General features: G+C 35.5%; 53 protein-coding genes and 1 tRNA gene (1 of these 54 running past the window's edge). 9 read left to right on the top strand and 45 right to left on the bottom strand.

The annotated features are described in order from the left end of the window. Nucleotides 1-357: the beginning of a type I restriction-modification system subunit M gene (locus ERK18_RS04600; RefSeq protein WP_390885856.1), read on the bottom strand. It extends 1224 nt beyond the left edge of the window; 357 of the gene's 1581 nt are visible here — the first part of the coding sequence; it begins with the start codon at nt 355-357; its stop codon lies beyond the left edge, outside the window. A 146-nt stretch (nt 358-503) separates the two neighbouring features. Then, the gene (locus ERK18_RS04605) at nt 504-1043 is read right to left on the bottom strand and encodes a DUF7010 family protein (protein ID WP_187154504.1); all 540 of its coding nucleotides are present in this window, start codon (nt 1041-1043) and stop codon (nt 504-506) included. Between the two features lie 222 nt (nt 1044-1265). Between ERK18_RS04605 and ERK18_RS04610 the strand changes: the two genes are divergently transcribed. Together ERK18_RS04610 and ERK18_RS04615 are read left to right on the top strand one after the other, a co-directional pair. Then, nucleotides 1266-1700 carry a LytTR family DNA-binding domain-containing protein gene (locus ERK18_RS04610; RefSeq protein ID WP_187154505.1) on the top strand — a complete coding sequence of 145 codons (435 nt, stop codon included), beginning with the start codon at nt 1266-1268 and terminating at the stop codon, nt 1698-1700. Continuing rightward, a complete protein-coding gene (locus ERK18_RS04615; RefSeq protein ID WP_261982433.1) occupies nt 1697-2155 on the top strand; it encodes a DUF3021 domain-containing protein in 459 nt (152 codons plus the stop codon). Before ERK18_RS04610 ends, ERK18_RS04615 begins: the two co-directional genes overlap by 4 nt. Before the next feature lie 91 nt (nt 2156-2246). Here the strand turns inward: ERK18_RS04615 and ERK18_RS04620 are convergent, their stop codons facing one another. The 7 genes from ERK18_RS04620 to rlmD form a co-directional block, all read right to left on the bottom strand. Continuing rightward, on the bottom strand, nt 2247-2612 hold the full coding sequence (locus tag ERK18_RS04620; RefSeq protein ID WP_187154506.1) for a TIGR02328 family protein: 366 nt from the start codon (nt 2610-2612) through the stop codon (nt 2247-2249). After that, complete coding sequence (locus tag ERK18_RS04625) at nt 2609-2989, bottom strand: YbgA family protein (protein ID WP_187154507.1); 381 nt, start codon at nt 2987-2989, stop codon at nt 2609-2611. Before ERK18_RS04625 ends, ERK18_RS04620 begins: the two co-directional genes overlap by 4 nt. 345 nt (nt 2990-3334) lie before the next feature. Then, a complete protein-coding gene (locus ERK18_RS04630) occupies nt 3335-3478 on the bottom strand; it encodes a hypothetical protein (RefSeq protein WP_187154508.1) in 144 nt (47 codons plus the stop codon). A 786-nt stretch (nt 3479-4264) separates the two neighbouring features. Then, the gene (locus tag ERK18_RS04635) at nt 4265-5422 is read right to left on the bottom strand and encodes a hypothetical protein (RefSeq protein ID WP_187154509.1); all 1158 of its coding nucleotides are present in this window, start codon (nt 5420-5422) and stop codon (nt 4265-4267) included. A gap of 1660 nt (nt 5423-7082) precedes the next feature. After that, on the bottom strand, nt 7083-7667 hold the full coding sequence (locus ERK18_RS04640; protein WP_187154510.1) for an NAD(P)H-dependent oxidoreductase: 585 nt from the start codon (nt 7665-7667) through the stop codon (nt 7083-7085). Beyond that, a complete protein-coding gene (locus ERK18_RS04645; protein WP_187154511.1) occupies nt 7636-8202 on the bottom strand; it encodes a TetR/AcrR family transcriptional regulator in 567 nt (188 codons plus the stop codon). The genes ERK18_RS04640 and ERK18_RS04645 overlap by 32 nt, the downstream gene beginning before the upstream one ends. Before the next feature lie 192 nt (nt 8203-8394). Continuing rightward, the gene (gene rlmD, locus ERK18_RS04650; RefSeq protein ID WP_187154512.1) at nt 8395-9747 is read right to left on the bottom strand and encodes a 23S rRNA (uracil(1939)-C(5))-methyltransferase RlmD; all 1353 of its coding nucleotides are present in this window, start codon (nt 9745-9747) and stop codon (nt 8395-8397) included. A gap of 172 nt (nt 9748-9919) precedes the next feature. Between rlmD and ERK18_RS04655 the strand changes: the two genes are divergently transcribed. After that, nucleotides 9920-10630: a Bax inhibitor-1/YccA family protein gene (locus ERK18_RS04655; protein WP_046331795.1), complete on the top strand. Its 711-nt coding sequence runs from the start codon at nt 9920-9922 to the stop codon at nt 10628-10630. Nucleotides 10631-10697: 67 nt separating this feature from the next. Here ERK18_RS04655 and ERK18_RS04660 read toward each other — a convergent pair whose 3' ends face one another. The 17 genes from ERK18_RS04660 to ERK18_RS04740 all read right to left on the bottom strand — a co-directional run bounded on the left by ERK18_RS04660 (nt 10698) and on the right by ERK18_RS04740 (nt 30960). Further along, complete coding sequence (locus ERK18_RS04660; protein WP_187154513.1) at nt 10698-11618, bottom strand: diacylglycerol kinase family lipid kinase; 921 nt, start codon at nt 11616-11618, stop codon at nt 10698-10700. 29 nt (nt 11619-11647) lie between these two features. Beyond that, on the bottom strand, nt 11648-13078 hold the full coding sequence (gatB, locus tag ERK18_RS04665; RefSeq protein ID WP_109586010.1) for an Asp-tRNA(Asn)/Glu-tRNA(Gln) amidotransferase subunit GatB: 1431 nt from the start codon (nt 13076-13078) through the stop codon (nt 11648-11650). A gap of 3 nt (nt 13079-13081) precedes the next feature. Beyond that, nucleotides 13082-14521 carry an Asp-tRNA(Asn)/Glu-tRNA(Gln) amidotransferase subunit GatA gene (gene gatA / locus ERK18_RS04670; protein WP_187154514.1) on the bottom strand — a complete coding sequence of 480 codons (1440 nt, stop codon included), beginning with the start codon at nt 14519-14521 and terminating at the stop codon, nt 13082-13084. Further along, the gene (gatC, locus tag ERK18_RS04675) at nt 14521-14823 is read right to left on the bottom strand and encodes an Asp-tRNA(Asn)/Glu-tRNA(Gln) amidotransferase subunit GatC (protein WP_045927721.1); all 303 of its coding nucleotides are present in this window, start codon (nt 14821-14823) and stop codon (nt 14521-14523) included. Before gatC ends, gatA begins: the two co-directional genes overlap by 1 nt. 14 nt (nt 14824-14837) lie before the next feature. Continuing rightward, entirely contained in the window at nt 14838-15977 is a 1140-nt protein-coding gene (locus tag ERK18_RS04680; protein ID WP_187154578.1) for a CamS family sex pheromone protein, read from the bottom strand. 13 nt (nt 15978-15990) lie between these two features. Next, on the bottom strand, nt 15991-18003 hold the full coding sequence (gene ligA, locus ERK18_RS04685; RefSeq protein ID WP_187154515.1) for an NAD-dependent DNA ligase LigA: 2013 nt from the start codon (nt 18001-18003) through the stop codon (nt 15991-15993). 47 nt (nt 18004-18050) lie between these two features. Continuing rightward, nucleotides 18051-20303 (bottom strand): DNA helicase PcrA, encoded by a 2253-nt coding sequence (gene pcrA / locus ERK18_RS04690; protein WP_187154516.1) that lies wholly within the window; start codon nt 20301-20303, stop codon nt 18051-18053. Nucleotides 20304-20383: 80 nt separating this feature from the next. Next, complete coding sequence (locus ERK18_RS04695; RefSeq protein WP_187154517.1) at nt 20384-21031, bottom strand: glycoside hydrolase family 73 protein; 648 nt, start codon at nt 21029-21031, stop codon at nt 20384-20386. Between the two features lie 164 nt (nt 21032-21195). Then, nucleotides 21196-21281: transfer RNA gene (locus ERK18_RS04700), tRNA-Leu, on the bottom strand. Between the two features lie 72 nt (nt 21282-21353). Further along, nucleotides 21354-23105, bottom strand: a complete 1752-nt coding sequence (locus ERK18_RS04705; RefSeq protein ID WP_187154518.1) for an ABC transporter ATP-binding protein — start codon at nt 23103-23105, stop codon at nt 21354-21356. Nucleotides 23106-23191: 86 nt separating this feature from the next. Further along, nucleotides 23192-23866: a MarR family winged helix-turn-helix transcriptional regulator gene (locus ERK18_RS04710; protein ID WP_187154519.1), complete on the bottom strand. Its 675-nt coding sequence runs from the start codon at nt 23864-23866 to the stop codon at nt 23192-23194. A gap of 110 nt (nt 23867-23976) precedes the next feature. After that, nucleotides 23977-24432: a SprT family protein gene (locus ERK18_RS04715; RefSeq protein WP_109586991.1), complete on the bottom strand. Its 456-nt coding sequence runs from the start codon at nt 24430-24432 to the stop codon at nt 23977-23979. Nucleotide 24433: 1 nt separating this feature from the next. Next, nucleotides 24434-25132 (bottom strand): glycosyltransferase family 32 protein, encoded by a 699-nt coding sequence (locus ERK18_RS04720; protein ID WP_187154520.1) that lies wholly within the window; start codon nt 25130-25132, stop codon nt 24434-24436. 3 nt (nt 25133-25135) lie between these two features. Further along, nucleotides 25136-26566 carry an oligosaccharide flippase family protein gene (locus ERK18_RS04725; RefSeq protein WP_187154521.1) on the bottom strand — a complete coding sequence of 477 codons (1431 nt, stop codon included), beginning with the start codon at nt 26564-26566 and terminating at the stop codon, nt 25136-25138. Beyond that, nucleotides 26563-27711 (bottom strand): CDP-glycerol glycerophosphotransferase family protein, encoded by a 1149-nt coding sequence (locus ERK18_RS04730; RefSeq protein WP_187154522.1) that lies wholly within the window; start codon nt 27709-27711, stop codon nt 26563-26565. The genes ERK18_RS04725 and ERK18_RS04730 overlap by 4 nt, the downstream gene beginning before the upstream one ends. A 476-nt stretch (nt 27712-28187) precedes the next feature. Next, nucleotides 28188-29669, bottom strand: a complete 1482-nt coding sequence (locus ERK18_RS04735; protein WP_187154523.1) for an FAD-dependent oxidoreductase — start codon at nt 29667-29669, stop codon at nt 28188-28190. A gap of 10 nt (nt 29670-29679) precedes the next feature. Then, nucleotides 29680-30960, bottom strand: a complete 1281-nt coding sequence (locus tag ERK18_RS04740; protein WP_187154524.1) for an SLC13 family permease — start codon at nt 30958-30960, stop codon at nt 29680-29682. 175 nt (nt 30961-31135) lie between these two features. Here ERK18_RS04740 and ERK18_RS04745 point away from each other — a divergent pair, with 175 nt between their 5' ends. After that, the gene (locus ERK18_RS04745; protein ID WP_187154525.1) at nt 31136-32050 is read left to right on the top strand and encodes a LysR family transcriptional regulator; all 915 of its coding nucleotides are present in this window, start codon (nt 31136-31138) and stop codon (nt 32048-32050) included. A 474-nt stretch (nt 32051-32524) separates the two neighbouring features. Here the strand turns inward: ERK18_RS04745 and ERK18_RS04750 are convergent, their stop codons facing one another. Continuing rightward, complete coding sequence (locus ERK18_RS04750) at nt 32525-33373, bottom strand: aldo/keto reductase (protein WP_187154526.1); 849 nt, start codon at nt 33371-33373, stop codon at nt 32525-32527. Between the two features lie 288 nt (nt 33374-33661). Between ERK18_RS04750 and ERK18_RS04755 the strand changes: the two genes are divergently transcribed. After that, nucleotides 33662-34402 (top strand): CPBP family intramembrane glutamic endopeptidase, encoded by a 741-nt coding sequence (locus tag ERK18_RS04755; protein ID WP_187154527.1) that lies wholly within the window; start codon nt 33662-33664, stop codon nt 34400-34402. 329 nt (nt 34403-34731) lie between these two features. Beyond that, the gene (locus ERK18_RS04760; protein WP_187154528.1) at nt 34732-35316 is read left to right on the top strand and encodes a TetR/AcrR family transcriptional regulator; all 585 of its coding nucleotides are present in this window, start codon (nt 34732-34734) and stop codon (nt 35314-35316) included. A gap of 70 nt (nt 35317-35386) precedes the next feature. Here ERK18_RS04760 and ERK18_RS04765 read toward each other — a convergent pair whose 3' ends face one another. The 13 genes from ERK18_RS04765 to ERK18_RS04825 all read right to left on the bottom strand — a co-directional run bounded on the left by ERK18_RS04765 (nt 35387) and on the right by ERK18_RS04825 (nt 47450). Beyond that, complete coding sequence (locus tag ERK18_RS04765) at nt 35387-36145, bottom strand: GntR family transcriptional regulator (RefSeq protein WP_187154529.1); 759 nt, start codon at nt 36143-36145, stop codon at nt 35387-35389. A 263-nt stretch (nt 36146-36408) separates the two neighbouring features. Next, complete coding sequence (locus ERK18_RS04770) at nt 36409-36942, bottom strand: ClbS/DfsB family four-helix bundle protein (protein WP_187154530.1); 534 nt, start codon at nt 36940-36942, stop codon at nt 36409-36411. A gap of 62 nt (nt 36943-37004) precedes the next feature. Next, nucleotides 37005-37907 (bottom strand): ATP-binding cassette domain-containing protein, encoded by a 903-nt coding sequence (locus ERK18_RS04775; protein ID WP_045927708.1) that lies wholly within the window; start codon nt 37905-37907, stop codon nt 37005-37007. 3 nt (nt 37908-37910) lie between these two features. Beyond that, nucleotides 37911-38978 carry an ABC transporter ATP-binding protein gene (locus tag ERK18_RS04780; protein WP_235191478.1) on the bottom strand — a complete coding sequence of 356 codons (1068 nt, stop codon included), beginning with the start codon at nt 38976-38978 and terminating at the stop codon, nt 37911-37913. A 5-nt stretch (nt 38979-38983) separates the two neighbouring features. Beyond that, on the bottom strand, nt 38984-39892 hold the full coding sequence (locus ERK18_RS04785; RefSeq protein ID WP_034977189.1) for an ABC transporter permease: 909 nt from the start codon (nt 39890-39892) through the stop codon (nt 38984-38986). Between the two features lie 2 nt (nt 39893-39894). Further along, nucleotides 39895-40827 (bottom strand): ABC transporter permease, encoded by a 933-nt coding sequence (locus tag ERK18_RS04790; RefSeq protein ID WP_187154531.1) that lies wholly within the window; start codon nt 40825-40827, stop codon nt 39895-39897. A gap of 77 nt (nt 40828-40904) precedes the next feature. Then, complete coding sequence (locus ERK18_RS04795; RefSeq protein ID WP_045927705.1) at nt 40905-42524, bottom strand: peptide ABC transporter substrate-binding protein; 1620 nt, start codon at nt 42522-42524, stop codon at nt 40905-40907. Between the two features lie 15 nt (nt 42525-42539). Beyond that, nucleotides 42540-43355, bottom strand: coding sequence for a PfkB family carbohydrate kinase (locus tag ERK18_RS04800; RefSeq protein WP_122052073.1), 816 nt, complete (start codon nt 43353-43355; stop codon nt 42540-42542). A gap of 14 nt (nt 43356-43369) precedes the next feature. Beyond that, a complete protein-coding gene (locus ERK18_RS04805) occupies nt 43370-44347 on the bottom strand; it encodes an SIS domain-containing protein (protein ID WP_187154532.1) in 978 nt (325 codons plus the stop codon). A gap of 234 nt (nt 44348-44581) precedes the next feature. Beyond that, on the bottom strand, nt 44582-45235 hold the full coding sequence (locus ERK18_RS04810) for an amino acid ABC transporter permease (RefSeq protein WP_034977176.1): 654 nt from the start codon (nt 45233-45235) through the stop codon (nt 44582-44584). A 15-nt stretch (nt 45236-45250) separates the two neighbouring features. Further along, entirely contained in the window at nt 45251-45889 is a 639-nt protein-coding gene (locus ERK18_RS04815) for an amino acid ABC transporter permease (protein WP_034977173.1), read from the bottom strand. Continuing rightward, nucleotides 45886-46701, bottom strand: a complete 816-nt coding sequence (locus tag ERK18_RS04820) for a glutamate ABC transporter substrate-binding protein (RefSeq protein ID WP_045927702.1) — start codon at nt 46699-46701, stop codon at nt 45886-45888. Before ERK18_RS04820 ends, ERK18_RS04815 begins: the two co-directional genes overlap by 4 nt. A gap of 11 nt (nt 46702-46712) precedes the next feature. Beyond that, the gene (locus ERK18_RS04825) at nt 46713-47450 is read right to left on the bottom strand and encodes an amino acid ABC transporter ATP-binding protein (protein WP_034977167.1); all 738 of its coding nucleotides are present in this window, start codon (nt 47448-47450) and stop codon (nt 46713-46715) included. Nucleotides 47451-47782: 332 nt separating this feature from the next. On the opposite strand from ERK18_RS04825, the gene ERK18_RS04830 reads away from it, so the two are divergent. Further along, nucleotides 47783-48232 (top strand): GAF domain-containing protein, encoded by a 450-nt coding sequence (locus tag ERK18_RS04830; RefSeq protein WP_187154533.1) that lies wholly within the window; start codon nt 47783-47785, stop codon nt 48230-48232. A gap of 111 nt (nt 48233-48343) precedes the next feature. On the opposite strand, the gene ERK18_RS04835 is transcribed toward ERK18_RS04830, so the two are convergent. Then, nucleotides 48344-51013, bottom strand: coding sequence for a calcium-translocating P-type ATPase, PMCA-type (locus tag ERK18_RS04835; protein ID WP_187154534.1), 2670 nt, complete (start codon nt 51011-51013; stop codon nt 48344-48346). Between the two features lie 247 nt (nt 51014-51260). Beyond that, nucleotides 51261-53663 (bottom strand): phosphoketolase family protein, encoded by a 2403-nt coding sequence (locus ERK18_RS04840; RefSeq protein ID WP_187154535.1) that lies wholly within the window; start codon nt 53661-53663, stop codon nt 51261-51263. 287 nt (nt 53664-53950) lie between these two features. Here ERK18_RS04840 and ERK18_RS04845 point away from each other — a divergent pair, with 287 nt between their 5' ends. Continuing rightward, nucleotides 53951-54715 (top strand): DeoR/GlpR family DNA-binding transcription regulator, encoded by a 765-nt coding sequence (locus tag ERK18_RS04845; RefSeq protein WP_187154536.1) that lies wholly within the window; start codon nt 53951-53953, stop codon nt 54713-54715. 4 nt (nt 54716-54719) lie between these two features. Beyond that, nucleotides 54720-55091 carry a bacteriocin immunity protein gene (locus tag ERK18_RS04850; RefSeq protein WP_187154537.1) on the top strand — a complete coding sequence of 124 codons (372 nt, stop codon included), beginning with the start codon at nt 54720-54722 and terminating at the stop codon, nt 55089-55091. Nucleotides 55092-55144: 53 nt separating this feature from the next. On the opposite strand, the gene ERK18_RS04855 is transcribed toward ERK18_RS04850, so the two are convergent. The 3 genes from ERK18_RS04855 to rpiA form a co-directional block, all read right to left on the bottom strand. Further along, nucleotides 55145-55870, bottom strand: coding sequence for a GntR family transcriptional regulator (locus ERK18_RS04855; protein ID WP_187154538.1), 726 nt, complete (start codon nt 55868-55870; stop codon nt 55145-55147). Between the two features lie 8 nt (nt 55871-55878). Beyond that, on the bottom strand, nt 55879-56802 hold the full coding sequence (locus ERK18_RS04860; RefSeq protein ID WP_187154539.1) for a nucleoside hydrolase: 924 nt from the start codon (nt 56800-56802) through the stop codon (nt 55879-55881). 160 nt (nt 56803-56962) lie between these two features. Continuing rightward, nucleotides 56963-57655, bottom strand: coding sequence for a ribose-5-phosphate isomerase RpiA (gene rpiA / locus ERK18_RS04865; RefSeq protein ID WP_187154540.1), 693 nt, complete (start codon nt 57653-57655; stop codon nt 56963-56965). Nucleotides 57656-57671: the final 16 nt, after the last annotated feature.

The following is a 57671-nucleotide window of genomic DNA, read 5'->3' on the forward strand; positions in this document are numbered from 1 at the left end:
TAGTTTATTGAAAGCATCACCTAATTGCTTGACCTGAAAAGTATGATTATTGACTGCTTTTAAAATACTATTATATGTGTATTCAGGTTCAATTACATAGCCTAATGATACACGCAACTCATTAACTAGTTCTGCATCTTCAGCATTATCTTCATAAATTTTTTGGGCTTCATTTAATGTTCCATCAGGCTCATCTGACAACAATTCCAAAACGTTGTATAGCATGTGATCAGATAAATATTTATAAAAGACAGTGCCTAATAAATAGTTTTTATATTGACTCGCATCCATCTTCGATCGTAATGAGTCTGCAGCACTGAACAGCCCTTGTTGTAAACTTGTAGTTGTATTTGACACTTTTATTCCCCACTTTAACTATTTTGATTTTTAGTCCTTGGTCTTTTTATTAATGAACTTAGTTTTGAATAATATTTTCATTAACTTATTAGTTACTACTTAATTGTACCATTTTGGATATATCAATTAGGTAAATTTTAATAAGCTTAATTCTTAGTAATTTCCTTATTTTCCCATACTAAAGCCAAAGAAAAGACTATTTCAATTCCCATCATTGTTAAAGCTAAAATTGCTGGCTCACAGTTTAGTCCAATGATTAAAGCCAAAAAGGGTATTAAAATTGCCAAAGTAAAATAAACCCTTGACTTATAAAGCCAACTATATGGTAGTAAATGTGCACCAAAAATAATTGCTAAAATCATAAGCATTTTTTCTGGTATAGTTGGATAAATCCACATCGCAATTAACAAATACAGTGCTTGGTTAACAGAAAACAGTATCCCCAACTCAGTTAATGGATTATCTTTATTTTGAAAATCAACATTAATTAGCTTTGAAACAAAATAAGATAAAGGCAGTAAAACTGCAGCACACACAAAAGTAAGAAGATTTTTCATTAATATTGGCATAGGCGAAAAGTAAATAATTGCAATAACTAGCCAAATAATAATAGAAGCCAATATAATATGCAGTCCTCGTTTTTGTTTAAGTGCACAATCCAACCTTAATTCATTAATTTCTTGCATCATCTGCATCCTTTGTTGGGTAATATAAGTAAAACAACTTTTCTTTTAAATTATACTTTAGTATATTCATGCACTCAAACTCTCTTTTTATTATAAAAGCTAAATTTTAGCCAGAAAGACAGATTTTGTAACCATTAATGACGTTTATTCCACCATTTGCAGTAATTTAGGATAAAAGTTGAATTCATCTACTATACTTATTAACAGAAAGGAGCGCCAGGAATGAAAATTAATTGTCACATCGATCCTAATATTAGTGAAGAACACGGTGAATTATGGATCAAAAAAATGACACCAGCAATTAATGAACTTTTGCAAAAATTAACAAAGTCCGAAAATTCTTTATGGTGCCATTATCAATCTCAAATTTATCCGATTAATTTTGAAGATATTTATTCACTTGAAGTTGCTAATAGAGATATTAATGTTTATACAGAAAAGCAGCAACTTACATATAATGATCGTTTATCTAATTTGAAAGCAGATCTACCGAACTATTTTATTGAAGCTTCACGCAGCGCTATATTTAATTATCAGCATATCGACCACCTTGAATTACTTAATAATGGGTTAATCGATGTTGTTCTGACTAATAAGCATCGCGTACAAATATCAAGAAGAAATATTAAGAACCTGAAAGAGAGGTTAGGAATATGAAAAATATGAAAAAATTAATCAACTATACATTTAGGTTTTCAGCTGAAGGAACCCTATATGGACTGATCGCTTCTCTTTTTTACAATTTTTCCAATAAAAACTCAGCATATTATCCCTCAGTTCCCAGTTTTTCTGCAAAATTTGCTACTCCTCTTAATGCTATGACCGTCTCAGTAATCTTATGGGCATTAATGGGATTAGTATTCGGTTTTGGTAGCTTTGTCTTTGCTATTAGACAATGGTCCATATTAAAGAAGACAATCGTTAGTTTTATCATTTACTACATCGGGTTTACTCCGCTTGCTTTTTTAGCAGGTTGGTTTCCAGCAAATATCGTTAACTTTATGATTTTTACAGGAATCTTCATCTTAATTTACGTCATAGTATGGTTTATAAGATCTTACCAAGTTATAAGAGAAATCAGAGAGATCAACAATAAAATAAAAAAGAAATAGTTTATTTGTTTCTACAAATTAAAAAGGTGAACATTTTGAAGTGCTCACCTTTTTATTCAATCAAATTTATTTTCTACTGACTAACCGTGATCTAAAATAGATCAATTCCTTTTTGATGCAAATTATCTAAGCAACTTTGCAAATATTCATCGTCGTGCTCTGGGTAAATTGGATCAGTCCACGGAATAGCCGGTAAACTTTCGTACTCAGGACAATATTGTCCTCTATAATAAGGATCAAACCATTTAATATCTGGATGATAATGGCGTCGTTGCATTTCAGCTAATACTAACAAATGAAATTGATACAATTTATAAGGTGAATACTGAAAAACATAGTTAACAGTGGCATGTGATTTGCCCCAGCCACGTCCGCGCAAAGCTGCAATTTCTCGATGTTGCCCTAATAACTGTTGCATTGGTAATCGCCAAATTAAGTCTTGATGCCATAATCTCATAATTTTTCTTTATTCTCCTGAATTAAACGTGAATTTAATAAATAAGAAACTTGATACTTTTCAGCTAAACGACTTAAAAATGGACCCAATTCATCTTCTGTTGGTGATAATTCTTGCAATAAATGTAAGTAAGTTTGCTTTTCCTCTGACGTACAAGTTTTCTTAAAGTAGCCCCAGATATGTTGATAGGCGTTGGTTAAGGTTTTAACTGTTGGAATTTGACTGGCTGCTTTTTCTAATAAGTTCTTGAATTCGATATTCTTTTGTTCTGACCATTCGTTGTCTTTAGCCAGCAGCCTAATCTGCTCATAGCACTGTTGCGAATGAGCCATTACCCAATATTTATTGTAGGCCCATTCTTCTTGCCATTTATTCATTTTCATTTGTCCTATTTTTTCATGCGTCTACACGTATAATAATATAAAGCTTTTGTCCTTTATAATAATTTAAGCATTTAATTTCAATACGATTTAGGCGGATTCTCCTAGTTTTGAGCTACATTTCTTACTTTTACTTCCTATTTCATAGTAATTTCGTAAATTTCCCAGAATCAAAATAAGTCCCATTTTTATATTTATTAGTGATATAAATTCTCTAATTATTCCTTCATCTCTTAATCCATTTTATCATAATATTTAAATCAGCAACCCTACCTAGAAATCATGGCTGGGTCAATCTAATAGTAAGGATTTTAGCTAATGCTTATAAAGGCTGTCATTCTATTATCTTTTTTCAAAACCTTTTTTAAGGTAGGTCATTCTAAGTACAACAGCAAGGAGACCAGCAAACTTCATCATAATACGTCTTATATCTTTTAAAGTGGCATTAGTAGTATAGTCGATCACACTTAATTTTCTATACTCCAATCCTTCCTTCAGGAAAAATATGTTAAACAAGTTAAAAAAGTCTTTGACAACAGTATATTAACAGTCCATTGATCTTAATCTACTATAAAATCGGAATTCTCAGTTTGCAACTTCTTTCTAACCAAAGTTAAACTTAGCAATTTTTTCGTAAATTATGTCATAAGCCAAAGCATATTGTTGTAAACGAATTTGCTTATCTTCAGACAAACTTAATTATTAAAATAAAAACTCTAGTTTAAATCTTTGTTTCAAGCAATCCAATTATATATTTCAGAAATTATAAAATATATACTAAGTTAACAAATCGTAAGGTCATTTATAGCTACAAGAATTAAAGATATTCATTATAATTATTTACTATTAAAAAAGGACAATTTAAGATTTTTAAGAACTTTCTTAACTATTCTATTTTGATAGTAATGCTTCTTATAATATTAAACTATATAAAATTATGCCTTAACTGATGCTTTAATTACTTAATATTAATTACTTGTATCCAAAATTTTTCAATAACTTACAGAAAAATAAATATATAGTATTAATATAATAATTTTGAAATACATTTTAATAATTATGAGTTAATTAACGGAAAAGGTCATTACCTAATTAATCATATTCATTCCAAGTTAAAAACAATATATTCTATCATTTTATATCTTCGGATTCTTTTTCATACTTTATACTTTTTAACAAATCATGTTAATAGATTTTTTTACGTTTATATTTTTATCCTAGGGAAAAATTTATAATTTGCTCTAAATCTATTCAAAGAACAATAAAATAATACTACTGACCAATTATATTAATAGATGGTTTTTTCTCATATCCTTCACTACCTATTTGTAATATACTATCAAAAAATACCATACTAATTTGACTCAGTTTATTATCATAACTTCTATGATACGGATTCAATTTCCAATTCTCAGCCTTGGCTCTATCACCACGATTATTTAATATTGTGATAACTGAATTAGCAGCATGTTTTTTTGATACGTTCGATTTTTGATACCAAGCCGCAGCATGATTTACAGATCCATATATTAAATTCCAAATTTGTCCTATAGAATATTCTTCAATTAAATGATTTATGACTAACTTAGTCTTCTTCTGGGGATTAAACTCAAACCTTGCTTCTCTCATTTGTTCAACCAGATATTCTAGACATTCATACAATGCTATTTGCTTCCACATTGCTAAACATTCTTCTTTATATTGAATTATATTACTCCTATCTGGATATTCTAAGTTATCTATTCCTTCTGAATCATCTTCTACATTAATCAGATAATTTACTTTAAAGATATAATATGCAATTGACAAATCATTTACAGAGAAAGCTTCTATAGGAGACATAGGATCAACTAAAATAATATTCTCCGATAACAAATGTTCTAATATTATCCGATCAAATTCATAAGTTGGTGACAATTTCTCTTCAATTATTTTCTCTCCTGATATTTTGGAAGCTTCATCATTCAGGCCAGCATGAAGAAGTGCTGAAAGATATATTTTTGATGAGACCGATAAATCTTCATATTTAACCTTGTTTGTATTCAAAGTATAGGCTGAAATAATTATTTTTCTCTTTTGTTCGCGAATTTTTCTATTCTTTTCTTGGCACCCTTTGCAATTGCAATTCCTTTTTAATTCATGACCACAGATTGTACATTTGGGAATTCTTGTCGAATTGCCATTTCTACTAGGCATTTCTAGTACTAAATTTGATTTGTCATATGGGCACTTTTCTTCTATGTAAATTAGAGGAAATTCCTTTGACAAGTTTTTAATACCTCTACTAATTGAATATTTACTTATTATTTTTGCAACACTAAGGTTGCTATTATAATAATCATCCATAATGCTAATAATCTGAGATCTGTTAAATGACTTTAGTTTTCCAACATAATTATCCCAATCAAAAGATAATGTTTCCAATTTCATTTTTTCTCACTATCCTTTTTATTTAAACCTACCAAAATCTCATTAACAACAAGATTAATAGTTTTGAGATCTTCGCAAAAAATGAAGCAAATGGATGAATTTACCATTTTGTGTTTGGTTGTCGATATCCAGTCGATAATCAGCTAAAGAATAATGGATTACTATAGTTTTGCTTTTAACCTCAATATAATCTAACTATGTGAATTGTCTTATTGCACGAAAAACTTTTGACTTTTTATATCAAAGTCAGCTTTTTAAATTTTGTTGCATACTAATAATACTGCAAACTTTTGTAGTAGTCGGTAAAGCTTGATGTCTAAAGCATCAAGTTGATTTAGTAACTTTAATCTGAAAAATCTTAAATTATGCATCTATGAAAGAGCTTGTCATGATCTAATTGGTTAACCTTTTATTTAGCAATGTTCTGAATCAGATCATCATTGGCCTATTTAAGATATAGAAATTTTTAAATAAATTTTGCCAAGTTACTTTACGACGTTATTAGTACTTATTATCCTGAGAAAGTTGTTCTTGATCATTCTAACTCATGATATCTGTACCATGATCTTCAATTTCTATAATTTCCATTTACTACATCATAATATATTTTTTATTTGCAAGAATATCACTAATACTACAATTTCAAGCACCAAATTTTGACAAAATACCTTTAGTAGAATTACCATTTCTACAAAGCTGGGCCACAGAATCGGCATTTATGTCTCCGACTTTTGTAGCTTTTTCTCTTCATTCCACGTTCAATTAAAATCTATTAATGTTTGTTGTAACTGAAATTCATGTTTTTCTCCTCTTTAAAACAAACTTATAGTTTATATGATACAGCATTTATTTTAATAATAGAAACTTTTATTTAGTTTCGTAAACTTTAGATCACTTAAAAACATACTTGAAATTGTCTCAAGAATTGTTCTTGTTCTATTTTTTAAACATATATTAAAATACCTTTTGCTCATTATTATCTTAGAACTTAATCTCATGCATTTATTTATCTCAAGTTTTTTGTTGCATACCCATCCTATTTTCAATTAAAATTATGTACCGCTATGAAAGGTAATTGGTTAGCAAGTCTGCATGTAGGTGCTCAATTCAGATTAACTAACAATCTCATTATTTAATTTGAGAAATATATTGATTTCAAGTCCGAAGATATTAATATCAAAACTTTTCACTTTTAATTCTAAATAATCATATTATCCTGATTCTTTGGAAACTAATGACTTCTACAAATCTTATAGTTGTTCAATAATACTATTTTAGTTTCGCTCGTACAGCCATCAAATTTATTGCTTGATTGCAAAATAGTCAGTTTGCTTGACTGGCTTACTTTTTAATTATTTTATTTGTCAGCATACCATTATTTTTAATTTGCTTTCCGAATAAATTTTGAGACTGGTTATTTATTTTTGACATTTCCGTATCATTCATTTATACAAATTATATTTAAAAGAACATCAATGGTATTTTAGGTCATAGTATCAATTTTAACTGAATATTATCAACTTTATATACCCAAATATATCTATGAATGTAGGATTTATGATGAACTTAAGTAGTAATTTTATGACTTCATGAATTATTAAAAAAAAACAGTACATAAAAATAATTTTATCAGTATCTGAATCATTTCGGAACTATTCTTTTATTGTCTAAAGTGTTCAAAATGTAGTTTTGTTAAATATTTCTTCCTTCGTTCAAGCGAAGAATTAGTAATACCACCAAAATTTTGCCAGTAACAATGCCGAAACCCTAATTGGCGCAAAGTTTTGTTAATGAAAATTTTTTTAATAGCATTACCTAAAAAGAAATGAATATACCAAGTTGGTGAAGTTGAAGTGGTCAACACATAGCAATGTTTAACATTAGTCAGCTCACCTTTCACTCCTATTTTAGTAACAGTGTGTGATAAACCTTCTCCTTCTTTCATCACCTTGTCTATAAAACCTTTTAACATCCCGGGAATATCATTCCACCAAAAGGGTGTAATAAAAATCACGGTATTCGCTTGTTGACATAGTTTTAGGTATTTAGTAACTAAAGAGTCGGTAGTTTGACCCTGATGATAGAGTCTCAATTCTTCCTTTGAGTATACTGGATTAAAATGATCCGCATACAAATCTATTATTTCGTATTTCTGATGAGCAGCACTTAGATTTTCCTTAATTATTTCGAGTTCAGCATGATTAAAGCTTTGATCATAGGGATGGCAATAAATTATCAAAATCATTTTTTGCTACCCCAATCATTTCATTGAGAGTTTTTTCAACTAAAATAGGTTCATATTCAGCAACCCCGTTTATGATTAACAACGAATATCCTTGAATAAAAGCCCAAATCTGTGTAAAGAATTGTTGATCAGTAACTCCACCACTATTTATCTGATGAACTAACTTCATTACCTGATCGTAAAATTGAAAATCATGATTAGCATGTTGGTAAAAATTCTGCAAACTCGAATTAAAAAATAGGAAGTTGATTAGCTTCGCCTGTTCTTTGCTCAACTTACAGAATTCATTAGCTAATGAAAGTAGTTCATCCTTCGGTGAACTCTCAGAAGTGGTAATCAGTTGTTCAGAAAATTGCTGTGATAATTTAATCGATACTTGGTAAAACAACTCATCCTTGTTTTGAAAGTATTTATAAATGGCGCCAGTAGTCATTCCTATTTTTGCTGCTAATTTTCGCATCGATAAGTTCTTATAATCATCTGTTTTAATCCATTCTACAGTTGCTTGAATGATTTTATCTTGTGTGTTGTCCAAATTACATACCTCCTTGAATAACATCGTTATCTGCAATTTGCAATATAACACTGTTATCTCAAAACGTCAAGAAGTCCAAAAAATTAAGATATTACTTGGTATAAAACAAAAAAGCGTACCAATTTCACTCATTAAAAAAGAATTAGTACGCTTTTATTCTATTAAAATGCCCACTATACAAGCATTTAGTATTTATTTCCTAGTCCGTTTCAGCACCGTCACCGCCTCTACATGCGGTGTTTGTGGAAACATGTCAACAGGATCGATTTGATTAAAGGTATACCCATCATTCATAAATTCCTGCAGGTCACGAATCATGGTTGCGGGATTGCATGAGATATAAACAATTTTTTTTGGACTAGTTTTTACTGCTGCCTCAATAAATTCTGACGTTAATCCTTTTCGTGGTGGGTCGACAAAGATAACATCAGCTTTCATCCCCTTAGCAGCCCATCTTGGCATCACTTCTTCGGCTTTACCAGTCACGTATTTCGCATTATTGATACCATTCAACTTGGCATTATTATTGGCATCTTTCACCGCGTCAGACACACTTTCAATTCCACGGACCGATTTAACGTGTTTAGCAACACTTAAACCAATAGTTCCAATACCAGAATAAGCATCAATCACGATATCATCAGGCTTTAAATCAGCTTTTTTGATAGCTAAATCATATAAGCGGGGAGTTTGCAGTGAATTAATTTGAAAGAAACTCTCAGGGGAAATCTTAAACTTAACATCACCTATTTGATCCGTAATTTGTGGTTTACCAAAGATCAAATAATCAACTTTGCCCAAGATAACGTTGGTCTTCTTCGGGTTATAGTTCAAAACTAAGCTGGTAACACCGTCAATTTGCTTAATTGCATCAGCCACTTTAGGTAGTTGCGGAAAATCCTTGTGTAGACAAACCAAGATGACCATAATTTCACCAGTCGCTTTACTGCGGCGAACGTCCAAGTATCTGACTTCACCCTGATTATGAATTTCATCGTAAGCTGGAACACGGTATTGTCTTAAAATGTCACGCACAGCAACTAAAACGCGGTCAATTTCATGATCAGTCGTAAAGAAATTAGTCAGTGGCACTAAATCATGTGAGTGCTTTCTGAAAAAGCCAATTTCAAGCTGGCCCTTAACTTCACGAACAGGCACTTGTGCCTTGTTACGATAGCCAGTTTGTTCTGGACTAGGCAAGGTCTCGCCCACTTTTACATCATCTAAATGTGCTTTTTGCAGTAAATTTACTACTTGATTACGTTTAAATTCCAGCTGCTTATCGTATTTAACGTGTGCTAAAGATGCCAAGCCAGTTTGAACCCACTGGTTGAGCTTAATATTAACCCGGTCAGGACTTTCCTTAATGATTTGCTCGATTTTAGCAAAAGCAAAACTCTTTTTGACTTTTAAGATCTTGGCTTCTACCGTTTCTCCCGGTAAAGCATTGTTAACGAATACCGTCATCCCTTCATAATGAGCTACTCCCATAGCTTCATATGATAAGTCGGTAATTTCAAGTTTAATTATTTGATTTTTTTCCATATTTTGTCCTTTTTTACAAACACTAATCAATATATCTATTTTACTAAAAATCTCAACAAAAGTAATGTACATGCCTATTCTTAATATTGAATTAATTTCAGTTTTTTCCCTTCACACTTACTTTAGTCTGTGTTACTTTTAATACTAATCAATTAAAGAAAGGACGTTTTTCATGAATAATTATGATACCAATTCAGATAGGCGCCAAATCCACACCATCTCCGAAACTAATACTTTTTTAACTAAAATGTATGCTCTCATGGGTGGTGCCGTGCTGATTTCTGCATTAGCTGCTTACTTAACAATGACCGTATTCAGAAGCGCTGTGATGAATATGCCAGTGGCCATGATGTGGCTCATTTTATTTGTACCTTTTGGCTTATCAATGGGAATTAGCTTTAAGGCAGATCGTAGTCCAGTTGCCAGTTTAGTAATGTTAACAATATTATCAGCAATTTACGGCTTTGAGTTTGCCTTAATTGCCGGCTTTTATACCGGCACCCAAATCACCACTGCTTTTGTTTCAGCAGCTGCCGTGTTTATTGCCATGGCCTTGTTTGGTACTTTTACTAAAAGGGATCTTAGCAATTGGAATTCATACTTGAGTGCTGCTTTACTTGGTTTCGTTGTTGCCTGGGTAGTTAATATGTTTTTACGTAGCCCTGCCGTTACCTATGTCTTCTCATTTATCGGTGTCATTCTTTTCACGGGCTTAGTTGCCAGTGATGCTAACCGAATGAAAGCAATTTACAGTAATTACGGTGATCAAGTTTCAACTAATGGTTTAGCAGTTCTCGGTGCATTACAACTTTACCTTGACTTCATTAATATTTTTATGTTCTTGCTAGAAATCTTTGGTGGCAGTGGCAATAGCCGCAACTAATAGATTTTATTAACAAGCAAAAAGAGCAACTACTATTAACAGTAGTTGCTCTTTCTTTGTGTTTTAATTATTCACCAACAAAAAATTCAATTCGTTGTTGTAAATTTTTAAAGGTAACAGGACAATAATCACCAATTTCACCGTCAAGGTTAACCGGCAACTTCTCTCCCTTGCTTTTACCAATTAACTCAATCTTTAAACTACGCGTCTTGGTGTAAATAATGTCAGGATCATCAACATGCTTGCCGTTTAATGCCAAAGCCATCAATTTCAGTAATTTTACTGGATCAGACGGTTTAACAATTATTAGTTGGAATAAACCATCACTTAGTTCAGCATCAGGCATTATTTGTTCAAAACCACCAATAGAATTAGTCATTCCCAGCAATAACATTGAAAGCTTGCCCTCATAGACGCCTTCATCATATGTCAGACGCAATTCATTTTCAGTTAAATGAGGCAACATTTCAGCACCTTTAATTAAATAGGCGGTATAACCCAGAGCAGACTTTACTTCTGAAGGAACTCCATAAGTTAATTCGGTTAGTGAGCCACAAGCTGCAATATTGACGAAATATTGAATATCTTTGGCAAAAGTAGCTTGACCAATGTCCATTTTACGAGTTTTATTTTTGAGAATAACTTTTGTCGCTTCGGCAATATCATTTCGGGGAATATGTAGAGCACGAGCATAATCATTAGTTGTACCGGCAGGAATAATTGCCATCTTAGGTCTTTTCTCTAAATAAGCAATGCCGTTTACTACTTCATTGATAGTACCATCACCACCAGCGGCAACAATCAATTCAAAACCTTCATTAGCTACACGAGTTGCTTCTTTTTGCGCACTCTGCTTTTCTTGTGTAGTTCTGAAGGCACTTGCCTCATATCCAGCTTGTTCCAAAACGTCCAATATATCCGCGACATTTTTAGGCATCTGTTCGTGACCAGATACAGGATTATAGATCAATCTTGCTTTTTCAGTCATATTTCTACCCTTATTATTTCAAAACTTACTTAACGCTTCTGCAATTCTTCATTCAGTAACTTATTAATTACCTTTGGATTTGCCTTGCCCCTGGTCTGTTTCATCAACTGGCCGACAAGATAGCCAATTGCACGGTCTTTACCGTTCTTAAAGTCTTCTACTGATTGTGGGTTGTTATCAACAACTTCTTTCACCATAGGTGCCAAGACGCTGGTATCAGATAATTGCACCATACCCTTGTCTTCAACATATTTCTTAGGATCGGTTCCATTAGCAATTGTCTCTGCAAAAACCTTTTTAGCAATCTTAGAAGAAATCGTGCCATCTTTAATCAACTTAATCATGGCAGCCAAATGCTCTGGTGTCAACTTAATATCAGCAAGTTCAACGCGATTATCATTCAAATAACCATTAACTTGGGTATTCATCCAATTGGCAGCAAGCTGAGGATCAGCTCCAGCAGCAACAGTTTGATCAAAGAAGTCTGAACTTTCTTTAGTTTGCAAAAGAACATTAGCATCGTATTTTTTCAGACCAAATTCATTCACGTATTGGTTGTATCGTTCTTCAGCTGAGCGTGGCAAAGTTGATTTGATTTCATCAATCCACTCTTGGCTGATATGATCAGGAGCAATATCAGGTTCAGGGAAGTAACGGTAATCTGCATCTCCTTCTTTGACACGTTCCAAAACAGTTTTACCAGTTGCTTCATCAAAACGGCGAGTTGAAAGTTGCACGCGACCGCCAGAAAGGAGAACTTGTGCTTGCCGCTTTTCTTCATATGCCAAAGATTTACGCACATGTTCAAATGAGTTCAAGTTTTTCATTTCAACTTTAGTGCCCAGTTCTTTTTGACCAGCAGGTCTAATGGAAATGTTGGTATCAACACGCATTGATCCCTCTTCCATCTTAACGTCGGAAGCACCGGTAAATTGCACTATCTTACGTAATTTTTCAAGGTAGGCGTATCCTTCATCAGGATCAGCAATTTCTGGTTCAGAAACAACTTCAAGTAAAGGAACACCCTGACGGTTTAAGTCAACGTATGAATACCCGTTTGTACCATGAGTATTTTTGCCGGCATCTTCCTCGATGTGCATTTCATGAATGCCGATACGCTTTTTCTTACCGTGAGATTCAATTTCAACATAGCCATCACGAGCTAGTGGTTGGAAAAATTGGGTGATTTGGTAAGCCTTAGGACTATCTGGGTAATAATAATTTTTCCGATCAAAATGAGTAGTTGGTAAAATATGAGCATGCGTTGCCAATGCAACCATAATACCTAAGCGATAAACGTCTTTGTTAACGTAAGGTAAAACACCTGGCATTGCCCAATCAATTACATTTGTTTCCGTGTTGGGCTTTGCACCATAACTTACTGGTGAAGGTGAAAAAATCTTACTTTTAGTTTTTAATTCAAAGTGAACTTCGAACCCAATCGTTGATTTAAAATTCATCAGTTAATCCTCCATTCCAGTTGGTGTTTTTTCATAAAACTTATTAGTTCTTTCAATAAAGTCAGCTACTTGGAAAATACTTCCTTCATCGAATCTTTTGGCCATAATCTGCAGACCTACAGGCATTCCGTCAACTAAACCAGCTGGAACACTGGCAGCCGGTATTCCGGCTAAATTAGCTGAAATTGTCAAGATATCGTTGTTGTACATTTTAATTGGGTCAGAGATTTCACTACCAATGCCAAAAGCAGGAGTGGTGGTGGTTGGGCCCACAATCACATCATTTTCAGCGAAAATCTTATCAAATTCGTCACAAATTAACGTTCTCACTTTAGATGCTTGTCTAAAGAAACGATCATAAGATCCAGCCGAAAGAGCAAAGGAACCCAGCATAATCCGGCGTTTAACTTCTTCGCCAAAGCCTTCTGAGCGCGACTTAACGTATACATCTAGTAGGTTCTTAGTATCTTGAGCACGGTAGCCGTAGCGAATACCATCAAATCTTTGCAAGTTTGACGAAGCCTCACTTGAAGCAATGATATAGTAGTCGGGAACTGCATATTTTGTTAAAGGTAAAGATACCTCGGTGATAATAGCACCTGCTTTTTCCAGAGCATCAATTTGTTCTTGCAGAACAGAACGCATATCACCATCAACAGCAGCCATATATTCTTTAACTACCGCTACATGCATACCCTTAACATCTTGACCAATGTACTTGGTAAAATCAGGCACTGCTCTAGTCGAAAGAGTAGAGTCGTGCTCGTCACTACCCGCAATAACATTTAAAACTTGAGCCGAAGTTTTTGCCCGCTTACTCATCACGCCGATTTCATCTAATGAAGAAGCAAAAGCAATTAAGCCCCAGCGAGAAACGCGGCCGTATGTTGGCTTGATACCAAAAATGCCGTTAAACGCGGAAGGCTGCCTGATCGAACCACCAGTGTCTGAACCCAAAGCAGCAACGACTTGACCCGAGGCAACAGCAACAGCTGAACCACCAGATGAACCGCCTGGTACTTTGTCCAAATTCCACGGATTGTGGGTAATGCCAAAGTATGAGTGTTCAGTAGAAGAACCCATCGCAAACTCATCCATGTTGGTTTTACCTACAAAAGTCACTTGCGCCTTTTTTAATCTTTCAATAACCGTCGCATCATACATCGGAATATAATTATCCAGAATGTGACTAGCTGCCGTTGTTTTAACACCGTTAGTAAGAATGTTGTCCTTAATGGCAATGGGAATACCAGCAAGTTTGTTTTGGTTAAAATCAAGATCACTTGCAGGTTTTGCATCCTCTTGAACAGTAATCCAAGCATTCAACTTGTCATCTGTTTTTTTAATATTATCAATTGTATCTTGCGCTAATTTGTCAGCAGACAAAGTTCCTTGGGCAAGCTTTTCATTTAAAGAGTCAATATCTTCATTTAAATAATTCATTACTCGTCCTCATCCTTATTAATAATTACTGGAACCTTAATGAAGCCATTGGCTTGGTCAGGAACATTTTTCATTAATTCATCTCTGTCTTGCCAGTGTTCAGGCTTATCTTCTCTAAAAACAGTATCACGATCAACAACCTGAACTGTCTCTTTAACGCCATCGGTATTAACTTCTGACAATTGATCTGCCATATTAATAATTGAACTCATTTGTTCAGTTACTTTGCCAATATCTTTTTCATCAATTTCAAGTCGCGACAAAGTCGCAACGTGTTTAATTGTATCTTCTGTAATTTCCACGCAAATATACCTCCTTATTCGCCACCATAAATATGGACTTGATAACTACTATCCCCTGTTTCCTTGGCAACTAAAGCTTGGATGTCATTAACAGAGCCAATTTTAATTTCAATTGGCACGTTATTAGCCAAATACTTCTTTGCAGTTGATAAAACAAGTCTCGTGAAACTTTGAATTTGCTCATACCCATAAAACTGGGTAGTAATTGAAATATTTTCCTGAGCTAATTTACCATTTTCATATCGTAAAGTTGCCGTTACACCACTGATATTAGGGAAATAATTTTGAATAGATTCTTTAAAACTATTGAAACTGGAAGCATCACTGCTGTTGATCGCTTTTTTACCACCAACAGTAGGCAAAACTTCAGATTGAGTATTAATAGTTTTCCATTTAGTTATTTTACTACTATTAGCAGCCGCTGTCCCACTCAAAAAGTAAGTTCCAGCAACTAACGAATCCTTGCTTTCTTTTGCAAAAAGACCAACAGTGATTGGAATTTTCTTTAACGATTTTTTCTTCCGCAAGCGAGCTACGACTTGCTCAGCTGCTGCTTGGCCATATTGCTTTTGCTTTGCACGCGATATTTGGGCTTGATATTCAGGACCATCTTTTTTCTTTTGGTAGTAATCAACAGAATTAAGAGCAAGACCAACGCTAATACCGCCAATATGATAATTCGAACCGGATCCTGTCAAAAAATCTTGTTCAAGTATTTCTTCTAAATAATATGGCTGATAATTTTTCTTAGTTCCAGCTTCAGGATTCAGACCATTGGGATTTAACTTTGACTTGCGCCCTAACCATTCATTAGCCATGTTGGCAGAAATATACTGACCCTCTTGAAAAACAAAAGAATTGGTTGAATAAACACCCTTAGAAATCTGAACCAATCCTCGTTCTAATTCTCTGGTATCCACCGAATTATCATTATTAGTTGCCGTTAAACCAGATATTGGACTAGTTACATAGTGCCCGTTTTTAAGTAAAACAGTATATCCATTGTTACCAGTATCAGTAGTCTGATAAGTTTTAGAATTGGAATTAGAAGATGTTTTGGCATTATTCGCCAAGTCAGAATTTTTCAAGTTTCCACAAGCCGTCAAACTTAACGATATTCCTAAAAGCGCTAATATATGCAAGTATTTTTTCACTTTAAATGGTCCTTTATTTAACTTGAGCAATTGCTTCTTCCTCAGTCAATAATGGTACACCCAGTTTCTGAGCCTTTGAGTACTTGGAACCAGCATCCTGACCGTAAATGACATAGTCTGTTTTACCAGAAACAGAACTAGTTACTTTTGCACCCATAGATTGCAATTTCTTAGTAAATTCACTTCTAGTATAGTGAGCCAAAGTCCCTGTTAAAACAACAGTCTTATCTTTAAAGTAATTATCTGGAATAGACTCAGTTTCTTCTGGACCTGCACCAAGATAATCCATATTAAGGCCGCTGTTTTTAAGTTCATTGACTAACTCTACGACTTCATCCTGAGCAAAATAAGTAGTCAAAGATTCTGCAATTGTCATGCCTATTGTATCTATTGCAGCCACATCTTGCACGTCCGCTGACATAATCTTTGCCATATTTTTAAACTTTTGTGCAATCAAACGTGCAGCTTTAGCACCAACATGATCAATGCCCAGTCCAGTTAACAATAATTCGACTGAATTTCTTTTCGAATTATTAATTGCATTTAATAAATTGCTGATGGATTTATCTTTGAAATGATCTAGTTTTGCCAAATCAGATGCATTTAAATGATATAAATCAGCCACATTATGTACCAAATCGTTCTTAATTAGCTGTCGCACAATTTTGGGTCCTAAACCATCAATATTCATTGCAGGTCTTGAAGCAAAGTGAGTAATTCCTTCTTCAATTTGAGCGGGACAAGACGGATTAACGCAACGCAAAGCCACTTCATCTTTTAGATGAATCAGTTTTTCACCACACGATGGGCACTTTGTCGGAATTGGATACGGCTGGGCATCCTTAGGCCGTTTAGCCAGCACCACTTCTGAAATTTCAGGAATAATGTCACCCGCTTTATGCAGCATAACGGTATCACCAATACGAACATCTTTTTGTTGCAACAAATCGGCGTTATGCAAAACTGCATGTGAAACTGTGGTACCAGCAAGTTGCACAGGATCCATGATAGCAGTAGGCGTTACGACACCAGTACGACCAACGGTCCATTTGATTTCATGAACCACAGTTTCTTGCTCTTCTGGTGGGAACTTATAAGCTATTTCCCAACGAGGCACTTTAACCGTGTTTCCCAGTTCTTGTTGTAAATCCAGATCGTCAACTTTTAAGACGATACCATCAATGCCATAATCAAGTGAATTTCTTTTTGCAGTATATTCATCAATAAAAGCAAAAATGTCAGCCATTTTAGCAATTCTGCGGCCTGTTTGGTTGGTGTGAAAACCAAGCTGAGTCATTTTCTCAATAGCCTGGTGTTGACTGGTAATTTCTGCTGGTGGATTAACCCAAGTATAAATAAACGTACTTAAATGACGGTGCTTGGTAATGCTGGCATCTAATTGCCGCAAAGACCCAGCTGCTGCGTTACGGGGATTAGCAAAAGTTGTTTCGCCTTTTTCATCACGTTCTGCATTAAGCTTGGCAAAAGGCTCTTTGCCCATGTAACATTCGCCGCGTACTTCCGTTGTCAGTTTTTCTGGTAAAGTTTGGGGAATATCTGCAATATAACGAGCATTAGGAGTAACATCTTCACCTACTTGTCCATTACCCCGAGTTGAAGCTCTGGTTAATTTACCGTCAGTATATTCTAGCGCAATTGACAAACCGTCAATTTTTAATTCAACGTTATAAGCAACTTCATGACCAACCTGTTTTTGCACCCTGTCATCAAATTGCTGCAGTTCTTCTTTTGAAAAGACGTCACCCATTGATAACATCGGAATTTCGTGATTAACCTTGGTAAACTGATTGTCAATCTGGCCCCCAACCTTTTGGGTAATAGAATCTTGGGACACCAGTTGCGGAAATTCCTGTTCAAGCTCAACTAAACGATTATAGTTTTTATCATACACATTATCTTCAACTTCTGGTGTGTCATTTGTATAATATGCATTTGCCCAATCATCCAGTTTATCTCTCAGCGCAGCAACTTCTTTTCTGGCCTCATCAAGAGTTAAATCTGCCATTTTCTTCCTCCTGATTAAAAAATACTATTTTTTTACTTCTATCTTAATTATACCTTTTTAATTGGTGCAAATGCTGCTAGAAGCCGCTTGATTCCTTTGCCACTAAATGCAATATCAAGCTCCATGTCTTCACCTTTACCGTTAACCTTAGTCACAACACCTTTGCCCCAAGATTTATGTTCTACTTTATCACCGACATTCCAACCCTTTTTCTCAGCACCAACTGCACCAGCAGGTTTAATTTTTGGTGTGTAAACCTGTGCACGAGCTCGTTCATCTGCGTTAGCAAAGGGAGCAGTTTGTGTCTGGTAATTGTCATTTGAGAAAGTAATTGGAACTGAATTTTCAATATCCAGATCATCTTGATCAATTTCTTCCAAAAATCTGGATGGCGGATTATTCTGCATTCGACCATACATCATACGTGAATATGCATTTGTTAAAAACAGTTCACGCTTTGCCCTAGTAATACCCACATAAGCCAGTCTACGTTCTTCTTCTAGCTGGTCGTCTTCCATTAAAGCACGTGATAAAGGAAAAAGTCCATCTTCCATCCCCACTAAAAAGACTACCGGAAATTCGAGTCCTTTGGCTGCGTGCAATGTCATTAATGCCACCTGATCATCATTATTGGCTAAATCATCTTGGTCGCTTAAAAGAGAAACTTCCGCTAAAAAATCACTCAGAGCATTTTCGGTTTCATCGCTGTCATCATTTTCTTCGTATTCATCATCAAAACGTTTCGTAACAGACAAAAATTCATCCAGGTTTTCTAGTCTAGTTTCTGCTTCAATTGTATGTTCAGCTTTCAAGGCAGCTGTATAGCCAAAATCCTGCAGTATTTTTTCCGTTAGACCGGTAACGCTATGATCTTTAGCAAAATTAATTGCATCACATAATTTAGCACCAAAATCACTCAGTTTGGTCGCTGCCCGTGCAGTAACGCCCGACATATTAAGGTGATCAAAGGCTCCTAGAATTGATAAATTATTATCACGGGCAAAGTCCATAAAGCGCCTAACACTAACTGGTCCAATACCACGTTTAGGGGTATTAATAATCCGGTTGAAACTCATGGAATCACTGGGATTAGCCACTAACTTCAGATAAGCCATAATGTCCATGATTTCTTTTCTGTCATAGAACTTATGACCACCGACAATTTGGTAAGGCACGTTCGACTTTACGAATGACTCTTCGACCGTTCTAGACTGGGCATTAGTACGATATAATACCGCAAAATCATGGTAGGAACGCTTTTTCTCTTTGACCTCTTCTTGAATTTTAGCAATGATAAAGTGCGCTTCATCGTCGCCACTTTGAGCGCGATAATAAGTTACTTTTGCACCTTCACCTTGGTCTGTCCATAATTTTTTAGCCTTACGGTTACTATTATTCTTAATGACTGCGTTAGCGGCAGCCAAAATATGACCGGTTGAACGGTAATTTTGTTCCAACTTGACGGTTTGCACGCCTGCATCATGATAATCTTTTTCAAAATTCATGATATTTTCCATGTTAGCACCGCGCCAACCATAGATAGACTGATCCGCATCTCCCACCACGCAAATATTTTTATATTGTGCAGCTAATGCATGACACAATTCATACTGGGCCTGGTTGGTATCCTGGTACTCATCAACCAGTAAATAACGAAACTTATTTTGGTAATAATGTAAAACAGCGGGATCGGTTTTAAACAGAACTAAGGTCTGCATGATCAAATCATCAAAGTCCATAATTTGATCATTCTTTAAGCGTTTTTGATATTCCTGATAAACTTGGGCAGTTACTTTTTCAAAAGGTGAAGCAGCGCTGGCAGAATATGCATCTGGAGTAAGTAAATCGTTTTTGCCATTAGAAATAGCAGATAAAATCCTGCGTGGTTCGTACATTTTAGGATTAATATTTTGTTCTTTTTGAATATGCTTAATTAAAGTAAGCTGTTCCGCCGAATCAGCAATAGAAAAATTACTGGTATAACCAATTTTTTCTGCATCTCGCCGTAATATTCGCACACAAAGAGCGTGAAAGGTAGACATCCAGATACTGTCAGCCTGTTGTCCCAATAATTTATGCTCACGCTCTCTCATTTCAGTGGCAGCCTTATTGGTAAAAGTGATAGCCAAAATATTCCACGGCGCAATTCCTTTTTCAGCAACAAGGTAAGCAATCCTTCTGGTTAAAACGGAAGTTTTCCCTGAACCTGCTCCTGCAACCACTAATAATGGTCCTTCAGTAATCTGCACTGCCTTTTTTTGCTGTGGATTTAAACCTGCTAAAATTGATTCTGCGCTCATTTTGAATTCTTTCACCCCAAAAATTTTTTAACTATTCTATTGTACCAAAAATCATGACCATAATTTGAGTTGATTGCATTCTATTTATCAAAACGCGCAAGATCATACTCTTCGATTAACTTAATCAATTTGTCCGCATAATTGGGGTCAGTCGCATAGCCGTCTTTAACTAGAGCTCGAGCCTGCGTTTGATAGTTCTTAGCAGCTAAAACGTGACGATATTGTTTTGCGTCCCAGGTTGTTCCCTTTTGGAACAAGCGCGCATGAGCCCTTATAGAAGCTTCATAGGAATCATAGATTTGAAAGCGAGCTTTAACAACTATCCATTTACCTTTTTCAAACTCTTTGGTTTTAAGTACTGCCGAAGTATTAGGGTTATTTCCTTTGACGCCAAACAGATTATTGTATTTTTGTGAAAGGTCGCTTTTGCCATAGTCACTTTCAAGACAAGCCTGAGCGATAGTAATACTTGGCAAAAGGTCAAAGGATTTATCCACTTCTTTAGCTATCGGACCTATTTCTCTGATAAAGGCTTTGTGTTGCCTTATGATTTTCTGCCTGGCCTGTTCTCGAGCAAGCTGCTCCTGTCTGATCTGCTCTGATTGAATTGCCTGTCTGCGATAATAACGAAAAGTTGCAAAAGCAATAATCAATAAAAATAGAATTATAAATGTTCGCATAATGATCGCTGTATTAGATAATTTTTTGCTTTTTCGTTTTCTCGCCATTTGTTTTCCCTTGCTTTAAAAATCTCTTCTTAAGTATAACCTCTCTTGAGTATAAATTATGCAATGTAATTAATTTTTAAAATAAAAGTAGTAAGCTAACCTAACAATTTTGCTCATTTATAATTAAGTATACAAAAAAATGGAGCCAAAGCTCCATTAAAAAATGCGGGCAAGAAGACTCGAACTTCCACGATCTAAAAGCGATCACAAGATCCTTAGTCTTGCGCGTCTGCCATTCCGCCATGCCCGCAGCACATTCAATACTATAACCCAAAATTAAATTTAACACAAGACTTTTCTTACTCATTTTAGCTAAAAAGCTTTAATCGACCATTTGCTCATTTACATACTTGGCATACAAACTGTGATTTTGCATTAATTCGTGGTGAGTGCCATGACCTGTAATTTTACCGTGCTCTACAAAATAAATTTGATCGGCATTAACTATCGTAGCCAGGCGGTGTGCAATAACCAAGGTTGTTCTATTGACCATTAGTTTATCAAGTGCTTGTTGCACCTTTCCCTCAGATTCTGAATCAAGGCTGGCAGTCGCTTCGTCCAGCATCAAAATTTTAGGATCACGCAAAAAGGCTCTGGCAATAGCTAAACGTTGTTTCTGACCACCAGATAGTTTAATTCCCCGTTCACCAATTTCAGTCTCCATTTGATCAGGAAATTCCCGCACAAATTGATCGGCATAAGCCAAAGCCAATCCGTGCCAAAGTTCATCGTCCGTCATGTCCTTAGTCAAACCATAAACCAAATTTTCCCGAATCGTTCCGGAAAAAATAGCACTGTTCTGAGAAACATAGCCTATTTGGGAGCGCCAATTTGCCAGATCAATATCTTGAATATTTTCATCCCCAATAGTGAATTTGCCACTTTCAGGCTGATAAAAGCGTTCTAGTAAGGCAAAAATCGTAGATTTGCCACCACCACTAGGTCCCACAAAGGCAATGACAGAGTTAGGTTTTGAAACAAATGAAACAGATTGTAAAACGGGTTCATTTTTAACATAACTAAAACTAACGTTTTGTGCTGTCAACGTTTTATTACTCAAATCATAAGTGTGATGGCTTAAATTCTTTTCAGGTTCAATTTGCAAAATTGCTTGTATGCGTTCAGTTGAACCCAAAGCTTTTTGGATTTGTGAAAAGAAGGTAGCAAAATTAGCAACTGGTGCAATCACGTTAAACAGATATAGTAAGAATGCTACAAGAGACCCACTAGTCAAAGAACCCTGACCTACGCGAATAATGCCAAATGCCAGGATGCCAGCAAAAGCCGCCATCATCAAAGTCATGATAATCGGCTGCAAAATAGCTTCAACACGGGCATCTAGTACGCCAATAGTAAAAATCTTCTTGATCCTATGATTACCAGATTTTTGTTCATACTTTTCGCCATTACTGGATTTAATTAAACGTACTTCAGACAATTTTTCGCTGACATCACCGTTAAATTTAGCTGTTTCTGACTGCAATTTGCGCCCAAGTCTCACCATAATGCGACCAATTGGCAATAAAATTACTACCACAATAGGGATTACGGTAAACATTAAGGTGGCCATTTGCCAATCCATCACAAATAAAATGATTAATGAAAAAAAGAGTTGTATTGCGCCAGTAATAAAGTTAGGAAATTGAGAAGCCAGCAAATCTTTAATAATTCCCGTATCATTAACCAAGCGAGAAGTGCTTTCACCTGCTTTAGTAACATCAAAATAACTTACAGGCAGCTTTAAAAGATGACCCCACAGGCGTTCACGCAGACTTTTAACGACACTTTCACCAAAATAGCGCAGAACAAATCCACCCACTGTTCCTAAAATTAATTGCAGGACAAACACAATGATAATAATAATTAGGCTCGAATAATTAAAATTATCCCACTTGCTCGTATCCACTAATTCTCTGGTTAATAATGGTAAGACCAAATTTGCTACACTTGTGACCAGACTGAGAAACAGCCCTAGTGCAAATAACGATTTTTTAACATTCAAACTTTTTAGCAAGTTTAAAAAATCACTGAATTTAACACCTTGTGTTTTATCTTTAAGTGACTTGAATGCCATAAAAGATACCGGCTTTCCTTAGTTAGACTAAATAAAAGAGTTTTTCAATAATTGAAAAGCTCTTTATTTTATCTTGCTAATTATAATCATTCATTTTCATTATGCCAGAATTTGCGCCAAAAGTCCCTATCATATTTATGCATCTTATCATAATTGTAACAATTTTTGGTAAAATCACCTGGTTCAAAGTCATGATGGCAGTGATGCGCCCTATACATGTGGCGGCACATATCTCGCATGTCAGACCTGGAGAAGTCATGGTCTGCGGCATATTTACGCCATTTTTTAATCCTTTCCATGCGGTAGGCAGGATCAACAAAATCGGTGGCTTTTTCCTTAAAATCTTTATCCCAGCCAGCAGCAATTTTTTGCAGATATTGACCAAATTGCTCCTGCTCTTCCGCAGTCAAACCGGCAAAGAAAGGCTCGGTATCTTGCTTATCTTTTAATTCAGCCAGCTTGGCAGCCTTTTCTTTCCCAGCTGCTGTTAGATAAACACGTTTAACTCGTTTGTCCTGCTCATCAACTTCACGTGAGATATCACCTTTTAGTTCCATTTTTTTCAATAATTCAGCTAAAGACCCAGGTTTCAAAGCCAAAATTTCAGCTAAATAGTTTTGGGTTAAACCGTCTTCAAGTTTTAAAACAGCCAATACCCTTTTTTGTCCTGATATCGGTTCTTTGTTTTGAAACATATAGTAACGACTAGCCCGCAAAATAAAATGAAGTTGTTCCATTAATTGATCACTTGCTTGACTCATAATTAAGTTCCTTTAAATAAAAAGTTAGGTACCTAATATAATTTACAATTAAATTATAGTTTGATACCTAACAGTTTGTCAAACAAAATGTCAAAATAAATTTTATTATTTTATCTATAACTGACTAATCTTAACCTGCCGCCGCATTTGCCACAGCCATAACGACGTACATTAACGCGCCGAACCCGCACAAACTGTTGACCGCATATAGTGCAAACATACAAATATTTTGCTTTTCTTTTGCGTTTAAGACCTATGTCCGGGGCATACCGTGAACCACCTACTCTATCAAGCAAAACCTTGAAATCTTGATCTTTGTGGCGATATCCTTTATGAGTTAAGTGCAAATGATAATGCGTCAGTTCGTGCTTAATTATGCCAATCAATTCTTGATAATATTGCGGCACTAAAAAATGCGCATTAATTTCAATGTGGTGATCATCTAAATGATACCGACCACCAGTTGTTGTCATGCGCTTATTAATTTTTACTTGGTGCTTAAACTGTCTGCCAAAATACTTAAGAGAAACTTCTGCCACCAGGTTCTGTAATTCTTCTTCAGTCAGATTATCTGAAAACTTTGGCATAAAGAGCTGCCTCTTTTTTGGTTTTAATTCTGACTTTAAGAGCTGTAACTAATTTTCTTTTTAATGGTTTAGCACCTTCCATCCACGTACCAGTAAATACGTGGATTGTCTTTGATTGTGCTGACGGATTACAAAGAACGCCATCAGGATAAACATGTATCCCTTCCTGCAATTGCTGCTCCTTGTTATTAGGCTGAGCACCATATTTATTTTTTAAAATATCAGATACAGAAACAGTATTCACTCCCGCTAATTGGTCTTGTTTGTCAAACGTAAAATTACGGTCATCATAATAAGAAAGCATGTCTTTAATCAGTGGATGACCTTTTTCCGCTCCAAATACTGCTGTAAAAGGATTATCCTTATTTTCAAAACCAACAAAAGCTCTATTATTTAATAAATCATGCAAATCATCTAGCACCAAGACGTCAGTATCCATATAAATGCCGCCCATTTTATAGACTGCTTTAGCCCGGATATAGTCGGAAACAAACGCCCATTTTTTAGCTTGATAAGCCTGCTCAACATATTTATTTTCGTGAATGTCAAAATTATGCTCGTTCCATTCGATTATTTGGTAGTCTTGCAGATGCTTGGTCCAAGTTTTCATGCAACGCTGAATATTTTTAGGCTTAGGGTTGCCCCCCACCCAGACATAGTGAATTATTTTGGGAATCATAAGTTAACCTCTAGTAAAAAATTTCTTTAATAGCAAAATTATGTCTTGATTAAAGTCTAGTTTCAACAAGAACATTAAAGCGATATACAAAACAAGCATAATGATTGATTTGACTAACATGTTAAGAAATGCTGATGAAAACATTTGTGGCAAAAGCATCCCTGCTGCCAAAACAATGATTGCAATTATAAAATATTTAGGAATTTCGCGAAAAGAATATTTAAAATCATAGCCATCACGAACAATCCATAGTCGTAAAAGCAAAACTATAAACTCAGTTATCAAAATTGCAATCATTGCTCCCGTTGCACCATAAAACCGATCCAAAAAGTAGCTTAATACTACTTCTAAAATAGCTCCCACTATAACGGGAATAGCATAATCTCGGTCTCGATGATTGGCAAGGGCAAATTGATTGGCAAAAACCCCACCTGTTGGAATCATTATGATGGTCAAAGTGAAGAAGAACATTAACGGCGTCATTGGGATAAATTTATGCCCAAAAAAGAAAGGCACAAATTCTTTAGTATTCGCCATAATAATAACTGCAAATAATGTCCCCAGCATCACTGTCGCTTCCAGGGATTTTTTTAAAACTATTCGTTGTTCTTTTTTACCTTCACCCGCCATTTTAGGCATAATCACTAAGGAAATACTGGTTACAATTCCCAAAACCATGTTAGAAATTCTTTGGGAATTGTCATAAAAGGCAACCTGCGTCGAATTTTGAAAGAGGCCCAAGATAGGTTTATCGAGAGAAGTATAAATTTGGGTGGCAATTTGCGGAATCAAGAGAGTAATGATTGCTTTAACAGTCGCACGGTATTGATAAAAGTGTTTGACAGGTCCACCTACATAACGGTGTATATCAAACCAAAAGACAAATGATCCTAGCATAGTTGAAACCGACATAATCAACATATACTTCCAAAGATCACCGGGACTTTTTACCCATAATAAAATCAGGATAACAGATACCAGCTTAACCGCAGTATTTTTTAAAACCACTCGACCAAAATCAGCCAGTCCCTGAAAGAACCAAGAAATATCTACTTGTGCTGAAATAAGGTAAGGCACCATTAATAACAAATATTGACCGTACTTAATATGAAAAAAACTGGTTACAGCAATTACTAACGCAATTGTCACAAAACCAGCAATAGCCTGAAAGTACCAAAGCCCCCAAAAAGCTTTGGTTAAATCCTGCTCATTACCGAAAGATCTAATCTGCGAAATTGTTCTCATACCAATATATGACACAGACAGTGTACAGAATATCATTAAGAACTGAACAATATTATTCACATTACTATAAATACCATATGTTTTAGGACCCAAAATTCTGGAAAGGTAAGGCACGGTTATTAGCGGTACTAATACCAAAAATATTTGGTAAACCGCATTATATAGAATGTTTAAAAATGTTCTTTTCACAACTTACCCTCTATTTTTAACAATTTAAATACATTTTCACAGTTTGAATCGGTCTGCACCTCATTAGTTAAATTTAGCCAGTAGTGCCGCTTTTGACTGAATTGATCAGGCATTACAAGTGCCTTAATAAGCTCCTGCTGCGTTTTCACACACAGTCCAGGAACAATTTCTTCATAAGGACCCATTAAAAGTCCTCGCTTTTTTTCGTATTGCCGCAAATAATTGGTAATAAATATGATTGGTTTGTCAATGTTTAAATAATCAAAATAAATCGAAGAATAATCAGTAATTAAAAAGTCTGTATTACCTAAAAGTTCATATAAATCAATATCAAGTTGATACAAATAGTCGTTATTGAGAAAGGCAATATTTGAAAAGCTGCTCCGCAGGTGTTTAAACAGGTTCATTTCATAGGGATGCAACTTTACTATTAAATACTGATGGTTCTTTTTTAAAGAACTATTCAGCTTCACAGCATCAAAATCAGGCAATGCAAAGAAATTACCCTGCTCAACTTGAGTCATAATTTGTCGATCATCCATTTCATAACGAAAAGTTGGCATGTATATTCCAATTTGAGCACCATCATCTTCAGCTTTGAATAAGTCAGTTAATAGTTTCTTTTTACTAATAGCAGGATTTTTCAAGGCATCAAGACGAGGAAACCCAGTTTTTCGATATTTGTTAGTTTCAATCGCGCAGCAGGCACTCATTAGACTTTCATATAAATCACTGCTTGAGCAAACAACGTCAGCATTTTTTTGCCACAAATTAGCATTACGCTGATCAGTTTTGCGACTAGTATTATTAGCCATAAATCCCATACGCTTGAGGGGAATACCATGCCAGAACTGAATATTGATTTGTCTAGCATGAACTTTAAATGGCTGGTGTGTCGTCAACACAAACTTTGCTGCACCGATTTGTCGCCAAGTTTTTAACGATAAATGTGAAGACGGCCATGGTTCAACGGTAATAACTTCATATTCAGGATGATTTTTCTTCAAATATTTGCCAAATAAATAACCATTTGAACCCGATCTACCTGCGCCATTAAGTATAACCACTTTATTATCTTGCACTGGTGTGAAACGAGCAATTAATTTCATTGCCGCTAAATATAAACGAAACAAAAAACTCTTCATTATTCAACTTCCCAATCTCTTACCTAGTATAAGAGTACAGAAAAAGCCTGAGAGAACTCAAGCTTTTTTACTTTATTTTTTAGTTTTTTAATGATTCTAACTATATAGAACTCTCGAAATGCTTATTCTTGTAATAAAAACCATTTTGCCAATTTAGTATCAGTCTCATAGTTTCTGATTTATCAGGAACGGTTTCTGAAAAATTATTTGGCTCGTTATCAGCAAATGTTGCCACTGGTCCAACAATTAATAAGTCCAATGTATGGCTAATTTTTATCTATTATAGTTTTTAAAGAAAAGTTTGATATTATAGCAGGACTTGTTCTATATTTCAAAATATTTTACAAATGTTATTTTTACTCTTGCGAAACTCTTAAAATTTAGAAAAACAAGAAGCCTGTCAGATAATCACTTTGACAGGCCCTTTTTGTTATAAAATTAAGTTTTTTATTGCATAAAACTAAGAAATAAAATTACTATTTAGCAGCATACTGACCTGCTAATCTCCCAAAGGTTTGAGCATGGCTGCAAGTTAAACCAGGGACTCTGTCTTCGTACGAACCCCAGAAAAATCCTCCGGAACAATTACCGGCAGCATACAAGCCTGGAATTGGTTGATTAGTACTATTAAGCACTTGCATGTACTTATTGATATGTAATCCATCTAAAGTTGCTAGTAAAATACCGCTAAACCACGCACCATAATATGGTGCACCTTCGATCGGCAGCAAACGTGATTTTTCCTTTCCGAAATCCTCATCTACACCTTTATGAGCCAGTTCATTATATCGAGCGACAGTCTTTTCTAATTGATCTTGAGGCAATTGCAGCTTTGTAGCCAGTTCAGCGATTGTATCTGCTTTTTGCACCAGACCTTCTTGAATCTTTTCTTCATTTTGTTTTTTGCGACCAGCTATCTCTTTATTCCCCGGCCAGCCAACACGGGAACAGCCTAAAGTATGAAACTCTTTTAAACGATTCATAGTTTCTTCATTCCAGATTAAAACTTCAATATTACCCGGCTGATGCATTAAAGCATTCATGTCAAACTGATAAGGCGCACTCTCATTGAAAAATCTTTGACCATTTAAGTTGACCTTTAAAAAGGGGAAGGAACCGATATTGTATTGATTATTTCTCCAGTCAATGTGATACGTGTCCTTGGTGTTTGTACCTACGGGAACGGCACCTCGATCAAAAATAATTGATGCTGCCTCATCATCCTTAACAGCTCCTACCTCTAGAGCCGCAATAATACCAGAACCATCATCACGAGGACTTTGGGTAAAGCAACATTTCTTCAAAATTGTAGGATTCCATTTTTGCAATAGTGCTTTATTGGCCCCATAACCTCCGGTACATAAAATAACGCCCTTTGTTGCACTTATTTCATAAACTTCATTTGTCTTAGTATCTTTTACCTGAACACCAACGACTTTTCCATCACTTGCAGTTAGTAAATGTTCAAGTTTAGTATTAAATCTATATTCAACACCTAATTTACGTGCGTAATCAATGAGGTAATTGCCATAATCCTTATCATCGGAGTGATCATCTTTGGTTACATGATGTTCAGTTGGAAAAGCCTTATTGATCAAGGTTTCATAATGCGCATCTTTTTCACTGTACAAATGTGCCCCATTTGGTTTTAGAACTTTTTCTTCCAGCCAATCCATGGTTTTACCAGAATTTTCTACCCATGTGCGTATTAAGGATTGGTCAACATTATCTTGGGTAAAAGCAGTTAAAAATTGTACTAAATCTTCTTGATCAATATGAACCCCCGCCTGATCTTGAGCCTTAGAGTTAACTCCTCCAAGCCAGTGACGGAATAGGTGCTCGACCGTACTGCTTTTATCAATTACTAAAACTTTTGCTCCTGCTTCAGCTGCTGCCGTTGCAGCAAAACTACCTGAATTAGAGCCACCTACTACAATAATATCATATTTATTTTTCATTTTTATCTCCTTATAACGGGTACATTAATTGTGTTACTACGCAGCCTAAAATACAAAGTATGACGGCTAGAGGTAATCCACACTTTAAAAAATCATTTAATTTATAACCACCTGCATCCATTATTAGTGGCAAACTATGCCCACCAATTGGTGTTAAGAAACTAAAAGAACTTGCGGTAGCAGCAGCCAGAACTGCCCCTCTGGGATCAAGTCCCATTCTTAAACAAGTCAGTGTCCACAAAGGTACCAAGATTGAAACAGCAGCTAAACCACCAATCAAATTTGCTATAATGATTGCCACTAAGAAAAACAGACCCATCATTAAAAATGGATTACTGATGCTCTTAGCAACGTTTGCCATAGCATTGCCTACCATTTTTCCGGCACCAGTAGCTTGTAAAGCATCAGCTAATCCCAGCATACCAGCAATTAATAAAATAATATTCAAGTTTAAAGCATTTAGAGCTTCTTTATTACTTAAAACACCAGTTAATACCATCAGTAATGCACCTGCCAGGGCTATAATATATGAATCAACATGGATGTATGATGAAAAGATCATTAAAATTATGGTAACAGCACTAATTGAAATTCCTAAAATATTCTTACTTTTTGGTAAGACTTCCTCCTTTTTATTTTTTGAATACTCGGGGGAAGATTTTTTAAGATCATCATTGCTCTTATTCGGAAGCAATTTTGGGCCAATAAAAGTCATATAAAGAATAACGGCTACCAAAAAAGGTATTCTGGCAATCAAGAAATCGTTGATATTAACGGGAGCTTTAGCTCCTAACTTCATCATGACACTTGACCAAGACATATTTAAGGCACCTACGCCTAAAAACCAAGAGCCAGCGGCAGAAACCGCAGTGACTTCAAAGGGATATAAAATTTTACTTCTCGATAAACCAATATCGTCACAAATTCCGCAAAGTATCGGCAACATAATTACCAATGCAATTGTACCGTTTGATACTATGGCTAAAAGTGCTGCAATGATACAAGTAAAAAAGGTTAACAATCTTGTATTATCTTTAAATTTTTCGACAAATTTCGCAGCCGTTGTAATAAGCGTTGTTTTTTGTATTCCCTTCCCTATTACAAACATTGCAGCAAACAAAATTACAGATGTATTGGTAATATTTCCAAATGCTCTTTGAGGTGGTAATACTTGAAAAATTGCTAATGCAAACATAACTATGGCGCCAATTAATGAAATCGCAATTTTCCCAGAAATGAATGCTATAATAACGGCTAACATTATGAGTAATGTTATAGTCATTGGATTCATGATATTCTCCTTATCTTCTATGTAATTGAACTGAAAATTTTTATTTTTACTACATCTCAATCACTGCCTTCGTTTTATTAAGATTGTTTTCGCTTACAGGATTGAGTTTATCATCGGGAAAATTGTATGATTAATAAGAAAGAGAATAGATGTATAGCAAATTAGAATAAATAAAATGAACTCCACACAAATCAAATGCTTCCTATCCCTAGGAAAAACCTTAAATTTTACTCAAACAGCCAAAGAATTATACCTAGCACAACCAACAGTATCTAAAAATATTCATAATTTAGAAAAGGAAATTGGGGTTGCCTTGATATGCCATAATCACAGGCAAATTCAACTTACAAAAGAAGGAAAATACTTTTACCAAATACTGTTAAAGCTAACAACTGAAATGGAAAGTGCAATCAAAAAAATGCAAGATAACAAAATAACTACACTTCATACCATTTCAATTGGTTATTCGGGATTGCCTTTTGAAAAACAATTCTTGCCTATTTTTATTCAGCTCATGCAGCAAAAAGACAAGTGGAACATTGAACTCAAAGCAGTAAGTCTAAGTCAGCCCGGAATTTTAGATAAAATAGCAAAACATGAAATTGATTTTATGATTTATCAGTCAGACTTTTTCGCACAACACAGTCTTCCCTACTCACCGATGATCGAAGCAGGATTTTCGGTGATTATCCGCAAAGATAGTCCGCTGAAAAAATACGCTCAGGTGCCAATTTCGGCATTAAATAAAAAGATTTTTCTTTGGGATGGTAAGACTCCCTTATCTTCTGTAGCAAAATTAAAAAGAGCATTAAAAGAAAAAATTTCTGATAATGCTCTTGAAATTCAAATTATTCATAAAGTTTCACTAGCTACCATGCTGGTTCAAGCAAAAGATGGCATCGCCATTGTCCCCAGTTTTGCCTATGATTACAATAATCAAGATGTGTTTTACCGCTATCTTGATTGGGATTATACAACTAAATATGGTCTGGGATATGTCAAAGAGAAAGAAAGCGCGCCTTATTTTAAGGACGTGATAATTAATATGCGCAAGGCAATAAATTTGATCAAAGAGAAATGGAATAATTAAACTTAAGTCTGATAGTATTTCTTAATTGCCACAACCATCAAAGTTGTTTTTTATTTTACTAATTGTCTCGGTTTACTTGCAAACAAAATTTTTTCACTCTCTTATCCAGCATACGATTCAATATCAATAACCAATCAGCTTGACCAATTAAACATAAATTATGTTTGACGATGGTTATAGTTAAATCGCCTTCTGCAATTGGGTTTTGCAAAAAATCAATTAAATTTTGAATATTATATTCTTGCAAACCACTTGTGAGCTTATCCAAAATTAAAATTTTACTTGTTTATTTTATAAAAATTTGACTAATTTGGACGTTGCAGTTTACCATCAAAAAAAGTATGTAAAGATTGATTCAACTTAATATAATTAAGACCTATTTTTTAAAAACAGTCATTGTAGATTTAAGAGTAAGATAGCTTGCAGCTAATAAGGTGTCCTAATTTTGGGGTTCACATCACCAAGCACTATTTTTTAATATATTGCCAGGGGTTCTTTATGATCAGGTTTCGGATAAGCTTGTTCCAAAATTTGTAAGTCTTCCGAAGTTAACTCAATATCTAAGGCTTTCAGATTAGACAATAAATGCTTTGAACTACTACTCTTTGGTATCGCTAAAACGTTTGGCTGTTGCATTACCCAAGCCAATAAAATCTGATAAGGACTTGCCTCGTGTTTTTCGGCTACCTGTAGGACCGCCTCATTTTTCATCATTGTGCTGCCCATTTTTGGCCCACGTCCTAAAGGACTATAAGCAATTAGTGGAATATGATGTTCCCTCTGCCAAGGTAAAAGACTATATTCAATTCCCCTGGTTTCTAAATTATACAAATCTTCATTAGCAACGCAGCTTTGACCGTTCGGCACCCGCCAGAGTTCCTGCATATCATCGATGTCAAAGTTTGATACGCCCCAAGACCGAATTAGTCCCTCATCTTGTAAGGACTGCAGTTCTGAAACAGTCTCTGCCAGAGGTACCATTCCGCGCCAATGATAAAGGTACAGATCCAAATAATCAGTTTGCAATCTTTTTAGACTGGCTTCTAAGCTTTGGCGCATTTTATGGCTAGAAGCATTTTGCGGCAAAACCTTGGAAATTAGGAATATTTGTGATCTTTGATAGGGCTTTAGCGCCTCAGCTACTAATTCTTCCGAACGACCGTTACCATACATTTCGGCTGTATCAATCACCTTTAAACCTGCATCAAGTCCTGCTCGAATAGCTTTGATTTCCTCTTTTCTAACTTTGGGATTGTCCCCCACTTCCCAAGTTCCAATACCTAAAGCTGGCAAGACCTGATTATTGATAGTAACCTTTTTCATAAGTAGCCTCCTTATGTTTCCATTTTAAACTATTGTGCATATATGATTATTTAAATTTTAGCGTAAAACTCAATTTTATATAACCTACACTATAAATTTTCAACCCTAATATAATTAATTGTAACACTTGTTCCACTAGTCTCTATTTGTGCAAATCCACCTTTAAGCTGAAATATCAAAACATTAGCAAAAACTTAGGTAAAATCATATTGTATTATTTTTCACAAGCCTTGCGATTGTATTTTTTAGAGTGGCAATATAGAATCAAAAATAAAAAGGTGAATTTCAATGAAAAATAATTTAACAAATTCATTTCACTTATCTGGTAAAAAATGGTTACTAATATTATTAGCGAATATAATTGCATACTGTTGTTTAATCATGCCTGGTATACAAGTGCCGGACTACTTGGTCTTTGATGAAAATCATCCCTCTTTAGCAGCTGCTTGTTTTCAATTGTTAATTGTAACCATTTTTTTAGTAATTCAAATAATCGGTATACAAATTGCTACTGACAAAAGATGGCACCAATTATTTCATGTACCACATGCTAAAGAATGGCTTTGGATTCTTATCTTTTTTATCTTTGCCTATATCGTATCCGTTTTATCGGGAACTATTTCTCAAAAATTATTTGGCTCTGTTTCGGGTAATGCAGCTGCAGGATTGACTATGAAGACGCCTCATGTTTGGTTAATTTTCCTTTATCAACGCTTTAGCAGCGCTATCCAAATACTGGGTGAAGAATTCTTAGCCATCATGCCTTTATTAGCTGTAACCCAGTTAGCTAATTCTTGCCGTATGCCTCACCCTCTATTATGGGGTAATATTGTTTCGGCTTTAATATTTGCCCTACTGCACTTGTCAACTTATGACTATAATCTGGGTTATGTCATATTAGGATTGGCATTTACACGTCTAGTTTTAAATTGGGCTTTCATCAAAACCCATAATATTTGGGTCAGCTTTTTAGTCCATTTCTTGTTTGATACATTAGCTTTCCTAATTTTATTGTTAGCGACAAAGTAGAAAAGTATTTTGAATAAATTTAAAATCATAACTGAAATTTTTTTGGTTATGATTTTTATTTTCGCTCTAAATTAGGTCTTCTTAGGAAAAAGAAATGATACTCAGTTAGAGGCTTAGATGCCTACTTTACGGCAAATCAATATTTCTCACAAGTCTACTAAAGAACACAAAATGGTTTTAACTTATAGTAGTGGATTTTTTAACACACTAACAAATTCGATTATGTGTTTTATATTTGGCGCCTTGTTAGTTAATGTGATAATTGTTACAATTATACACAAGCAGTCAAAGTTGAAAATTCAAAAGTTGAGTTAAGGTGGGTAGTCAAAATGAGCGGTGATGTTGAACAAAGAATCTTATTAGCTTTTTCACAATTATTAATTCACAATGGCTATCAAAGAACCACTACTAAAAAAATTGCCCAAGTTGCTCGAGTTAATGAAAGTACCTTGTTTAGGCATTTTAAAGATAAACACGGCATTTTACAGCAGCTTATATCTGAATATCAAAATGATATTAAACTGATCGGCAAAAACTATCAATTAGTTGGCGATTTAGATAAGGATATTATGAACTTTTCTGTTATCTTCCAAAACTTCATAAAACAACATTTAGCACTATTTTTAACAGGTATTCGTGAATCTCAAAATTTGCCGGAACTGCAAACAGTGATAAAAAAACTACTTGATTTACTCAGAGAAGTTTTAACTGAAGAGTTTGAGCAAATGCAGAAGAAAGGAGAAATTGCTAAAGATATAGATAAAAAGGTTGAGATTGACAACTTAGTTTTACTCAATTTAGGTCAAGCTATCATGCAGCATTCTTTTCCTAATTCTGTTTTTCAAACTCAGTCAAACGCTTTTGTGCAAAATAATATTCGCACCTATGCTCACCATTTAAAGCCTGGAAATTAACAAAACGGTCAGTTGAATTTATTGTCCAACTGACTGTTTTTTTTATAATGAAAAATTTGCAAGTATATGATCACTTTTTGTTATTAAGATAAATATTGCTGTCATTTTTGGAGTCGATAGTATAAACCATTTTATCTCCTCTTACCACATAATGTGAAAACTCTAGTGGTTGATCAAATTGATTATAAACGATCTTGTTCACATCAAATAGTGGCACTACATTTGTTAATGCCAATAATCTAGCTTGCTCACTGCTGGGTAAGATGGTACTAATTTCACGATATGAACTTGCTAAAGTTTCATGATACTTATCTGCTAGGTATTGGTATAGTGAAGTGTCTTCATGAATATTTGTGAGCAAATCAGGAAAACGTTCACCTGATAACCACGCCTCATCAATTGCCATCGGCACTTTTCCTGTTTGGGATATTCTTTTAATGTAGACTAAATCTGCTTGTTCAGGCAATTGTAAAATCTTAGCAATTTGAGCATTTTGTAATATTTCTCTTCTTAAAATGACCTTTTTATTTGTCTTAGATCGCGACTCAGCAAATTCAGAAAATCCTTCAATTTGTTCCAGCCTCCCCGTCAACTTTTTGACATTAACATAGGAGCCTTTACCCTGGATAGTAACTACCAGTCCTTCATCAGTCAGTAACTTCAGAGCTTTACGCACTGTTATTCTGCTAACCTGATATTTTTGACATAAATATTGTTCACTTGGCAATTTTTCGTCAGTTTTTAAGATGTTTTGCTGAATCTTTTGTTTAATATCTAAGTAAATTTTTTTGTAAAGTGGTACACCAGCAATTGTTTTGACAGAATTCATTATCACACTTCCTTAATCATTCAATATTACTAAATAAAAATAGAAATAACAAACTCAAAGATTAGTATAACAGTCATTTAAGATTAAACCTGTATGAAAAGTTTGGGCGATTATAGTAATTAAATAACTCTAAAATTATTTTAAATGCTGTAATATTGACTTAGAGCCTAAGCTGTATATTTTTTTACCAGAATTTTTTATGAATAAGTGGCTCATTCACAACAAAAACCGTCAGCTTTTACGCTAACGGTTTTCATGAACCCTTATTTCAAGGATCTTTGATATTTTCGTAACTTCTTTAAAGCCCATTCATAATGACTGCTAGTATTTGCAATGAAGTAAGTACCCAATGCATTATTACCAGTCCAAGGAAAAACATTCTTTTGAAAGAGTTGCTCTTCCGTATAGGTATCAAGCAAAGCCATAGTTTGTTTATGACTATTCGCCAGCATTTTTTCTGCTTCTGCAAGTGGCGTAGATTGGTGCTTTTGCCAAAATTCTTGATTCATTTCACCATAATTACGCCAATTATACCCTTCAGGCAAAAATTCTTTGTTTTCACCGGATTGATTGCTTTTAACCCACTCTAGCAACAATTTTTGCCATTCATATAAATGGATCAAAACATCGCGTACATTATGATCTCTCTTCCAATGGGCTTCTTTTAGTTTACTCGTATCAAAATTGAAACTGCCAGTGCGAGCATCCTCTGGCAACTTAGCGATTAAATCAACTATCTTCTGGTATGACGAATTACTTGCATCAACTATTTCTTGCTTGGTTTTAGGACGTGGCATCTATTTTTCCTTTTCTTGATAATATTAAAAATTTATTTATCAATATTTTATCATAAGGAGTTTTACTTAGTCCACGACCCATCGTCTATTGCATAGTGACCATTGCCTAAATCTGCCATTTCTTTATTTTCATATTGTTGTCTAAATGCATGATAATTTGATAACTTTTTATTTTGTTCTGCTATTGGATTAGTAGTGGGGATAGCGGTTAACAAACTTTTTGTATAAGGATGCACAGGATCGTCAAAAATTGCTTCTGTTGGCCCAATCTCGACAATATGTCCCAAATGAATTACTCCTATATGACTTGAAATATGTTTGACCATTGCCAAGTCATGGGCAATAAAGAGCATGGCACTGCCACTTTCTCTTTGTATTCTTTGAAGAAGATTAACAACTTGAGCTTGTACTGAAACATCTAGGGCAGAAATAGCTTCATCTGCAATAATAAGTCTGGGATGCATGATAACTACTCTGGCAATACCAACTCTTTGTCTTTGTCCACCTGAAAGTTCTTGCGGGTAGCGGTTAACAAATGATGAGTCAAGACCAACTATTTTTAACATTTCAATAACTTTTTGCAGTTTTTCATCCTTAGTTAATTTAGGATAATGAATATCAAGACCCAGCTTGACTATGTCACCAACTTTTTTACGAGGATTTAGTGAAGACATAGGATCTTGAAAAATCATCTGCATGTCTTTACGCAACTTAGCAGTCTGCTTTTTACTTAACTGACCTGCTATTTGTTCACCTTCAAAAATCACCTCACCAGCAGTAGGCCAATAAAGACGAATAATAGAGCGGCCAATAGTGGTCTTTCCACTTCCTGACTCACCTACCAGACCAAAAGTTTCACCATTAGTAATGTTAAAGGAAACATCATCTACCGCTTTAACTATTTTTTTATTTGCAACTGGAAAATATTGCTTTAAATGATGAACTTCAAGAATATTTTTAGTCATTGCTTATGATGCCCCCTTCATTTTTAAAATTCTCTTTTGCAAAACTGCTGGAATTGGTACTTTGGGAGCTCTTTTATCTAAGAGCCAAGTTGCAGCATAATGGTGGTCATTAATTTTAAACATTGGCGGTTGTTTTTTAAAATCAATGTTTAAGGCATACTTATTTCTGGGAGCAAAAGCATCTCCAACAATCGGTTGTGTTAAGTCTGGAATCGTTCCGGCAATAGTCGGTAATTCGTCAACTTTCTCATTGATATCAGGTACTGATTCAAGCAGACCCCAAGTATATGGGTGACGAGGTTCAAAAAAGATATCTTGGCTCGTTCCAGTCTCAACTATTTTTCCAGCATACATGACGTTCACATATGTTGCAATATTGGCAACCACCCCTAAATTATGGGTGATAAAAATAACAGATAGTTTCCTGCTCTTTTGTATATCTTTAATCAGGTTCAAAATTTTAGCCTGAATAGTAACATCCAAACCCGTAGTTGGTTCATCACAGATCAGTAAACTGGGATTCCCGGCCAACGCAATGGCGATAACAATTCTCTGTCTCATTCCTCCAGAAAGTTGATGTGGATATTGGTTCTGAACAACCTTCATGTTTTGAATGCCAACGGTTTCAATTAAATTAAGCACCCGTTCGTTGATTTGATCCTTGTTCATCTCAGGATGAGAAGCCTTTACTGCCTCAGCGATTTGCTTATTAATTTTCATGGTTGGATCGAGAGAAGTCATTGGGTCTTGAAAAACCATTGCTATTTCTTTGCCCTTAATACGATTTTGCATAATCTTAGGACTAATTTTTAATAAATTAACTGTTTGTGGACCATTTTCAGTCTGGTAAGTGAAATTGATCTCACCGGATTTAATTATTTGATTGGCTTCTTTTTCGCCCATGATTGGCTTTACACTAGCTGACTTGCCACAACCGGATTCACCAACTAAAGCAACTGTTTCACCCTTTTTTACCTGATAACTTATTCCTCTAACAGCTTGCACTTCTCCGTGATCGGTATGATAGGCTACTTGTAAATTTTTTATTTCTAAAACTGTTTCGGTCATAATCTTACCTAACTTCCTTCAATAGCATCCCGTAAGCCATCCGCAATAATATTAAAACTCAGCATAATTAGTGCTAAAAACAATACGGGAAAAATGACCATGTATGGGTAAACGATAGCCTGGGTATAACCATCATTAATCATTGTTCCTAATGAAGCTAATGGTGCCGGAACACCTAAACCGATAAAGGCTAAGAATGCTTCCAAAAAAATTGCGTTCGGAATAGATAACATAAATGTGGTAATTATTTGTCCTAATGTATTAGGCAAAATTTGAGAGAAAATAATTTTAATATCAGATTCTCCCATTGTCTTTGCTGATAAAACATACTCGCTGGTTTTTAGTTCCAACACCTGTGCGCGAACTATTCTACTCATATTAATCCAGCCGACAATCATCATCGCAGTAATTATGCTTACTAGACCTGGCTTCATGACCAGAACAAGCAAAGTAACAATAATGATCATAGGAATAGTACTAAGAATTTCTGTTATTCTTTGCATGAATAAATCAATTTTGCCACCAAAATATCCTGAAATCAGGCCATAACTAGTACCAATAACCAGATCAATTGCCATTGCCACCAGAGCAACCCTTAGTGAAACTGAAGTACCAGCAGCAACTCTTACAAAAATATCTCTGCCTAAGTTGTCTGTTCCAAACCAATGACCATTAACTCCAGGAGCTAAATTAGACTGGTTAGGATACGGTGTAGTGGGTGAGTATTGACTAAGGTAAGGCGCCAGAATGGCTATTAAAGCAATAATAATTAAAACAACTGCGCTAATCACCGCACCTTTATTTCTTAAAAAGCGATGCCAAACCAACTGCCCATATGAATAAGATTTACCAGAATAATGGTCAACTGTTTCAGATTTATGGGCAAATTCAAAATCATTATTTTCTATATTAGTCATAATTATTTGCCCTCATCTAATCTAATACGCGGATCTATTAACCCGTAAAGAATATCAACTATTAACATAATACTAATAAAAAGCACTGCATAAAAGAAAGTTATACCTAAGACTACATTGTAGTCATTAGCTTGTATAGCACTGATATACAATGTTCCCAAGCCTGGAATAGCAAAAGCTTTTTCAATTACCATACTCCCGGCAATTAGGTCAATCATCAGTGGTGCTAATACAGTAATAACTGAAATTAAAGTGTTTCTGATAACATGGTGTCCGATCAACTGGAACTTTTTAATTCCTTTTGAATCCGCTAAACGATAATAATCAGAATTCATAATATCAATCATGTCATTTCTAACATATCGTTCAATACTTGCCATAGTAAAAGTACTCAATGCTATTGTGGGCAGAATACTTGAAACAAAAGGCTGACTTGGTTGGTACGTTCCTGGAAAGACCATTAGTTTATAAGAAAATATAATTGACACGATCAATGCTACTACAAAGTTAGGAAGACTTATTCCCAAAACAGAAATGCCAGTCATTAAGTTATCCCAAATTGTGCCTTTTTTGATTGCTGCCAAAATTCCCATCAGAAAGCCTAAAACTGAACCTAGTACAGTAGCCTGTAAACCTATCTGGAGTGAAATGGTAAAATGCTGCAAAATCATTGTAGTAACCGGCGTATTAACTTGAACGGTATACGAAACACCGAAATCGCCAGATAACATATTTTTCAAGTAATTAAGAAACTGCAATGGCACTGGACCGTCTAAACCATATTTATGGTAAAGTGCCGCTATTTGAGCATGTGACATTTTTTCATCATTAAATGGCGAACCAGGCATTGCCTTTTCCATAATAAAAAGAATCAAAGTAATTAAAAATAATGTAATCACTGCGATTAATATTCTTTTTAAGACATACTTTTTCAAGTTTTTCCCTCCAATCTTCCTAAATAAGCAAACAGAGCTGAGATTGTATCCCAGCTCTATTAATACTTTTAACGAAATTATTTAATTGAAGCATATTTGAAGAAGAATGGTACACCTGCAATATGCATCGGTAAATCTTTAATATTAGATCTTTCCAAAACTGGTGCACCAATCTGATATAGCGGTGGGCAAGAAGCACTGTCAATTAGGATATTGTTTGCCTTAAGAAGCAATTTGTATCTCTTAGCTTGATCAGTTGTTTGATCAGATTGAGCCATTAACTTATCAAATTCTGAATTTGCCCAGCGGCCGTAATTGCTGTCGTTCTTAGATTGATACATACTCAAGATCGCTGTTGGATCAGCATAGTCTGGTCCCCAACGAGTTAAAGTAGCATCATAAGTAGCTTTTGACATCTTATCAGTTCTAGTCTTCTTTGCTACTTGCTGCAGTGTCACTTTCATGCCAGGAAGGTGTTTTTCAACTTGAGCCTTGATATACGCAGCTACGTTAGCATATGAAGGATCACTGTCATCATAAAGCAAGGTAAATGAACGCAAGTTAGTTGCTTTTTTTGCCTTATTCCAATACTTTTTAGCTTGAGCTGGTGAATACTCGTAAAGATTAGTAGTTGATTCATCTGCAAAATCTTTGCCTGTTGTCGGATTCTTAACCAAATCTTTCATAACCATAGAATGAGAAGGAATTGAACCATCTTTTAGGATGTGAGTTGTTATTTCTTTACGGTTAATACTGCAAGAAATTGCCTTACGCAGATCAGCATTATCTAATCCCGGTTTTTTCAGATTAAACATAATGTACTGTGTAAAATTACCAACATCATTGACAAAGTTCTTATCTTTTCGATATTTAGAAACAAGCTGACCACTTAAGTGAACATAGTCTGCACTGCCATTTTCGAATGCAATAGCTGCCTTTTCTGGGTCTGTAATAATATCAAGCTTAACATTCTTAATTTTGACATTTTTGGCATCCCAATATTTAGGATTTTTAACTAACTGGATAGTGTTATCGCCTAATTTCCAATCCTTGATTTGGTATGGACCAGAATAAATTAAATGACTGGAATCTTGTGCAAATTTTTTACCAGTTTTTTGGAAATATTTCTGATTGACAGGAGCAAAATCACTGAATGCCAGCAACTTGTTCATGTAAGGTACAACATGATCCAATTGCACTACTAGAGTTTTAGGGCCTGTAGCCTTAACGCCCAATGACTTGACCGGCTTCTTGCCAGCTACAATGTCATTAGCATTTTTAATGCCAGCCGCACCTGGTTGGAAGTTAAAGGCTGAAGCAATTTTGGGATCAGACAACCGCCGCCAGGCAAAAACAAAATCATTTGCTGTTACAGGATCACCATTTGACCAGTTGGCGTTTTTACGAATAGTAAAAGTCTTGGTGAGTCCATGATTACTCGTTTTAACTTTAGAGGCCAATGCCAATTGGGGCTTATCGTGGGCATCAATAGTGTACAAGCCTTCGGTTGTGTTAGCTACAACTGTTGAAGATGTGTTTTGATACGCTAAAATCGGGTCAAGAGAGTCAACCGTTGCATTTTGAACAACAGTAATTTTATCTTGATTTTTTGTACCAGAACTGGAATTTTTCTGGCATCCTGTTATTAACAAGCCTACACATGCAATTGCAGTTGCAAACAATGCACTTTTTTTCATAAATATCACTCTTTTCTAAAAGGATTTCTGATGACCAAAACCACCAGATAGTTGGCAAGTAGCTGCAGCATTTTTACTAGCTGCTAAAGCAGCTTCTTGCAGATTGTTTTTATTTAAGTAAGAAACTAGAAAACCAGCAATAAAGCTGTCACCTGCACCCATAGTGTCAACGACTTTTACTTTTTGTGGTTTTTGATAATAGGATTTCTGTGAAGTTAACAAGAATGCAGAATTTGCACCTCTTGTGATGACTATGACTTCCGGTCCCAAAGTTAAATATTTTTTAGCAAATTCTTCCACTTGTTCATCAGACATCTCTGAACCTGAAAAGAAAGCATAATCTACAAACGGTAAAACACGTTTAAAATAACTTTCATTGCGAGAATCTGAAAAATCAAATGATACTTTGGTAATATGATGTAATTCATCAAGATAATTTTCAATTCCCGAATCAATTCCAACATGAACAACATCAAATTTTTTTATTTCCGCAAAATCTGTTGGGGTAAGCCTTAAGGATAACAAATGCATTACTGAATTTTTAGGACCAGGAGCAAAAGTTCTATCACCTTCATCTGTGAGAATAACTCGAGGCTGTGCTGTGGGAGCATAGACCTTACGACAATTAATAAGTTCTACATTTTCTTCTGTTAAAGATTCTTTAATATGCTGTGCTCGATCGTCATCTCCAAACATTCCCAGATAAGCTGAAACATCAGCTCCGGCTTTTTTGGCATCAACTGCTACATTGACACAATTTCCGCCTGGAAAAAATATCTTTTGCTTGATGTATGTATCAGCTACATTGTCACCAACTGCAATTATTTTCATGATTTACAGCCTTTTTAATAATCCAGATGTCCCATATAACGACGGACATCTAGTGAGTGTCCTCTTTCATAAGCAAATCCTTCGGCTAATTGACGGAAAGCAACTCCTGAAAGAATCTGAGAATAGTATTCTTTAAAGTCGTCATCTACTTCATGCATATCAAAGTCAGCGTCGTCAATCACGTAAACTTTTTGACTATGCTTTTTAGCAAAATCGATTACACGTTGATCCATTTTTCTGGTAACGCCTAATCCTTTGCAAATGATAAATGGCACATCAAAATCTGTTACTTCAAAAGGACCGTGGAAATATTCAGCAGAATTGATATATCCACTATGAATCCATTGCATTTCCTGAAGCCAACAAGCTGAAAATGAATATGTTTCTCCAGTATTAATACCTGATCCTACAGCATAAATTAATTTTTCGCGTTTTAATTCACTGGTCCATTTCTTTGCAGTTTCTCCAAATTGTTTTCTTACCCTGTCAGCCATAGTTTCTAAGCTATCCAAAGCTTTCAGGCCTTTTTCAAATTTGTTATCACCAGTTATGGACTTCAATAGACTAAATATGAAACCATACAAAACCCCATTATTTAAATCAGAAGCATCGGTACCTTTGCCCCAACTGTAGTGCAAAGTGAAATTGGAATTCTTTTCTAAGTCAGAACCTGCTGTATAGGTAATACCTACTGTTAGAGCACCTTTACTCTTGGCAAAATTAACTGCCTCATTTGTTTCTGGCGTACTACCTGAATGTGAACAAGAAACTACTAAACTATGATTGCCCAAATCATGAGGATTACGTGTTGTAAATTCCCGTGCTGGTAAAATTGTGGCTGGAATATCACATTCGCGGTTGAAAATATATTCAGCTGGTTGCATAAAAGCCATCGATCCTCCACAAGCTACAAAATAGACATGATTAATGCCATCAATCTTTTCTGCAGCGGCAAGAGCATTCTTAATTTCTTGTTGATATTCTTTTTTCATTTTAAACCTCTCAATCATTCTTGTTATATGATGTTATATTATAAGATAATAGCTAATTTTTTATATGTCAAGCATTTTTCTTAAAATTATCTAATAAAAATAATTGACTAGTAAAATCAAATAAAAAAGTTTGTGAAATGGTATGAACCAATTGCCTGTGTATCAGAGCAAACAAAAAAAGCAATTCACAAACTCGTGAATTGCTTTTTAATAATTACTAATCAAATTCTTATTTTAAGACAAATGCCTGCCTATTGCACTGCCGATAATTGACAATGTAAAGCACACAGCAAAATACAAAACAGCTAAAGCAGCAAACATCGGCAAAATGTAATTTGCATTTTGACCATAAATAACTTGTGCGTGCTGCATCATTTCCGGAACAACTATGATTGTTGCCAAAGATGTGTCCTTAATTAGAGAAACAAACTGACTAATAATTGTTGGAATCATGTTTTTATAAGCTTGAGGCAAAACAACATGCCATAAAGCCTGAACAAACGACATACCAGTTGATCTTGCACCCTCCATCTGACCGATAGAAACAGATTGAATACCTGAACGCACAATTTCAGCAATCATACAGGATTCGAATACTGTCATGGCAATAATCGCTGCCGGTATGGTTTCCGGCCTTAAACCAAAGTTTGGTAGCCCAAAATAAGTAAAGAAGATAATCAGCAGCAGGGGAATATTACGAATAATATCAATAATGAAACCTACAACAGCTGAAACATACTTAATTTTAGAATATCTAATTATTCCTAAAATCGAGCCAATAATAAAACTTAAAATGACCGAAATTACGGAAATGTAAATAGTTACCCAGAGGCCCATTAACAAAAAGCGTACATTAAGCCATGAAAAGGCGTTAACCCAATTTTGCATTTTCTAGTACCTCCTTTAACCTAATTTCTTTTCCAGGTGCCGCATATAATAACTAATCGGCAATGTAACGATCAAATATAAAACACCTACAACCAAATAACTGTTAATAGTGTCAAAAGTTGCTGAAGCAATTGAATTTGCTTGATACATTAAATCAAATCCTGCCACAAAGGCTAGAACTGAAGAGTTTTTGACCAAGTTAACAAACTGGTTGCCTAAAGGTGGTATTACTATCTTGAATGCCTGAGGCAAAATTATATAACGCATTGCCTGCCAGTAGGTCATACCAGTTGATCTTGCACCTTCCATTTGACCGCCGGAAACAGATTGAATTCCTGAACGAATTGTCTCGGCAATAAAAGCAGAAGTATATAAGGTTAACCCGATTGTACCAGCAGTAAAACCGTTTATTTTGACAACGTAAATCGGAATTACCAGGTAGAAAAACATAGTGATTACAAGCAAAGGAATGTTACGCATTATTTCCACATAAGCATGTCCAATTACACGCATTACTTTACTTGGAACAACTTCCATAATTGCAAATATTGTTCCAATTATTAAACTGAAAAATAAAGCAATTACACTAGATAGTATTGTCCAGCCCAAGCCTACAAACAGCTGGCTGCTGAATTTTGAAAAAATATTAATCATCGGCGATACAGCTCCTTATACTTAAATCCTGGAACATCGCCAAACCACTTTTTAATTAAGCGATTATATTCACCATTATGCTGCATCTCAAGAACCGCCTTGTCTACAGCTTCAGTAAATGAGGTTTGTCCCTTATTAACCGCAACACCGTATGGTTCAACAGTAAAAGTGCCGCCACGAACTTCGTAGCCCGGATTTTGAACTGCTAACCCAAACAAAATTCCGTTATCAGTAGTTAATGCATCCCCCTGATGTGATTTTAAAGCGTTCATTGCCTGAGCATAGTCTTGCAACTCAATCACTTTTGCTCTTGGAGCAACTTTTTTAATGTTGTCGACGGAGTTTGCACCTACAACACCGATAACTGTCTTACCATTAAGGTCCTTTGTACTCTTAATTGATGAATTTTTAGGAACTAAAAGTGACTGACCCGCATCAAAGTATGACTTTGAAAAAGAAATAATCTTTTTGCGCTCTGGCGTAATTGACATTGTTGCAATAACGGCATCCACATTCCCGTTCTTTAAAAGTGGTATTCTGGATTGAGACGTTGTAGTGACAAATTCAGCTTTTCCTTGAGGTCCTAATATATGTTTTGTAATATGTTTTGCCATATCAACATCAAAACCCTTTTGCTGGCCGTCCTTTACATCAATTAAGCCAAAAAGTTTAACATCACCTTTAACGCCCCAAACAATAGTATTTGATTTCTTGGCATTATTTAAAACGGATTGGTCACTAAGACTTTTACCACAACCGGTTAGCATTAAAATACATGCTAATAAAGGAAGTAGCCAAAATTTCTTTTTCATAATTGGCCTCCTTAGTGAGAAATAATTTTACTCAAAAATTGTTGTGCCCGCTCCGTCTTAGGCTGCTTAAAGAAGCTCTCGCTATCATCATCCTCAACAATTCGACCTTGATCCATAAAGATAACTCTATTTGCTACCTCTTTAGCAAAGCCCATTTCGTGAGTAACAATTAATGAAGTCATACCACTTTCATTGGTAACCTTCTTCATAACTTGTAAAACATCATCAATCATTTCCGGATCAAGAGCAGATGTTGGTTCATCATATAAAATAAGTTTTGGTCTCATTGCCAGCGTTCTGGCAATAGCAACACGCTGCTTTTGACCACCGGAAATTTGTGAAGGCATATTATGTGCCCATTTACGTAGCCCAACCATATCAAGTAAATCTAACGCCTGTTTTTTATTTTCTTCTTCAGGCATGTGGCTTACTATTCTGGGAGCCAGCATGATATTTTCCAGTACATCTTTATTTTTGTATAAATTAAAGTGCTGGAAAACCATCCCAACATCACTCCGTAAGATGTTGAGGTTGGTCTTTGGATCTGAAAGATCGTGACCGTTAACTACTAACTTACCTTTCTGGATTGATTCAAGCCCGTTTACGGTCCGTACTAAAGTACTCTTACCTGAACCAGATGGTCCAATCAGAACCACCGTTTCGCCTTCATCAATCTCTAAATTAATGTCGTGCAGTGCATGAAAATGGCCATAAAATTTTTGCACGTCATGGAACTCTATCATCGACATTGTCATCGCCCCTTTCATAATCAATGCATGAAATAATAAGTTGTAGAATCTATTTTACTATAACCGTTAAGAATTTTAAAAGTAATACAGTGTTTTTAATAAAAATTTATAGAAAGATCTGCTTAATTCACATTGACTTGAAAGTCACATAGTTAGCGTTACGACGGGAAAGTACAGTAATAAAAAGGGCTTTTGTATGTTCATTAATAATAAATTATTGTCAAAAAATGCCATTTATAATTAAAATTATCTGTGAAAAATATACTCTTATTTGCATTTTTTTCTTCCAAAAATAGTTTGACTAGCATACACTCTAATTAAGGAGAAAACTTATGGATAAAGAAAAAACTTATAAATTACTTTTAAAACAGGCTGGCAACCTTCTTCAAGGTGAACACGACTTAATTGCCAACATGAGTAACATCAGTGCACTACTTTTTAATAGTTTAGCTGAAGTAAGTTATGCCGGATTTTATCGTTTTCTGGATCAAGAGCTCATTTTAGGACCTTTTCAAGGGCCAGTCGCTTGCATGCATATTCAATTAGGAAAAGGGGTCTGCGGTGTCGCTGCAAAGACTCAGCAAATTCAAATTGTGCCTAATGTTCACGAGTTTAGTGGTCATATTGCCTGTGACGCTAATACCAATTCAGAAATCGTTGTTCCTATTATTCACAATAAGAAGCTTCTTGCCGTTCTTGACCTTGACAGCAACAGTTTCAATAGATTTGATCAAATTGATGCTGAATATTTAGCAAAAATAGCAGAGCTGCTATTTAATTAAATGTAAGAAATAAAATAAAAGACCAATAAATCATCTATTGAATGACTTATTGGTCTTTGTAACTTATAAACGACTTTAGATCTCTGGCGAAAATGTATTCCGTTTCACTTTTTATTTTTTACCGGAGAGACGCTGAAATTCCTTCACAATTTCTACTATTAAAATCATACAAATTCCAGCTCCCAAAACTATTAACCATTGTGTTGAATTTAATTCCGTGACGTCAAAGAACTTTGTCATAAATGGTAATTCAACTGCTGCCATGACAATAGCTGAAATCAAGATTGCCCAATTAAACCACTTATTAGCAAATGTCCTCTTAGAAAAAATTGATTGGTGAATATACTTAGAATTAAAGGCATGAAACAGTTGAATGAGTCCTAATGTAAGAAAGGCCATTGTCAGAGCATCAGCATGTTGCAGGTTGGTGTTACCCATGTGAGGGCCAAAATTTAGGCCTAGTTGATAAGTGGTTAAAACAATGACACCTTCTAGTATTCCTTGATAAACAATTGAACTGGCAACGCCACCACTGAAGAAGTTTGATTTTTTACCCCGTGGTGTCCGTTTCATAATGCCTTTTTCAACAGGTTCAAGTCCCAGAGCAATAGCTGGTAAGGTATCTGTCACCAAGTTAATCCACAGCAATTGCACTGGAGCTAAAATATCCCAACCCAGCATGGTCATCATAAATACTGTTAAAACTTCCCCGACATTACAACTCATGAGGTAAAGAATGGCTTTTTGAATATTGCTAAAGACCTTACGTCCTTGTTTAACAGCTTCAACGATAGTAGCAAAGTTGTCGTCTGCTAAAACCATATCACTGGCACCTTTTGACACTTCTGTACCAGTGATGCCCATACCAATTCCAATATCAGCTTGCTTTAAACTAGGTGCGTCGTTAACTCCGTCCCCTGTCATAGCCACAATTTTGCCTTGGGCTTGCCAGGCCTTAACGATACGAACTTTGTGTTCTGGAGAAACCCTGGCATAAACATCAAAATCAGCTACATGCTTTTCCAGATATTCATCACTAAATTCATCCAGCTGTGCACCGGTAACTACCCGCTCATCTTGGCCAGGCTTCAAAATGCCCAGTCTTTCTGCAATTGCCTGAGCAGTGACTTGAAAGTCACCTGTAATCATAACTGTTCTAATACCGGCACTGTGAGCTTCTTTAATAGCCTCTTTTGCTTCAGGACGCTCTGGGTCTATCATCCCCACCAAGCCAGCAAAAATCAAGTCCTGCTCAACGTTATCAGTTGTAGGATCATCATATAATTGTTCAACTGGTTTATAGGCTAACCCCAAAACTCGCAAAGCATTTTTAGCCATATTCTGATTTGAAAGCATAATTTCATTTTTTTGCTTCTCAGTAATCTCACTGACTTTACCATCAAGTTCAATCCGTGTTACCCGTTTGAGCAGTTGATCCGGTGCCCCTTTAACCGCTACAAAATATTGTCCGTTATCTTCATTGACAGTGCTCATTAATTTACGGCCGGAATCAAATGGCACTTCCTGTAGCCTCTTATGATTTACAAGTAAATTATGCACATCAATTTTTTGGTCAAGAGCATACTGAATTAAAGCAGTTTCAGTTGGGTCGCCCAACAATTGATTGTTATCATCAAGTTTTGAATCATTAGCTAAAACCATTGCCATTAAAGCATGATTATCATGATTAATGCTATTTGAAGCTTGATGAATCTTATTATCATAATAAACCTGTTCAACTGTCATTTTATTTTGGGTTAAAGTACCGGTTTTATCAGAACAGATGATATCCGTTGCTCCCAACGTTTCCACTGCTGGTAACTTACGCACAATCGAATTGTGCTTAGCCATTACCTGAGTACCAAGAGCCAAAATAATAGTCACAATTGCAGGCAACCCTTCCGGAATTGCAGCAACAGCAAGTGAAACTGCCACCAAGAACATATCGATTGCTAATTTATCCGTAGGTTCTGTTCCCTTTTTAGTGAAAAAGCCTACAACGAATACTACCGCGCAAATGATTAAAATCATTATAGTCAGAGTCTTACCCAATTGGTTGAGATTACGCTTTAATGGTGTATCCGTTTCATCAGTGTTGTTAAGCATTGTCGCAATTTTACCGACTTCAGTATTCATACCTGTTTCAGTGACAATGCCTTCACCGCGACCATAAGTAACATTAGTATTAGCAAATGCCATGTTATCCTGGTCGGCTAATGCTACTTTTTCTTCATTAACAGCATCACTAGTTTTATCAACTGGAACGGACTCACCAGTCAAAGCTGATTCTTCGATTTTGAGACTTTTAGTAAGAGTCAACCGCAAATCTGCCGGTACGACATCACCTGCTTCAAGCAAGACCACATCCCCAGGTACTAGTTCCGTACTTGGTATTTCTACAATTTGACCATCGCGCCGAACATGGGCGTTAGGAGTAGCCATTTTCTTTAACGCATTAATTGCTTCTTCAGAACGTGTTTCTTGAAAAACGCCTAAAACAGCGTTCAAGATGACCACAATCATAATAATTGCCGCGTCTGTCCATTCTTGAGCCACAAAGCCGGAAAGCAATGCTGCAACTATTAAAACAATGATCATGAAATCCTTAAATTGTGCTAAAAAGCGTTGCCAAATGCTAACTTTCTTTTTGCTAGTCAAACTATTAGAACCATACTGTGCTCGTAATCCATCTATTTGACTCGCTTTTAAACCACTGGATACAGACGTTGCAAAGTCCTTTGCAACATCCTCAATTTTTTGATTGTAAAAATTCCGGGGCATCTTTACCTCCTAATAACAAAAAAGAGACTTATATGTACAACACACACAAGTCTCACTATTTAAGATAAGTCCAGAAGTATTTCTTCGGGTGTTGGGCTTATCGCAAGTAATTGCTGTTACTCCCTTATGATGCTTCTTATTATAAATAAATTTATTACTTTTAACAAGAATAAGGCTATTAAATTAATTAAATAAAAAAACATGACTTCATATTTCGAGAGGTCATGTTTTTAATAAATACTAATATTTACTTAAGACCGGTCCACTTCCATTCAGTAACTTCAGGCATATCTTTACCATTGTCACGAATGTATTGGTGGTGTTTTGCAAGTAATCTATCCATTTCCGCTACAAAGCCTGCACACTTTTCAGCGTAACGAGGAACACTTAAAATGGCATCTTTTGCCAAATGGAAACGATCAAGTTTATTAACTACACGCATGTCAAATGGCGTTGTGATGTCTCCTTCTTCCTCATAGCAGTGAATATGAACATTGCTACGCTTGCGACCAAACCAAATTGATTGCATCATTGCCTTATAGCCATGCCATGCAAAAATCACTGGCACATCACTTGGGAATAATTGCTCAAATTCTGCATCAGAAATTGCTTCTGGATTATCCTTAGTATTCATCAATTTCATAACGTCAATTACGTTAATATAACGAATCTTGAGATCAGGGAAATTCTTATGCAAAATATCAATTGCCGCAAGGGATTCCATTGTCGGTTCCGTTTCAGTTGAGGCAAATACAACATCAGGCTTAGCATTTTGGTCAGTTGATGCCCAATCAATGTACGATAAACCGTGGTTGGCAATACGAGTTGCTTCATCAATTGAGAACCATTGTGGTCTTTCCTGCTTGGAAGTAACCAAAATGTTGATGCACTCACGATCGGTGAAAGCTTTTTGTGAAACTGCCAACAGTGAATTGGTATCAGCTGGTAAATACTCATGAACTAAATCTGGACGATTCTTTTCATACATGTGAGTCAAGACACCAGGGTCTTGGTGAGTATAACCATTATGGTCTTGTTGAAAGACAGTTGAAGTCGCAACAAAGTTTAATGACGGATAGTCCTTACGCCAATATTGTTCCTTAGCCTTTCTTAACCATTTCATATGTTGAGTCAGCATTGAATCTACAACTCGACCAAATGATTCATATGTAGCAAAGAAACCGTGACGACCAGACAAAACATAGCCCTCAAGCCAGCCTTCGTCTTGGTGCTCAGACAATTGTGAATCAATCAAACGACCACTTGGTGCCAGGTTTTCATCATTAGGTGTATGAACGGAGCTTTCCCATTGCCGTTTTTGCTCATCAATAAATTTAAATAAACGGTTTGACTTAGTTTCATCAGGGCCAAAGCCACGGAAGGTATTGGGATTAAGTTCTGCAATTTCGTTTAAATATTTAGCCCATTCCGTCATGTCTTCAGCTTCAATAGAACCTGGTTGATCAAATTTTAAGGCATATTTACGGTAATCCGGCAAACTAAGACGCTTAGCTTTTTCTCCACCCGCATTAGTGATTGGATTCATAGCCATCCTGCTATCACCAGTAACATTATCAGCTGTCACGATTTCAGTTGGAACGCCATTTTCATCGAATAACTCTTCCGGTTTATAACTCTTAAGCCAGTCCACCAGCATATCTTTATGTTCCATATCATCTTGAGCAACAGGAATTGGAATCTGGTGAGCTCTAAATGAATTTTCAATTGGGTTACCATCAAGATCCTTCTTTGGACCAGTCCAGCCCTTTGGCACCCGGAAAATAATCATTGGCCAGTGGGGCAAGGTTTCATCATTATTTTCACGAGCATTCTTTTGAATAGCCTTAATCTCTTCAATCACGGTATCCATCAATTTAGCCATTTCTTCATGAACCTGCATGTGGTCTTTATAGCCATCAAATTCACCGCCATTGTAAGCAGAAATAATATAAGGATGCCAACCCATGCCTTCAAAATACTTGGTCAATTCCTCATCCGACATTCTGGAAACGATAGTTGGATTTGAAATCTTGAAACCATTAATTTGCAAGATTGGTAAAACTGCACCGTCCTTGATTGGGTTAATAAATTTATCACTAAACCAGCTGGCTGCAAGTGGTCCTGTTTCTGCCTCACCATCGCCAATTTCAACTGCTGCAATTACGTCAGGATTGTCTAAAATTGCACCTGTACCATGAGAAAGTGAGTAACCTAATTCTCCACCTTCATGCATTGAGCCGGGAGTCTCAGGAGCAGCGTGTGAAGCAGAGCCACCTGGGAAACTGAAACGCTTAAAGAGTTTAGCCATTCCTTTTTCGTCTTGTTGAATTTCAGGATAAAGCTCGCTGTAAGAACCATCAAGGTATGAATTAGATACCATAACCTGACCACCATGACCTGAACCTTCAATATAGAACATGTTCAAACCATATTTTTTGATAACTCTGTTTAAATGAGCATAAATAAAGTTTTGCGGTGAAATAGTGCCCCAGTGACCAATCGGCTTAGGCTTAACTTCACTTGCCTGCAATTCATGCTTTAATAACGGATTGCTCATCAAGAAAAGTTGACCTACAGATAGATAATTTGCTGCACGCCAGTGAGCATCAACGCTTTTGAGAAATTCTTTTGAGTCGTAATCAACTGCCATTTTTATTCTCCCTTTTTAATATTTGCTAAAATTCATTTTATAAACATATTATAGCAAGTTTCCAGCAAAGTTCAACCATTTTAAAAATTGGTTCGTCCCAATTTTAAAAAAATAAGTGTTTAGTTATTGCCAAGTAGATAAGTAATACTGTTATTATGGCATTTTCTGTTTACAGATCTGTATATTTATGTTCAAATACTGATAAATACTTATTTTTTAAATTAAATACTGAAAAAGTGATTAAACAATGTTTGTTCTAGTGCTAAATTAGGCACAGGAGAGGTAATATGACACAAGAAGAACGTCTGCAACAAATTAAGCAAATGCTTAATCAAGAAAATCATTTGAGTACTCGCAAGTTAGCAAATTATTTCAACATTTCTTTTGATACAGCTCGTCGTGACGTAGTGCGTTTAACTGCAACTGGTCAAGCTATCAGAGTTCATGGTGGATTAGTTGCGATAGACCGTAGTGATGTACCTAACTTTCTCATGAGAAGTCAAATAGATTCACCAGTAAAAACTAAAATGGCAAAAATGGCTCAGAGATTTATCCATCCTAACCAGTGTGACTTTATCGGTCCATCAACTACTTTAAAGAAATTGTGTGACTTAATTTGTGGCACTGATTTGCAAATTGTTACTAACTCAATTGATAATTCGTTAGCTCTGATGCAGTCAAAACTACCTAATGTGAGACTTCTTGGAGGCAAAATTGATAAGGAACATAGATTTAATTACTCTATTACCTCACTTGAGCTTTTGCAAAAAATAAGTTTTAACACTGCTTTCGTTGGTACTTCAAATGTTAAAAGCGACGGTATCTATTCAACAAAAATGAGTGATTCAGAATTAATCAAGATTGCAAGTTCAAGAGCAAAACATGTGATAGTTGTTGCAGAAAAATACAAATTTGATAGTCAAAATACATCTCCTTATATGTCAATTCCGCTTAACAAGATTGACGTTTTAATCACAGATTTGCCTTTACCTGAAAATTTCCAAAAGAATTTTTCGCCAAAGACACAAATCATTTCGGTATTGAGGAAGTGAGGTTATGCGCAGCTTTTTTGGTAGCTTGTTTTCAACAAAACGGCAACAGCTAATCGAAGAAGTTTATCAAGACTTAGATCAATTTTATAATAGTTTTTTTAGTAATATATACAATGAATTGAATATCAAAAAATATAAGCAAATTCGTGATGCCGTTGGTATGGTAATGCGCAAGTTTGACAGTAAAGATCACCCATTAGAATATACTGGCAAATTAGTATTGTATATTGAGGCATGTGTCGCACTGCAGCATTTGCATTTAACGACCCTGCAGCAAAAACTTTTGCGTGACTTAAGTAATAAAACCAGAAAAATCAACTTAAACTTTGTTTATACTGGACGGATTATGGATATGCAACAATTCAAGAATATTTGATTTTCTTTTTTAAATAGAATGTATCCCAAAAAAGCAGGCCAAAGCCTGCTTTTTCATTTATTCAAATTTACAAAAGTATTGAATCTCATATATTGGTAATGAATACGCATAGTTGATACTTCAAATGGCGTACCATCATCTAAAAAGAAAATACCTTCCATTACTCCGACTGGTTCGCTCTCTTTCAAATTAAGCCGTGTTTGATCTTCATCATTTGATGGCTCAACAGTAATATTCAGAAAGGCTTTAGTAACCACTTTATTTTGCGAATCTTCTAAGTAATTAAAAAGTGATTTTTTCAAGTGTTCAGGTTTTAACTCAGGAACAATTTTAATTGGTACATACCCAGTTTCAATTAAAAATGGTTGCTTATCTAAAAAACGAAGTCTTTTAAATTGGTACACAAAGTCATTTTCTTTCAGAAACAAGTCTTGTGCAATTCCTTTAGGAGTCTTGATTACGCTAAAAGACAGCAACTTAATTCCTTGCTTTTTGCCAGGAACTTTCAAACTATCAGTTAAACCTAAGTTAGACCCCTCATAGCGAAACAAGGACTGATTTTTTAAATACAAAGGGTTAATAAATGTTCCACTACCCCTTTTTTTAAAGACAATGCCTTGTTGAGAAAGCAGCTCCATCGCTCTTTTCATTGAGGAACGACTTACTTGATAGTGTTCAGCTAGACTACGCTCGTCTGGAAGGCGCATCCCCTCATATTTGTTATCTAAAATATTCTGTTTAATATCACGCATCACAGTACGATAAACGAAATCTGCCATTATCTACCTCAATTATTTATATTCCTGACGGCGGCAATTAACCATTCTGAAAATTGCACCCGGTCAACTTTCACTCCAACTTGAACATTTGCTGGTTTATTAAAGAAGTTATTAAAATCAATTAAAGAAGCACCGTAAGCACTTGGACTTTTGGTATCTACTACGACATATGCAGGCTTAAAGTTAAACATTTCGGGTTTTACCAGCATACCCGCTGCCAATGCATCGTATACTTCACGACCATTAGTTTCAGTATGATCATGTAAATTGCTCATAATATGGTTGAGCATGTCTCCAGTTCTGCCTAAATTCTTAATTTGGGCCAAAACATCTGGAGTCATGTATGCTTGATGTCCTAATTCAAGAGGTGCTAATAAAATTTTTACGCCACTTGAAAAAACAATCTGTGCCGCTTCTGGATCACCGGCAACATTATATTCTGCATAAGGTCCCCAATTGCCGCGACCGATTGCACCACCCATAATTACCAGTTGCTCAATTTTAGGCAAATCTTCTGGAAATTGCCTAAAGTAAAGTGCAAAATCTGTTGCTGGCCCAATTTGCATTAAAGTTACTTTTTCAGCACTACCAGCAACAACTTCATGAATTGCCTCTGCAGCAATACCTGGTTTCAATAAGTTGTGATTAGGCGCAGGAAAGTCAAATCCAGCCAATCCATTCTTGCCGTGAACATCTGAGGCATCGATTTGATCCCGCAGTAAAGGTCTGACAGCACCACTGACAACAGGGACATTGGTTTTTAAAAATGTTTCCAATTTTAAAGTATTGTCCAGAGTATTTTTCAATGGTACATTGCCCCAAGTTGCTGCTATCAATTTAACATCAAATTCAGGAGCAAATAAGGCAGCGGTAATTGCTACAACATCATCAATTCCGGGATCAGTACTAATTATCAATGGTTTTTTTAACATAAGTATCCTCTTTTTAAAAATGGTTATAAAACAATAATACCAAATTTAGCTGCTCGTTGCTGTAAAAATAAAAAGAGCTGACATTGAAATAAGCCCCGACAGTTAGAAAACTATTTGGGACTTATTTAACTCACAGTTATGTTTCAAGCTAACTTAAAAGCTACTTTTTTCGATCTTCGATCTTGCCATTAGAATGTGCAATAAATGCCTCATCGCACATTCCAAGAAAAAGCCCATGTTCTACTACGCCTACGGTATGATCCAAATAATCAGCTAAACCACGAGGAACAGGAATAGGATCAATATTCAAATCGATAATAAAATTGCCATAATGAGTTACAAAGCGTTCATTACCTGTCAGGCGCCACCGTGGATTCAAGCCTTCAGCTTGAAAAAGTCTAAAATTTTGTTCACATGAAACAGGTAAAACTTCAACAGGCAGAGGAAAACCGCTTAAACGCTCAACCACTTTAGATTCGTCTACAATCCAAATTATTTTTCGAGAATTAATTGCAACATTTTTTTCCATGGTCAAAGCGCCACCGCCGCCTTTAATACCATCAAAGTTAGCTGCTAGCCTGTCTGCGCCATCGATAGTCAAATCAAGTTGATCTACTGCATTCAAGTCATCAACATGAAAACCGTAGCTTTCCATTTGCTTCTTACTTCTGCTTGAAGTTGTTACCACAGCATCAAGGTCAAGACCTTCTTCTTTTTTTCTTCTGCCTAACTCATCAATTAAAAATGCTACTGTCGAACCAGTGCCTACTCCCAGTTTCATTCCTGATTTGACTAATTCAGCAGCTTTTACAGCAGCTTGCTTTTTTAACTTATCCTGCTCTTCTTTATCCATAATTCATGCTTTCTAA

This window comes from Lactobacillus kimbladii (assembly GCF_014323605.1).
GTDB classification, from domain to species: Bacteria; Bacillota; Bacilli; order Lactobacillales; family Lactobacillaceae; genus Lactobacillus; species Lactobacillus kimbladii_B.

Excerpts from the sequence above, each read along its gene's own strand:
- ERK18_RS04610 (WP_187154505.1), top strand. The coding sequence starts at position 1,266 with ATGAAAATTAATTGTCACATCGATCCTAATATTAGTGAAGAACACGGT.
- ERK18_RS04815 (WP_034977173.1), bottom strand. The coding sequence starts at position 45,889 with ATGATTAATATTTTTTCAAAATTCAGCAGCCAGCTGTTTGTAGGCTTG.
- ERK18_RS04860 (WP_187154539.1), bottom strand. The coding sequence starts at position 56,802 with ATGTTAAAAAAACCATTGATAATTAGTACTGATCCCGGAATTGATGAT.
- ERK18_RS04750 (WP_187154526.1), bottom strand. The coding sequence starts at position 33,373 with ATGAAAAAGGTTACTATCAATAATCAGGTCTTGCCAGCTTTAGGTATT.
- rlmD (WP_187154512.1), bottom strand. The coding sequence starts at position 9,747 with ATGGAAAAAAATCAAATAATTAAACTTGAAATTACCGACTTATCATAT.
- ERK18_RS04760 (WP_187154528.1), top strand. The coding sequence starts at position 34,732 with ATGAGCGGTGATGTTGAACAAAGAATCTTATTAGCTTTTTCACAATTA.
- ERK18_RS04795 (WP_045927705.1), bottom strand. The coding sequence starts at position 42,524 with ATGAAAAAAAGTGCATTGTTTGCAACTGCAATTGCATGTGTAGGCTTG.
- ERK18_RS04740 (WP_187154524.1), bottom strand. The coding sequence starts at position 30,960 with ATGAATCCAATGACTATAACATTACTCATAATGTTAGCCGTTATTATA.
- ERK18_RS04625 (WP_187154507.1), bottom strand. The coding sequence starts at position 2,989 with ATGAATAAATGGCAAGAAGAATGGGCCTACAATAAATATTGGGTAATG.
- ERK18_RS04640 (WP_187154510.1), bottom strand. The coding sequence starts at position 7,667 with ATGATTTTGATAATTTATTGCCATCCCTATGATCAAAGCTTTAATCAT.
- ERK18_RS04775 (WP_045927708.1), bottom strand. The coding sequence starts at position 37,907 with ATGACTAAAAATATTCTTGAAGTTCATCATTTAAAGCAATATTTTCCA.
- ERK18_RS04735 (WP_187154523.1), bottom strand. The coding sequence starts at position 29,669 with ATGAAAAATAAATATGATATTATTGTAGTAGGTGGCTCTAATTCAGGT.
- ERK18_RS04655 (WP_046331795.1), top strand. The coding sequence starts at position 9,920 with ATGAATAATTATGATACCAATTCAGATAGGCGCCAAATCCACACCATC.
- gatA (WP_187154514.1), bottom strand. The coding sequence starts at position 14,521 with ATGAATTATTTAAATGAAGATATTGACTCTTTAAATGAAAAGCTTGCC.
- ERK18_RS04620 (WP_187154506.1), bottom strand. The coding sequence starts at position 2,612 with ATGAGATTATGGCATCAAGACTTAATTTGGCGATTACCAATGCAACAG.
- ERK18_RS04830 (WP_187154533.1), top strand. The coding sequence starts at position 47,783 with ATGGATAAAGAAAAAACTTATAAATTACTTTTAAAACAGGCTGGCAAC.
- rpiA (WP_187154540.1), bottom strand. The coding sequence starts at position 57,655 with ATGGATAAAGAAGAGCAGGATAAGTTAAAAAAGCAAGCTGCTGTAAAA.
- ERK18_RS04710 (WP_187154519.1), bottom strand. The coding sequence starts at position 23,866 with ATGAGTCAAGCAAGTGATCAATTAATGGAACAACTTCATTTTATTTTG.
- ERK18_RS04720 (WP_187154520.1), bottom strand. The coding sequence starts at position 25,132 with ATGATTCCCAAAATAATTCACTATGTCTGGGTGGGGGGCAACCCTAAG.
- ERK18_RS04800 (WP_122052073.1), bottom strand. The coding sequence starts at position 43,355 with ATGAAAATAATTGCAGTTGGTGACAATGTAGCTGATACATACATCAAG.
- ligA (WP_187154515.1), bottom strand. The coding sequence starts at position 18,003 with ATGGCAGATTTAACTCTTGATGAGGCCAGAAAAGAAGTTGCTGCGCTG.
- ERK18_RS04855 (WP_187154538.1), bottom strand. The coding sequence starts at position 55,870 with ATGGCAGATTTCGTTTATCGTACTGTGATGCGTGATATTAAACAGAAT.
- ERK18_RS04745 (WP_187154525.1), top strand. The coding sequence starts at position 31,136 with ATGAACTCCACACAAATCAAATGCTTCCTATCCCTAGGAAAAACCTTA.
- gatB (WP_109586010.1), bottom strand. The coding sequence starts at position 13,078 with ATGAATTTTAAATCAACGATTGGGTTCGAAGTTCACTTTGAATTAAAA.
- ERK18_RS04840 (WP_187154535.1), bottom strand. The coding sequence starts at position 53,663 with ATGGCAGTTGATTACGACTCAAAAGAATTTCTCAAAAGCGTTGATGCT.
- ERK18_RS04845 (WP_187154536.1), top strand. The coding sequence starts at position 53,951 with ATGACACAAGAAGAACGTCTGCAACAAATTAAGCAAATGCTTAATCAA.
- ERK18_RS04755 (WP_187154527.1), top strand. The coding sequence starts at position 33,662 with ATGAAAAATAATTTAACAAATTCATTTCACTTATCTGGTAAAAAATGG.
- ERK18_RS04825 (WP_034977167.1), bottom strand. The coding sequence starts at position 47,450 with ATGTCGATGATAGAGTTCCATGACGTGCAAAAATTTTATGGCCATTTT.
- ERK18_RS04615 (WP_261982433.1), top strand. The coding sequence starts at position 1,697 with ATGAAAAATATGAAAAAATTAATCAACTATACATTTAGGTTTTCAGCT.
- ERK18_RS04785 (WP_034977189.1), bottom strand. The coding sequence starts at position 39,892 with ATGACTAATATAGAAAATAATGATTTTGAATTTGCCCATAAATCTGAA.
- ERK18_RS04805 (WP_187154532.1), bottom strand. The coding sequence starts at position 44,347 with ATGAAAAAAGAATATCAACAAGAAATTAAGAATGCTCTTGCCGCTGCA.
- ERK18_RS04810 (WP_034977176.1), bottom strand. The coding sequence starts at position 45,235 with ATGCAAAATTGGGTTAACGCCTTTTCATGGCTTAATGTACGCTTTTTG.
- ERK18_RS04850 (WP_187154537.1), top strand. The coding sequence starts at position 54,720 with ATGCGCAGCTTTTTTGGTAGCTTGTTTTCAACAAAACGGCAACAGCTA.
- ERK18_RS04660 (WP_187154513.1), bottom strand. The coding sequence starts at position 11,618 with ATGACTGAAAAAGCAAGATTGATCTATAATCCTGTATCTGGTCACGAA.
- ERK18_RS04695 (WP_187154517.1), bottom strand. The coding sequence starts at position 21,031 with ATGGCGAGAAAACGAAAAAGCAAAAAATTATCTAATACAGCGATCATT.
- ERK18_RS04765 (WP_187154529.1), bottom strand. The coding sequence starts at position 36,145 with ATGAATTCTGTCAAAACAATTGCTGGTGTACCACTTTACAAAAAAATT.
- ERK18_RS04820 (WP_045927702.1), bottom strand. The coding sequence starts at position 46,701 with ATGAAAAAGAAATTTTGGCTACTTCCTTTATTAGCATGTATTTTAATG.
- pcrA (WP_187154516.1), bottom strand. The coding sequence starts at position 20,303 with ATGAGCGCAGAATCAATTTTAGCAGGTTTAAATCCACAGCAAAAAAAG.
- ERK18_RS04635 (WP_187154509.1), bottom strand. The coding sequence starts at position 5,422 with ATGAAATTGGAAACATTATCTTTTGATTGGGATAATTATGTTGGAAAA.
- ERK18_RS04705 (WP_187154518.1), bottom strand. The coding sequence starts at position 23,105 with ATGGCATTCAAGTCACTTAAAGATAAAACACAAGGTGTTAAATTCAGT.
- ERK18_RS04730 (WP_187154522.1), bottom strand. The coding sequence starts at position 27,711 with ATGAAGAGTTTTTTGTTTCGTTTATATTTAGCGGCAATGAAATTAATT.
- ERK18_RS04835 (WP_187154534.1), bottom strand. The coding sequence starts at position 51,013 with ATGCCCCGGAATTTTTACAATCAAAAAATTGAGGATGTTGCAAAGGAC.
- ERK18_RS04770 (WP_187154530.1), bottom strand. The coding sequence starts at position 36,942 with ATGCCACGTCCTAAAACCAAGCAAGAAATAGTTGATGCAAGTAATTCG.
- ERK18_RS04605 (WP_187154504.1), bottom strand. The coding sequence starts at position 1,043 with ATGCAAGAAATTAATGAATTAAGGTTGGATTGTGCACTTAAACAAAAA.